Genomic DNA, 56,147 nt, shown 5'->3' on the forward strand with positions numbered 1-56,147 from the left:
GCGGACAACAGTTTTTAGAGGCCAGAACGGTGAAAAAATTTAATACGTGCTATTTCTGTGATCAAAATGTGCGACGCGGTATAGGTTTCGACAAACCTGAAGTACATGGTGGGGGACCAGCCTGCAGTTTGGTTTCCAGAAAAAGTTTTGGGCATAGCGGATTTACAGGAACCTACACTTGGGCCGACCCTGATAAGGATTTGGTCTATGTATTTTTATCCAATAGAACTTACCCCTCGGCTTCCAATACCCTTTTAGTTAAATCTGGGTTAAGAACGCGGATACAGAAGGCCATTTATGAAGCCATAATAAATTAAATCCTTAATTTGTAAAAATATAAACAGGGGCTTATGGGGGGAATTATCATTTTGCTTACAGCATTCTGATATTTTAACCATATTCGTTCGACTAACATTTTTTTGGATACCAAAAATTATGGGACCCGTGAGGTTTTAATATGTCATACACCTCTAAAATGTAATAAAAATAAACAGATGAAAATAGCTATAGTATGTTATCCTACTTTTGGAGGTAGCGGCGTGGTGGCGACGGAATTGGGAATTGCTCTGGCCAATAGGGGTCATGAAATACATTTTATAACCTACCGCCAACCTGTGCGTTTGGAGTTGTTGAGCAATAAGATATACTTTCATGAAGTACATGTACCGGAATATCCTTTGTTTCACTACCAACCTTATGAGCTGGCCCTTTCCAGTAAATTGGTAGATACTATAAAATTATTCGGCATTGAGTTGCTACATGTTCATTATGCCATACCTCATGCCTATGCTGGGTATATGGCCAAGAAGATGTTGGAGGAGGATGGAATTTATATTCCCATGGTTACAACCTTACACGGCACGGATATTACTTTGGTGGGCAAGCATCCATTTTATAGACCGGCAGTTAATTTCAGTATTAATCAATCCGATGTTGTTACTTCAGTTTCTCAAAATTTGAAGGAGAGTACTCTGGAATTGTTCGATATAAAAAAGGATATTGAGGTTATTCCAAATTTTATAGATAAACGGAAATACAGCATGCACTTTACCGACTGTCAGCGTTCGCTTATGGCATCGGAGGATGAAAAAATTATTACTCACATCAGTAATTTTAGAAAGGTTAAGCGCATTCCTGATGTAATTCATATTTTCAATAAGATTCAAAAACAAATACCCGCCAAGTTGATTATGGTAGGGGAGGGACCGGAAAAGGAAGGTGCTGAACGTTTGTGTGAGGAGCTTGGTTTAACCAATAAGGTAATCTTTTTGGGAAATAGCAATGAAATAGACAGGATACTATGTTTTTCCGATTTGTTTCTGTTGCCATCGGAGACCGAGAGCTTTGGATTGGCCGCTTTGGAGGCTATGATCAATAGGGTAGCGGTTATTTCCAGTAATACGGGAGGAATTCCCGAAGTCAACAGACAGGGCATAACAGGTTATCTGAGCGATGTAGGAAATGTAAATGAGATGGCCGAAAATGCACTTAAAATATTAAGTGATGATGAAAACTTGGAAACATTTAAATCCAATGCGGCAAAAGCTGCCATGGATTTTGATATTTTAAAGGTATTGCCACTTTATGAAGCGATATATGAAAAGGCCTTTTTGGCAAGGCACGAAAGTTTACAGCAGAATTAATGCGATTATTGCTACTTATAATATGTCTATTTGGAACTGCCTGTGTAGGTCAAAAAGCTGTATCTGGTACTATGGACGATAGTTCTGAACAGGATTCAAGGAATCTTCAATTAGTGTTGGGGGATAATTATTCAGGGGTTGAACAGCTAGAATTTCAAGTTGTCAGGGACCCTAAGACATTGAAGAATTTATTTCTTCAAATCAATAAAACCAGAAAACCAGGACTTCCAATTCCGGAGGTAGATTTTACCGAAGAACTTTTGTTGGTGTATTGTGCAGGAACAGGATTGGGGGAGGGGAGATTGAAATTGGTCGTTATTGAAGAATCCCCAGAAAAAATAACCATGGGTTTAAAGGAGCGGATCACTACCAAAAAAGAAAACCTTAATGTCGCTACCACACCAATTTATATTTATAAGATGCCAGTTACCCATAAAGAAATTAGTTTTCAATAAGTATTCAAATCTTACAATCCTTCAAAGTTATAAATTGAAAATTGGAACACTAATATTTTTATTGGACGAAATTTCGCCAACTATTCCTTAATTACCTCTTCAGCCCATAGAATGGGCGTATTATATCCGATAAGATACCTTTTTCTTGGATGAAAAATTAATTGAAATCGGAATTTTCAAAAACAGGTTTTGTAGGAAACGGCTTATCGAATTTTACAGCACTTAATAGAATAATAATGGCTCCTATTTAACATTGCCATAGCTTTGGGCAAAGATTTCAAAGAATCCCAAATTTATAATATTATGAAAACCTACGCGTTTGCTATTACTTTTTTATGCCTTATTCCCTTTAATTTTAGTAGTGCACAGGAACTACAATTAACTGCCAAGGACAGTGTTGTTAGCAGTTCGTGGGTCTTAGGGTTGGGCTACAATATTGTTGACGATTCGGCTACACCCTTTGGTGGTGATTTTCTAAATATTAAGGAAACTTGGCATGCACTTCCTTATCCATCCTCCATCAGTATAGGTAGATTTTTTAAAAATGGCCTTGGCATAAAGGCTGTTGGTTCGTACAACAAATATGATGTTGGTAAGAAGGTTGACGGAGCGATCAATACTGTTGAGAGGGATTATTACGCCATTGATGGTATGATCAGTTATGATCTTAATAAAATCATCGGTGAAACTGGTTGGTTCGATCCATTTCTTCAGATTGGTGCCGGATATAGTGATATTGGATCTGTAGGCAGGACAACTGCCAATGCTGGTTTTGGATTTAATACCTGGTTCAATGATAAGTGGGGCTTAAACTTTAATACCATGGGTAAATGGGGAATTGAGGAAGGATCCACCAAACAGTTGCAACATTCCGCTGGAGTAGTATACAGGTTTGGAATTGAAAAGGAATTGTCTAAAAAAGGACTGGAGAAGTTGGCGCTGATCGAGGAAAACCAAAGGGTTTCCGATTCTATTGCTGCCGCCAAAAAGGCAGAGGAAGAGGCTAGACTTATGGCAGAGCGTTTGGCCCAGGAAAAGGAGAAGGCACGCTTGGCGGCAGAAGAGCAGGCTAGAAAGGATGCAGAGAACAAGAAAAGGACAGATTTGGAGCATAAAATCAAGGATCTCGGTAATGTTTACTTCAGTCTCAATTCTTCTTACTTGAGCAAGCCATATAAGGAATTGTTGGACAAGTTGGCCGTGTTAATGGAAGAAAATCCAGCTTTGACCTTAAAAGTAGGCTCACATGCCGATTCAAGAGGGGCAGAGAAATATAACCAGTGGCTATCGGAAAAAAGAGTGAAACAAACCTTGGACTATCTAATAGGAAAGAAGGGAATAGATGCTTCTAGATTGACTGGCGAAGGTTTTGGGGAGACACAATTGGTGAACGATTGTGACAATATTACCTACTGTCCTGAATCCAAACACAAACTAAACAGAAGGTCGGAGTTTGAGGTGGTAGCGTTTTAAACATTAAGAAAATTTATATTAAAAATGTCCATTGCATTAGCAATGGACATTTTTTGTTGTTTCCTAAAAATAATTTGAAACAGAACATATTATGGGATTGCATTCCTTTCTAAAAAAAAATTATAAAGTAGGTGTATTTTTACACATAAAGTGGTCCGATTTATTGTGAATAAAATGCATATATATAGAAATTGATATTCTATTTTAAATGCTTGGTTAGATTATATTGTCTACGATTTTAGAGTGGGATTAACGGGGACAATTTGAAAGTTTTAATATTGAAAGAGTTCTCTTTTTTTGCATTGAGGTCAAAGGCAAATAATTTAAAGACTTAAGTTTGTCTTTGATGAAAGGAATTAGTTTACTGAAAGGCTATAATATTGTTTTATGTCCATTACCTTAAGACCGCTGCAAGTTTTTAGAATTTTACTAAGTATAATTTCTTGTTTGTTGATTGCTAACATTATTGTTATTACATTAAAATTAGGTTATCCCATAGAATACTTTGGTGAAAATCAAGCTTATGTGCGTGGTTTGGTAAGATTATTTGACTTTAATAGTGAACTTAATATTCCCACACTCTATTCGTCTCTAACACTATTTTTGTCTTCAATATTATTGCTATTGCAAGGGATAAAATATAGACACGAAGGAGGTAATTATAGGCCTTGGTTAGGATTAAGCTTTATATTTGTTTTTTTGGCAATTGACGAAATGATGGAATTGCATGAACGGTTAATAACTATAACCAAAAATGTCGTACCTGTTTCTGGGTTGCTATATTATGCCTGGGTTATTCCTTATGGAATAGGCTTAATTATTTTAGGTGTTTTTTATTTTAATTTCTTAAAAAGACTTCCAAAAAAAACTCTTCTATTATTTATATTTTCAGGATTTATTTTCATTTCCGGTGCGATCGTGATAGAATCATTCAGTGGATGGCATTTTGAAAAGAATGGTGGAGATAATTTCATATATTGCATGCTCTATACGATAGAAGAGCTATTTGAAATGTTAGGAGTGGCTCTTTTTATTTACACCCTACTTTCCCATTCCTATTATTCCTTAAAAATTATGGAAAAAAAAATGATTGATTCAGAGCAATATTTTGATGAACTCCGGTAATTTAAGTTTTGAATCTATTAAACACAAGGCTAATAAAGTCACATTTTTTAATAATCGTATACAAGAAGTTACAGCTGTATATAGCACATCTCTAATTATTGACGTATTTAAAGAATCAAAAAGTACTTACAAAGTAAACCTTTAGTATAGCTTGGGTATTTTTAAAAAACTCATTGCATTGCATTAATGGTGATTTGATAAATATATGTCATAATATCGTAGGTTATATTTTATTTTTCTAAAGGAATTTTGTTCAGAATCATGTTTATAGTATTAAAATGCGGTTATTTAAACAGTTATTTTAATCTGATTATCAGATCCTTTCACTATATAACTGTTATTGTCTTCAATTTGAAATATCGCAACATTCGCGATATTTTCAGGATTGCTGTATAAGAAATCATAGACGTGTTTCCTTATATGAGAAAAAGCCTCACTTTGAATATCTATCCTAACCAAGTTTTCATAGGATGTTTTGGCATCCAACTGTTCTATTTTTACCGGTTCTAATACTTTCTCATCTACCTTTCTATATGAACTAATGGCTGATTTGGCCTGTCGAAGATATTCTGGAATTTTTTTGCCCTTTAAATATTCTTTTAGTTGAATTTTATAGATTTCAAATAGCGCACAGCATGTAGAAAATAAGGAATTATTGTAATAAATATGATGCTCAAAATTGTATATATTATTGCTCCACCTGCGCTTATAATCCATTCCCCCAACACCCATTTCAAACACCTCATAATTGTTTAAATAACACCATTCCAGTTGTTTATAAATTTCAATATGACCTAGTCCAAATTTGGAATAATCAAGGTCATAAGAGGATATGGAACTGAATAAAATTTTATCTAAATGAAAATTCAGGGATATTTCAATTGGTTTGTTACCATCATATATAACAAATAGGGATGCTTTTTTCTCATTGAGCAATGGAAAAGTTTCCGCACAAATATCTTTCCATTTTGGAAGATTATTATTTGATTCATTTAACGCACTAAATCTGTTTACCAACATAATTCTCAATGATTCCATCAATACTTCGTAGTCCTCAAACATAATTTCGCCATGATACATTTTGTAATTGACGTCAAAACAAGTTTCCAAACGTCTTATACTTCTATTGAGGTTGGTTCTAAAGTTGGAATTAAATTTACTTTTCAAATACTCACTGGCATCTGAATATGTATTTAAAAAAATAGCATAACCCCAATTGAATTGAGGGATTTTTTTTACATTAAACACTTGGTTGTCAACTAAATGTATATTCATGTAACTTGGTACCAGATTTACAGAATAAACTATGTTACCTATATTGGTATGTGCATTTAAATTTTTAATTGATTGATTATCGGAATAACTTATATTGGAATAAATATCCGGGATGGTATGATTATCAAATAGGGTCGAGAAAAGTTCTAACTTTACTTTGTTCATGAATCTAAATAAAATAGGGATTGGATTTTCTGCGGGATTAAATATTATTATTTATGGTTTCCATGGTCCTTGTTTATAATAGAATTTAGCCTTTTATAAATATGTGGTTGAAATGTCGAAAATAATCCACGAAAAAATTATTTACATCAAAGCCAAATTTATTTTACGATTGGAAGATTTTAAAGACATCATTGTTCACCTTTAATGTAGGGGTTTACAAACCACTTGTCAGGATAACTAATTTTTATATGTGGCGGTAACTTATCGAAAATCTTCTTTATCATATTACAGAGGTACATCTCTTATAGTTTTATAAACTAGGCCCTAATGAATTATTTCTTACAACAAAAACAATTCTTGGATTTATAAAGACCGCGCCTGTGTAAAAAATTTACAGCCCTTAAAGTATATAATTCGTTATTACTATAGCCGAAATTGCTAATACTTATAGAGGTTTCAAGTGATTGAACATAATGCCACCATTTGGACGGGACATAAAGGACATCTCCTGGTTCCAAAACAACACTCTTAAATTCGGCACCCAAGAAATTTGGAAATTTTTCAGATGTAAAATTATTGATGTCCACTTGGCTTGCAACTGCTCCATTGATGTACTTATTACTTGGGTATAAATTTTTATTAAACTTGGTTGAAGAAAGTATGAACATTTTCTTGCCTTTTATCTGGGCATATAAATTTTTACCGGTATCATTATGAAATCCTGAGATAGTACCCTTGGGGCCTATCCAGGCTGTTACGTCATTTACAGCGGTGCATTTTTCAAAAATGGAAAAATCGGCATCCCCATTCAAACCTGGAAAATAATTGAAAATGTCCATAGTGGTCAAATAATCATCCACAGTTTTTTCATTTAACTCGGCATCCTTCAACTTTAGGATATAATCTCTGAAGGTCGACTTTTTATAACGATTGTCTTCTTGAGTAAAATTTCCGGAAAGAAGGGAAATATCTTTGTCATCGTCAAGGGCTAATAAATAGTCTAAATCCCATTTTTTTGTGGCTCCCCAGTTTTTGGCAAAACCCTTAATTACAACAGGTTTTTTATTGTTTATATAGTCGTTTTTTAAAGATTTATAGTCTATTGATTCCAAGGATTCAATAGGTGTGCTTTGATTTAAAATATCGTTTAAAATATTCATTTTCTAATTATTAGGATTTAGAACTATTTAAATTTAAGAATTCTAATGGAATATTAATTAAATAATCGATTAACTACTATTTGCTTAGCTGTCAAATAATTATAATGTAATCCAATGCATTTTTCCTTTCCAACGGTCAAATTTTAAGCTTTAGAATTATACCGATGTTTCTAAAAAATAAATGATTTTATGTTATAAGAAATTATTGTCTGCTAGCTTCGGTTGCTTGATAGTACAACCTTGAGCAAAGTTGGGGAGTCTGAATAATATAATCCTCATGTGGTTTAATTTCGTAAACGGTTATGGAATCGATAGGTAATTGTTGGGTAAATAAATAATCGTATAATTGCCTTAGAAGAAAGGAGTATTTTTTGTTTTTAAAGTCAATTTTATACTGAGCATAGTTTTCCAAATCAACAATTTCTAATAGTGTTGTATATGCTTTGGTCGCTCTCAATTCGGTATTTATTTCCTTTTCGGATATCTCCTGTGTTCCATTGAATAGCTTAATCAAGCTATGATACACCAAATGAATATTCTTGGATTGTAAATACACCTTGAGTTTTGCAATATATTCTTCCTTAAGCACCCCTATTGCCTGAGGTATGGATTTGGGTTGGAATATTAAATGTCGTTCCAAATAATATTCATTTGTACACCACTGTCTTTTATAATCCAGATCACCCATACTCATATCAAAATGCTTGTAATTATTCTCAATACACCATTCAATTTGTTTGTACAACATGATATGTCCTAATCCAAATTTTGAATAATCAATGTCGAATCCGGGTATGGCATAAAATAAAACCTTGTCGTAATGATAGTTTAGCGAAATATTTATGGGTACACCATCATCGTAAATAACAAAGAGGGAGGCTTTTTTATCTCTGATTAAAGGAAGAAATAGATTGTAAAAACGCTCCCATTCGTTAATTCTTTCATTTTCTTCCTTGAGTTCATCAAACCTTCTTAGGATAAACTTATATAAGTTATTCATTAAAGAATCATATTGTTCTTGACTTATTTCGCCATAATAAACATGATAAGTTATGTTGAAGCAAAGTTCTAAGCGCCTTATGTTGCTTTTGACTGCAGTTCTTAGCCTAGGTCTTAAATTATTTCTTAAATAATTTGATATATCTGAATATCCTGTTAAATCAGCAATGAACCCTTGTGCTATTTGAAATGTTTTGGATTTGTAATCTGGTTTAAGGGTAAGATTAAGATAATCCGGTACGTTGTTTAAGTAAAACCACCCATTCACATCCGAGTTAGTAAGGGAATGACTATTATTGGGTCTAATCATCTCACTATTGTCACAGGAATAATAAACATCATCTACAACTGGTGGAAATTTTCCTCTCTCAAAAAGGTCAAAATAAAAGTCTAAGGAATTATAGCTTGCCATAAATGAAATTGTAAATATTTTAGTTTTGCTCTGAAATTTTTACACTTGTTTTATTGCCTTTAATGATATAGGCCTGTTCGCGTTCCAAATTAAAAACGTTAACTTGTGATAAATGTTCCGTATTGGTATAAAGGAAGTCGTAAACATATTTTTTTAGAAACGCATTAGCCTCAAGGTGAATATCTATAATTGGGAGGTTGTCTATGGAAGGTTCGGTATTTAACGTTTCTACATTATATTCCAAGGCCTTGGTAGTCAAACCCGATTCAGTAGTCAACTTACCTTTAAGGTTCTTATAAATTAAATCTATATTTTTCGATTTTAGATATAATTTAAGTTGGTTTATATACTCTTCCTTTAAGCTCCATAATCTGCCATAAACAGAATCTTTTTTATATATAATATGATGCTCGAAATTATATATTTGATTGCTCCAACGACGTTTGTAATCTAAATCTCCTCTGCCCATTTCAAATACTTTGTAATCATTTGCCAAGCACCATTCTATTTGTTTATAAATTTCAACGTGGCCAAGTCCGAATTTGGAATAGTCAATATCATAGGAAGATATAGAACTAAAAAGAATACTTCTGAAATGATAATTTATGGAAATCTCTATCGGTTTTAAACCATCGTATATTACAAATAAGGACGCCCTTTTTTTATGAATCAAAGCATCGATGGTTTTGCGGGTATGTTCCCATTTGGCCTCACTTTCATTTGGTATTTGAAGTTGATTGAACCTCTTTAGCATCATGTCATATAGTGAATCCATTAAAAAATTATAGGTATCCTTGTTAATTTGGCCATAGTACATTTTGTAGTCTATGTCAAAACAGGACTCAAGTCGGTTTACATACCTATTGATAGTTTTGGCATTGGATCGGAATTGACTTTTGACATAACTTGCAATATCGGAAACATCATCCAATCTAGCAGAATAGCCTTTTACCTGATATAATTTCTTTGAATAAAAAAGAGATTCAACAGCTAAAGGGAACAGTAAATAGTCGGGAACAAATTTAATGGAGTAAAAAGAGAAAAAGCTTTTGCTGGTGATTTGGGATTCTGCCATTTTGTTTTTCTGAACAAATTCCACTCCCGCATAGATTTCTGGAATGCCATTTTCTTTTTCGAACAAATCTACAAATAAGTCGATTTCTTTTCTCCTCATGAATGTTATTTACTATTTAAAGTTCGGCCATTAAGGACAACCTCAATATTATTGGTTTTTCCGGCAAAAATAAAAGTATTAGGGGTCTTCTTGCGTTCTAATATTTTAACCGTATTTATTGATTCGTGGCTCATATATAAAAAATCGTATAGAACTTTCTTGATATAATTATATTTATAATCGTCCAAAGCTATTTCATTCAATTCATTAGAAGGGGGGATTTCGCCACTGGGAATAGGCCTAGAAATAGTTTGTTGGTCAATTTCGTTCTCATTTAAATCCGATTTATAAAATTTTCTCTTTTGATTATGGTAAAACTCATCAAATTTCCATTTTTTAAATAGTCGAAATAAAGTATAGAAGTATTTGGTGGACATTGCTTTATAATTGGCATAACATACCGAAGGAAATGAAGTAGCGTCGTAAATAAAATGAATTTGATATTCGTAGATTTTATTAATCCATTTTTGCTTATAATAGTAATATCCTTTAAGGAGATCTACTGTTTCAAATTTGTTATTAATACACCATTCTATTAGTTTTACCATATCTATTGAGCCAATACTAAATGCAGCATAATTGATATCATAACTGCTGATGCTGGAATAAACGATTTTGTCAAAAATTAAGTTGACACTGATATCAATAGGTTTGTTATCACTGTAGATTATAAATATTGAAGCCTTTTTGTCATTAATTAAAGGGAATATTGACTTTTGATATTTTTCCCAATTTTGAAGTTCATAATTTTCTTCTTTTTTTTGGGTAAAACGTTTTTCAAGCATACCTTTTAATTCGCTAAAAATAAAAGTAAATTCCGCTTCTGAAATTTCCCCATAGTGCATTTTATAGGAGATGTTAAAACAATTTTCCAATCTATTTTGGTAACGTCTTAACTTAGATCTACTCGCTTTTCCAAAGTTTTCGGACAAGTAATCGTTAAGGTTGTTATACGCTTTTAAATCAATTGAATACCCCTGATAGGTACTTACTTTTTTTATTTTTAGACCCTCTTGTTCATATGGTATTTCTACTTCCAAATAATCTGGAATATCTTTTATGATAATCGTTTTATTATTAAAGTAGTTTTCATTTCCAATACTCTTGTGGTAAATAATCTTTTCAGAAAATAAATTACGTACCGAAACATAATAAGGCGCCAAATCTCTCTTGGCCAAGAAGAGCTCAAAAAAATGCTGATGTTCTATTTTATTAGAGGGTTTTGAGGCATTCATCTTGATGGCATTTAATTAGTTTACTATAATTTTTTGAATATTTTTCAAACCTTTTATTAAATAAGTATTCGGAGAATTCAATATGCTAAACACGGTTATATGATCAATATATTCCTGATTTTGATATAAAAAATTGTTTATGTACATTTTAACATGAGCTATTTTAGGATCGGAGATCTCAATCTTCTCAACCTCAGAGGAGATGGGTAGCTTTGGATTGTTATCTAAGGTTACTTTATACTCAATGTTTATTTTTTTTGAATATTTGGTAAGTCTTCTAAACTTCGAAATAATTTGCCCTTTTAAGATGTGCAAATTCCATTTCTTCAATATATTCACCAATTGGTATATTGTCTTAATTTTTAATATAAGCACTTTCGCCTTTAAGTGTGGTATAATGAAGGATGAATTATATAATACGTGTTTTTCAAAGTAGTATTCTGTATCTGTCCATTGTGATTTATATTCGTACTCCCCTTTTAAGAGATCAAACACGGTAAAATTGTTATCATAGCACCATTTAAGTTGAACAATAATGTCCGTAAAACCTATATAAAATTTTCCGTAATCAATATCATAGGCGCGTATATACCCAAATATGGTTTTTCCATGGATAGGGTTAAAGCTAATACTGATTGGTTTATCTCCGTCGTAAATGACAAATAAACAGGCTTCCTTTTTTAAAATTAACGGGTAGGCGATCTCGCGGTATACCTTCCATCTCACCAAGTCATCATTTACGGCCTGTTTTTGGTCAAACCTACGATTAATTAATTCAAGAAATTGATTGAACAGGCTCTCATATTCATCAATGTCTATTTCTCCATAATAGGATTTGTAGGTAATATTGAAACAATGCTCAAGACGTTTCTGATATGTTCTAAATTTGGATCTCCTGCTGCTGCTAAATGTTTTTAATAGATAATCGCTATCGTCCTTATAGTTTTTCAGGTTGATTAAGCTTCCTTTAAAAGTATCTATTTTTTTTAAATGCCAACATGAACCCTTGCTTAATTCGGTGTTTAGGTACCCAGGAACATCACTTATAAGTAGAATATTTTTAGGGTCGGATATAGTAGAAGACCCATTTAGGAACTCAACTTGACCAGAAAGTATATTTGTAATTCTGGAATAGAAATAATTTAAGTCCCTATTCTCCAAAAAAACAGTTAAGAAGTTTAGATTGGTCTTTTTATAATTATTCATTACCCTATCGAGTTCTATAATATAATTTTATAATTGCGTAAAATGCTCAAATCCGTGTTGGATGTTAGGATTCATGCCAATTGAAATTGGATAATTGTTTAACCCGTCTTTTGAACAAAAATTTGTCCATCTGAAATCTCTTGCCAATTATATCCTTATCCCTTAGGTATTGTCTTAATCGTAATTCGTTTAATAATATGAGGGCTTTTATCCTTGTAAATAAAGATTGAGAGTTATAAAACAAATGATGTTCATAATTGTAAATATGATTACACCATTTTAATTTATAATCTGTTTGTCCCATGGCCAAGTCAAAAATGGAAAAATCATTTTTTTTACACCATTCAATATGCTTCAACATACTGATATCCCCCATGTTGTAATTGGAATAGTCTATATCATAAGTTTGAATATAACTGAATACGATATCTTTTAAATGAAAATTTAAGGTCAGTGTAATAGGCTTTTTCCCGTCATAAATAACAAATAAGGATGCCCTTTTTTCCAGGATCATGGGATAGACCAAATCGTAATAATATTTCCAATGCAACAAGTTGTTATTGTACATTTTTTTTTCCAGAAACCTTTTTTCCAGCATGTCATAAAATTCAGATAAAAGAAAATCGTAATGCTCTTTAGTAATATCGCCGTAATGAAAGGTATAGGAAATATTATTGCTCCCCTCTAATTTTCGCTGTTTCGCAAATAAATTCTTTATATTTCTTTTGCTCAGCTGTTGCGCAAGATAGGCTTTGCTGTCATCGATATCTTTTAAATACACTAAATATCCTTGGTATTGGCGAACCATTTTACTTTTAAACCCTTGCTCTTCAGGTTCTATGAGCAAAGCCAAATAATCAGGTACATTAGACATGGTATATATGCCATTATTTTCTATTGAGCTTAACTCGGTTCTAGTCAATGATATTTCGTTATTGCATAGTCTGTTCTCCATGTTTTCTGAATAGAATCTGGGTATACGGTTTTCGATGAAAATGTGGTATAAGAACCCCAATTTAGAAATTACATTTTTTTTTTGTTTTGATTTTGGTCCAATTTTGGTATCCATTTTATTTAGTTTTTGACCATTTCCCATCCAGATATTCCTTTTAGAAAACACCCCAGGTTTTAAGGGTTTAAGAAAGGCTTAGAATAGAACGTTGCTTATGTGGGTAAAGTTGTGATATTTCCTTGTTATATTTATATAGAAATAATTAAGGCGTTACTTTCTCGAAAGAATAAAAGCGAAAATTATAGAAGGAATCATATAAACCATTATTATGTTTTAACGTTCAAGTTGCACTTTTGTTGTGACATCCCTACCTTGAAATATATAGGTTTTTTCACTATTTAGTATCTTATAAACCCTTATGTTACTGATGGATTCATTATTGATATATAAATATTCGAACAAAGCTTTTTTTAGATAGTCGTTTCGTGACTCCAATATGGAGATTTCCTTTAATTGAAATTCGGTATAAGGCTTTGATAATTCTTGCAAGTTAAATCCTAAAGGAATATTCTTTTTAATGGATCTATTCTTTACTAAAAAATAAAATTCATGAAACCTTTCATTGAGTTTCTTATCACGTAAAAATTGTTTTGCTATAAAGTATTTTTTAATGGTAAAAGCAATGGCCTTGGGAAGTAAGGCTTTTTTGTTATAAATAAGGTGGTAGTCAAATTTATATTCCAGATTACACCATCTTTTTTTGTAATCAAAATATCCTTTCGAAAAATCCAGTTTGTCAAATTTGTTTTCCAAACACCATTCTATCAATTTCAAGATATTTACGGAACCTAAACTAAATTTTGAGTAATCTATATCAAAAACAGTAATGGCATCTATTAAGGTGTTGTTATGTATATAATTCAGGGTTACCGCAATAATTTGATCCCCGTTGTAGGTCACAAATAAGGCGGCATTATTCTCCAAAATCATGGGGTAGGTTACCTCCTTATAAAAGGTCCACTCCTTTGGGTCCAAATTATTATTGGTTGTTTCCTTTTGTAAAAATCTTTTCCGTAATAAGTTCTCAAATTGATCAAAAATGGTATTGTACTCCCTTTCGCTAATCTGCCCATAGAACATCTTGTATTTAATATTGAAACAAGATTCTAATTTTTTTTTAAATTTATTTAGCTTGTACCTACTGCTTTTGCTAAAGGTTTCGACCATAAAATTGTTCAGATCTGTGAAAAGTTTCAAGTCAATTAAAAAACCAGGGTACTGGGTAATTCTAGCTATTGTAAATTTTCGGTTTGGTAAACCATGATTTATTGTAAAATAATCGGGGACATCATAAATAAGCAGAACCTTATTTTTTATAACGCCAGTTATTTCTTCCGTTTCCAAAGTATATGTTATCCCCTTGGTCAAATTTCTACCAACATTAATATAAATGGGAAAAAGTGGATACTTATAAAAGGAGGTTCCATTCAAAAAAGAAAAGGAAATTTCATGGCCTTTTAAATGGAAATGTTTAAGCCACGTATTGGTATACGTTTTCGAAGAAAACGGACTACTATTCATATTATTATATTTAAACCTTACAGCGGTAACAAGGAAAGAAATAGGTGCAATCTTTTTTGAATTTATCACAATTTGGCTTCATTTTTTCAACAATCAAAGCTTCATATTTTACTATATCGCTTATACATTTCCAAGTGGTAAAGTTCTTAAAGTCTTGGGAGAAACTAGATTTAAAATGAAATAGGGAATCCTCTTTACTGCCTACACCTCCGCCAAGATTAAGGAATTTACAGTTTTCGTTGCTGGCAATAATTCTCATTTCATCGATCAATAATTTTACGGGAAAAAGATCTAAATATGAGATGTCGGATCCAGATAAGTGATATTGGACTATTTTATTGGTCTCAATGAACATGGCACCGGCAATAATCCTGTGAGTTTCCTTTTCAATGGCCAAAAGTATCCTTGTATTAAAATCTTCTGAATCTAAAAGTTGAAAAAAATATTCATGGTCAAAAAAATAGTCTTTTTTTGCATTTACCCGTGTCATATTGGCATAATACAAATTAATGTATTCCAATACTTCATCCTTGGTTTTTGCAGTTTTTACATAGCATTCCCTACGAGCTTTGTTAATGTGGGTTCTTAATCTTTTTTGATATGATTTTTTTTGATTCTCTAATTTTTCGGTAACATCTATATTTACAATATGGCTCATGGATGATATTTCACCAAAATTTTGCAAACATATTACCTGGTTAGGGATAAAAGGATTTAGCCTGGAAAAGACTGAAATAATATTGTTATCCATTAAATATTCCTTAAATTCTATTAAGAAATTGGAATTGTTGTAATTAGGGTCTATGTTTCTAGTAATTGGCCCCACATATCCGTATACCGATGTAAAATCCTGAAAATTGGAATCTGCTACCTCTCTTAGTAATAAGGGAATGGCAATTATCTTATCATTTTCAGAATATTTAATTAAAACGGCATGCTCATCTTCTTTTTTGGATATGTGATGATAATCGTAGGTATGATAAAAATCGTAGACATCTACCATTTTTAGTACAGCATCCCATTGTTCCTTATTTCTAATGATATCAATCACTTATCTGAGTATTTTTAATCCATTAATTTATAGTTGTCAAATAGTGTTTGTTATTTCTTAAAAACCGACGTGAAATCCAATTTGGTTAAGCCAAATTCCTTACGAAGCCTTTCGGTAACAAGTTTTACCCTATACTTCATAAGTTTTCGGATAATATTTTCGTAGAAATCCTTGGTCAGAAAATTATAGGAGTTCATTTTTTTTACTGCCTCTGGGGTACTACAATAATTTTCCGTATTCCCGATACTGTAAATGGCCCCAGGAAATGGTAAAGGTTGCATTTTTTCACCAGTACTCAGTTCGGTAAAATCATGATTAAAGAGTGGGTATGGCTTATCTTGTAACAACTGATTTACGTATTCCGATTTTATAACTATACAGGTTCCACATAGTACATTAAACGTATTTTTGTTAAGGAATATTATATTACTGCCTTCGTTATAAATAAATCCTTTTTTAAAGAACCATCCAGGAACATCACTACTGTCGCCTTCTACGAATTGTACAATATTGCTACTAATACAGTCATCAGCATCCACTACCATATAATGTGATGCTTTATATTTTTTAGAATACTCGACCCCGAACATTATTTTTTTCGCTTTGTCGGCTTCCTTGGCAGCATTTCTGTAGTTAAGTGGATCATCGGACTGAAGTTTTTGTATATTTTCAGGAGTAGGGGGGGCAAAATCCACCTGGATGAATTCCAGTGAGGGATGCTGATAATTAAGTTCTGGGATTTCATGGCATACGGCTACTACCTTGAAATTGTCATTAGTCTGTTGGCAAATAGATTTCATGGTCCTTTCCACTAAGATGGAAAACACTTCCCAATTTGAGGAAATCTGGGCACTTTTAATTGGTACAATAAAAATGATCATTTAGGTATTTTTTAGATTCTTAATTATTAGCTCTATAAGCTGGAAAAAAGTCGGTTTCAGTTATATTGGCATCTTTCTGTAGTTGGCTATAAATATTTTCGTCCACTATTACCTTCCAAACGCTAAACAGTTTTATGTCATTGGAAAAGGAGGACTTAAAATTAAATAGAGCATCTTCTTTGCTGTGATAGCCTCCTCCAAGATTAAAATAAGTATATTTTTCTTCGGTACCAAGAAGCCGCATTTCGTCCAACAATAACCGAGCGGGCGCAATGTTTAGATACTCGGTTTTGGTACCGGAAAGGTGATATTGAATTATATTATTCGTTTTCACGAACATGGACCCGGCAATCACATTATTACTTTCGTTATGTATTGCCAAAAGAATATCTGTCTTAAAACCATTACATTTTAAAAAATTAAAAAAATAATCCTCGTTAAAAAAGTAGGAAGTATTGGCGTCCAACTTCCTCATGGTCTCCAAATAGATATCTATAAAACTCTTAATATCCTCTGAACGGTCCGCTTTCCTCACGGTACATAATCGTCTGGCCTTGTTAATTCTGCTACGGGTATCTCTTCTGTAAGCTGATCGTTGCTGGTCCAAACTTTGGGTAAGATCTATGTTCACTATATTCCCGATCGACTTAACCTCACCTAAACCGGACAATATTTCCAACTGTTGTGGGATATACGGATTAAGCCTTGAAAATACGGAAATGATGTTGTTGCTTTTAAAATACTCGTTAAGATAACTTTGATACTCTTTAAAATCTCTGTTATCTGCCGTATTGTTGCTTAAAGGGCCAACATATCCATAGACAGAAGTGGCGTCAAAATAATCTGTATGACGTATTTGGCGGATCAAAAGCGGAAGCGCTATGGTATTATTATTTTTGGTATATACCAAAAGCACTGGGTTATCCCCTTCATTTTTGGATAAGTGATGATAGTCATATGTATGGTAAAAGTCAAAGACACCTAGCTGGTCCAGTACTTTTTCCCAATCGTTCTTCTCTGTAATAATATTTAGCATGTATCCAAATATGTTAAATCATTTTATTATAAATGCTTAAGGTCTTTTTTGTCATGGCCTCAATTGTGAAATTTTCCAATGCTTTGAACTTTCCATTTGCTGCAATGGTTTCCCTTAGTTCCTTATTTTCTATTACGTTTAAAAGAATTTCCGCTAATTCTATGGCATTGCCGTTGGCAAAGATATACCCATCTTTTCCATCATCAATCTGGTCCAAAGCTCCATTGGTGTCGGTTCTAATCGTGCAACAATTGCTCATCATAGCTTCTATGGATACCAAGCCAAAAGCTTCGGATTTGGAGGGAAGCACAAAAATTTGGAACAGTTCGTAGAATGGTTTCGGGTCTTGAAAAGGCACTATACTAATGGAATTTCGTAAAACTGAACTGTCAATAATTTCTTTTAACCATATTTTATCGGATTCAAACCAATAGTCTCCCAAAAACACCAAATGTACATTATCAGCTGTTATTTTGGGAATGTATTTTTCCACAGCGGTAATTAGAACATCCAGTCCTTTTTCCTTGGTTATCCTGCCTACAAAGCCTATAACTATTTTATTCCCTGGAATATTGTATTTATTTTTTAAAAGGGATAACTCTTTTTCGGGAGTTATTTCCGCAAATCTCCTTGAAACCCCATGACATATTACGGAAACACGATCTGGTTTGGCTCCTAATGTCTTAATCGCATACTCTTTGGATTCCCGACTGATGGCGATTAATTCGGTTGGATTTTTATATTTAAGGTTTTTCACCAATTGCACATTATGAACTGTGGTTATAAATGGCCTATTTAACAACCATGGTAAAAAGGTCATATATGGGGACTGGGAATGGATTATATCTGGCTTAAGTTCCTGTATCCATTTTAAAATCTGATATATGGCCACTATTGAAGTTAGAATCTTACTTAGAATATTGCCCTTAGGGGTATTAAAAGTTCTAATTTCTGTCCCAATATTTTTAAAGTCATTTTCAATTTTAACCAAGTAATCATTGTCGCCGTCCGTTATTCCACCAGTAATCATCAACAATTGATGACCCTGGTCAACTAAACCCTGTGCCAGGTCCAGTGTATTAAGGGTTACACCACTTTTTTCAATTCTACTAAGTAAAAAAAGAATTTTCAAGCTAGTTATGATTATTTCTGATTATTGATCTTAAAGTATTTTTTTTCTATCAGTGCAATAGTATCAAGGACTATTTTTTTTCCTTTTTTACCAAATTTTGGATAAATTGATTCAAAAGTGTCTTTTTCCTTAATTTTAACCACCTCTTGGCATAATATTGTTCCCCTGTCTACTTCCTCATCAATGATATGGGTTGTAAGCCCAGAAACACGTACACCATAATCCAGTGCCTCTTGAATTGCTGTATGGGTTCCTAGAAAGCTGGGAAATAGTGATGGGTGAATATTAATTATTCGGTTTGGAAAGGCATTTAAAAGTTCTTTTTTAATAACATATTTAAAACTTAATAACAATACATAATCTATTTTGAAATATTTTAGTTCATCAAGTAACCTTCTTTGGTATGCCTCTCTACTATCATAGTCCTTTCTTAATATTCGCTGGGTTTTAATTCCCACTAGTTTTGCAGCATCTGCTGCGCCACATGGTTCAGTTTCGTAAATAAGGAGTTTAATGTGGGAACGTTCTAGCTCACCGTGGGAATACGCCATAATTACGTCTTTGGCATTTCTACCCCATCTGGAGACCATTATGGCCCAGTTAAGTGTTTCTACGGTATTCATCTAACGTTGGCATTACTGTAAAGGAATCAACTGCTACATCTTTGGAGGTAATTACATTTTTTATAGTCTTAAAAAAAATTTTGAGGTCTAGTAAAAAAGACATGTTTTCCACGTATTCCACATCCATGTTCAAGCGCACGTCCCATCCAAGGTTATTTCTTCCCGAAACTTGTGAAAGCCCTGTGATGCCCGGTAATACGGAATGTCTTCTTTTTTCCCTTTCGTTGTAAACAGACAGGTATTGTATTAACAAGGGGCGTGGACCTATAAGACTCATATCCCCTTTTAGGATATTGATCAGTTGTGGAATTTCGTCCATCGAAGTTTTTCTTACAATTTTGCCAACTGGTGTCAATCTATCCCCGTCTGGAAGAAGTTGACCTTCGGCATCTTTTTTGTCGTTCATGGTCTTAAACTTAATGATACTAAAAATACGTTCATTTTTTCCAGGCCGTTTTTGTAGAAAAAACACTTGACCATCGTTAAATATGTACAACAACACAGTAAGCAAAATAAATATGGGACTCAAAAGGGTCAGCATAATTATAGCTATAAAAAAGTCAAGTATGCGTTTAAAGAAGTTTTTATACATTTAAATTGTCTTTCATGTATACAAAGTAAGTATTTATTTCCTGTTCGTGAATTGTTTCATGGATGAACCCATCAATTAAATGGATTAATGGTCATTTTACTTTTACTATTCCCCATCGGGGAATTTTAAGTGTTTGTAACCCGCGAAATTATATTTTCGTAGGCCATGGAGGCCAATAGATTGTTTTTAAAATATTGGTAGCCATTCTCGCCCATTTTCTTTCTTTTCTCGGGATTGTTGTACAAGTACATTAATTTCTCCTTCAATTTTTTAGTTTTTCCTGCTTCGGCCCAAAGACCGGCCCCAATGGCTTCCAAGTGAGTGCCAAAGTCGGTATTCAAATCCACGGAGGCCAAAATAGGCACCCTTGCATTAAAATAGACCAAGGATTTGGAAGGTATATTGGGTATGGTGAAATTCTCACTTAAAGAGATAAGGCCAACATCGGCAATTTGTAAAACCTTAAAGAATTCTTCCCTGCTTAAAAAGTCCTTAACCCTAACATTGCTTAAATCTTCTCGTAAAATCATCCTGTCCAAATACTCTTTTTCGTTCCCGCCCCCAATTATTAAAAAGAAGATATCTTTATTGGTAGTACAAGACTTGGCCAGTGCCACTATATTTTCCATTTTTTGGGGCTTGCCAATATTACCCCCGAAAACAACAATAAATTTGTCCAAAAGGCCATATTGATCCTTTATCTTAATAATCTCCTGTTGCCCTAAATTAGGTTGCAGCCATGCCCAGTTGGGCAACAGATGTAGTTTATTGGCATTTTGTTCGGGATTGTGCCTTATTACATAATCGATATTTCCTGGTGACATGCATCCTATATAGTCTGAAGCAAAGTACATTTCCTTTTCTTTTTTTCTAAAATAGGTATAGGCCAATCCTTTGGGGTTCATCATACCTAGATCAAGTGCGTTTTGTGGAAATATATCCCGCAGGATCAAATACATTTTGGAGCCATATTTCCTCTTTAACCAACTGGCAACATTTACCAAGGTAATGGGAGGGGTAGGCATCATTACCAAGTCAAAATTCAAGTCTATTTTAGATTTTTTTAAAGCCCGTTTATATTGATAGGGGAGTAGAAGGGTAGCCAATCCTTTCTGTATTTTGCCGACACCGAACAACTCCAGTGTGGGTACCCGCAAGGTGGGTATGCCATCCTCCACCTGCATTCCAAATACCTTTTCGTCATAAGTGGGGGCTACTACCATAATATCATGGCCATTATTGCGAAATTCTACCACTAGTTCGGTAAACATATTGTGGTATTCATTCATATTGGGAACGGCAAGTCCTAAAAAGACAACTCTCATAATTTTATGATTTGGACCAAACAACCCTGTTAATATAATCTACATAGGAAATTATTATGCGGACCACCTTTTCACTTACATTGGGCATAGAGTAATCAGCAACTGGTCTAAAATTTCTATTCGGATTTCGTTCCTGCACTTCCAAAGCCGTCAAAGCCTGCATGATTCGTTCAGGATTAAGACCTACCATCATAACCGAAGCTTCCTCCATGGCTTCGGGCCTTTCGTGAGCTTCCCGTATATTAAGGGCCCTGAAATTTAAGATGGAGGACTCTTCGGATATGGTGCCGCTATCGGACAAAACGGCAAAGGAGTGGTATTGCAGAGCATTGTAGTCCGAAAAACCAAGGGGTTTTAGAAACTGGATATTGGGGTGTGTTTTTATTTTTTTCTCATTTAACATGTTTCTAGTTCTGGGATGTGTAGAAACAATTATGGGATAATCGTATTTTTCGGCAATTAGGTTTAACGAAGTTATAAGCCCCTCAAAGTTTTTAGGATTGCTTATATTTTCCTCCCTATGCGAAGACACTACAAAGAATTTTTGTTTTTCCAGTTTTAATTTTTCCAACACATTGGACGCTTCAATTTTAGTTTTAAAATTTCCTAAAACCTCGAACATAGGACTCCCTGTCTTAATTACCCGTTCTGGCGATAAACCTTCCCTTAGTAAATATTCCCTGGCAATATCGCTATAGGTTAAATTTATATCCGAAATATGATCTACAATTTTTCGGTTGGTTTCTTCAGGAACTCGTTGGTCAAAACAGCGGTTACCTGCTTCCATATGAAAAACGGGTATCTTTCGCTTTTTAGCAGGAATAGCACATAAACAGGAATTGGTATCGCCCAACACTAAAAAAGCATCGGGAGCCAGTTTTTCCAATATTGGGTCAATGGCAATTAGGATATTGCCCACGGTTTCTGTGGCATTTTTACCTGCAGCATTAAGAAAATGATCGGGTTTTCGTATTCCCAAGTCCTCGAAAAAAATCTCGTTAAGTTCGTAATCATAATTTTGGCCAGTGTGCACCAAGGTATGATCAATAGCCTCATTCGCATCAAGGGCATTTAAAACACAGGCCAATCTTATTATTTCAGGGCGTGTACCCACAACTGTTAATACTTTAAGCTTTTTCAATGGTTATTTTTTTATGTTTATTATACATTTATAAAGTAGGTGTCGGCATCCTCTGGATTATAGGGCTCATTGATCCAAAATAAAGTAATAAGTTCCGTGTCACCAATATTCTTAATATTATGGGTATACCATATAGGCATATCCACATAAGCTGGTTCTTCGCCATCCAAATAATAATCCAGGATTTCATCTGTTCCAATCTTTCTAAGTTGTATAAGGGCTTTTCCACTTATAACAGCAAATCTCTCAGCTTTTCGTGTATGAAAATGATTTCCCCTAGTAATGCCTGGAACGGTTGTTGAAAAGGAAAATTGTCCACTGGTCTGGGTTCTTGCAATCTCTACAAAGCTTCCTCTATTGTCAGTGTTCTTTTTGTATTTTACTGGATAATGGCTGGTTGGAATATAACACCTGAAAGTATTAAAAAGTGCCTTTTCAAAGTCCAGGTCCAAATTTGGGAAAATTCCGTTTTCCATATAGTCGGTTTTGTATTGTTGTAATAACCTTAGGATTTCGGAAACTTTTATGTTTTTAGTTGGGGCAATTTTTAATTCCTTAATATTGCCATCTTTAATCTCCCCTTTTTTCGAATTTTTAATGGACTGGATAAATATTTCGACCAATTCGTTGATATAGATAAGGCCTACCGCACTATCATTTATTATGGTAGGATTTTCGTTATGTGCAATTTTATGGCAAAATGTGGCTACTACAGAATTGTAATTTGGCCTTCCAAAAGGTCCAAAAACATTGGGAATGGTTAGCGAAGTAAAATTACCTCCCTTTTCATTTGCCCACTGTATAAATTTTTCCTTGCCTTCTTTTTTGGATTGTCCGTATAGGTTTTCTTTTTCCTCTTGAGAGGAAGAAGAGAAGATAATATGCGGCGTTACGTTTTTAGAGGTGCACGCGTTTACCAATTGGTGTACAAGATCTATATTGGTATCAAAGATAACATTGGCATCTTCATGACGGTTCATGGCTGCCAGATGTACAATTACATCACATTGATTTACAAAATCCTCCAGAAGTGCCTTGTTTCCAAAATAGTTTCGCTTAAAAGGAACTAGGTCAACGGAGTCGTCCAATAATAGAGTATTATATAGATGATATCCAATAAAACCTGCCTGTCCGGTAATTCCTATTTTCATAGTTATGATAAATTTTGTATTAGTTTTAATGGTTAATTATTATAAACGGCAAGGGTAAGTCCTTTCCTAAAAGTGTATTGCTGCAATTTAAGGTTTTATTAACACAACCGATAATTTTGTCCGGGCTACCATTCTGCATTCCATGTTTCTAATGGAAACCGAATATCATCTTTGGTCGATTCTTCCAAAGTGAAATTGGAAAACACCATCAGTTTAGAACCGGGCAGAATTGCTTTAAATCCGGAAGCACTTCCGGCAGGAACCTCCAAAATAATTGGCATGCTTTCATTGAGTTCAAATCTTTCTGCGGATAATTCGGCAAGCGCTATATTTTCCTCAGCAATATTTACAATATTGATTACAAAGGCTCCACTATGGCAATAAAACCATTTTTTTTCTATTTTGTGCCCTTGCCAACCCCTAATTATTTCTGGAGAGGCTGGGGAAATCTCGTAAAAACGAACAATTTGGGCCATATCAAAAGAATTGAAAAACTTGATTTTTCCTCGGTTATCGGAAAAAATAGATCCTTCAATTTCGATGGTTTGGACCATTATATATTTTCTTTTATAAAATCTAAATTCAACAAGGTATTCTTCAAGGCTTCGTTGGTCAATTGTTCGGTGTTATGGGAGTGATAGTCTTCTATGGTACTGGTATCGGTTTCTCCTTCAGAAAAGTATCGGCTGTAGTTAAGGTCCCTGTTATCTGCGGGAATCCTATAAAATTCGCCCATATCCTCTGCCTTTTGCATTTCTTCTCGGGTACATAGGGTTTCATATAGTTTTTCACCATGACGGGTACCAATTACTTTTACTTCGCTTTCAGATTTAAAGATTTCCTTAATAGCTTGGGCTAGGTCCCCAATGGTACTCGCAGGAGCTTTGTTTACAAACAAATCTCCCTGGTTGCCATGTTCAAAGGCAAATAGGACTAAATCTACAGCATCTTCCAAGGACATTAAAAAACGCGTCATTTTGGGGTCTGTTACCGTTAAGGGTGACTTTTCCTGTATTTGCTTCACAAACAAGGGGATTACCGATCCTCGTGATGCCATTACGTTACCATAACGCGTAAGGCAAACAATAGTATTGTCATTTGGGATGTTTCTGGAAGCAGCAACGGCCACTTTTTCCATAAGGGCTTTACTAATGCCCATGGCATTAATAGGGTAGGCAGCTTTGTCCGTACTAAGACAAATAATGCGCTTTACATTGTTGGCCACAGCGGCATCAATGGTGTTCTGGGTGCCAAATACATTTGTTTTAGTGGCTTCCAATGGAAAAAACTCGCACGAAGGCACCTGCTTTAAGGCCGCTGCGTGGAAAACGTAATCTACTCCGTGCATGGCCTTGGCTATACTATTATAATCCCTTACATCGCCAATGTAAAATTTTACTTTCTCGTTTTTAAGATGGTTCCGCATATCGTCCTGTTTCTTTTCATCGCGACTGAAGATGCGTATTTCCTTAATATTGGTTTCTAGAAAGCGGTTTAATACTGCGTTTCCAAAAGAACCTGTCCCTCCTGTAATGAGTAATGTTTTATCCTTAAACATAAATTTTATTTATCTATTAAAAAATTTGTAAGCTTCTGTTCAAACAAGGAATAGTCTTTTTTTACATCGGCCAAAAAAGTATAACAATTGTTTAAAAAACTTTCTTTGCAAAAATTCTCTTTATATGCAACCAATTTATTTGGTAACTCTTCATAATTATCAACGATAATTCCGAAATTATATTTTTCAATGATTCTACTTTGTTCGGTATCACTATTAACTATACATGGAATATTATATAATGCAGACAAGTATAATCTATTACTAAGTAGGGTAGCCCCTTTATTATGTTCAGTTCGGCTGATTAATATATTTATAATGTCGGTATTCTTTAAAAGAAGTGGTTCTTCTTCTTTTTTATAAAGTCCATAAAAACTGATATTATTAATTTTCTCTGAAGTGGATTTTATCTTTAAATCGTTTAATGCAGGCCCAAAACCGATAAATTCCATTTTAAACCTTTTGTCATTTTTTAATTGATCAATAAACCTGGCATCTGAATTAAAGTCTTTTATTTGACCAATAGTATCAATTTTTAAAGTTTCATTTTCCAAATTAGCATCTCGAAATGGGAAATTATCTAGAGATTTAGATACAAGTGCAATATCTATGTTGTGTCCCAAGATATAATTTGCATTTTGAGGAAGCCATTCTTTAAAGCCATTTGATGATACGCATACAAAATAAGAATTTTGAATCACCTTCTCAAATCTGCTTTTGAAATAGCTCATAACTTGTGAATAATCCCTAATATCTAGAATGTATTTATTTGGAAAGTTATTAATAAGAAAATCACTCATCAGTATACCTAATTGACCTGAAAAAACAATAATTCTATTGTATTCAGTTTTTCTGAGGTGATTCATTAAAAACCTTCTAAATTTAATAAAGTCCAAAGATTTAAATAGTGGAATGCTTGTTTTAACCTTGTTTGTATATGCTATACAACCTTTTTCATTAACACCATGTCTATCCCATATGTATAAATCATAATCAATATTTCCTTTTTTTAAAACGCTCTCATAATATTTTAGATAAGGCGAGGTAAATAGGTTATTGGGAAAAAGTAGGGCAACCCTCATGTTTAAAAATTATTAGCTCAAGGCAAGATTTTATAGATGGACGAAGATATAAATAAATACATTTTTATTTTTAAAATTCCCCTTAATGGCAATTTTACGGGATGTGTGGCAAAATTAACGTAGGTTAACCGTACTTATTTGCCTTCGTATATCCGCTCTCTTACCCAATCTATATTGTTTTTTAAAACCTTTGCAGGCAAGCCGCCAGCAATGACATTGGAAGGAATATTTTTGGTAACAAGGGAACTAGTTCCAATTATACTATTATCTCCTATTTCAATTCCTTTAAGTATTATTGAATGAGCTCCAATCCATACATGATTGCCCACTTTGATATTCTGAGCGTAGTTAATCCTTTTTTTAGTGACATTGTCCAATATACTATGCGAATCTCCTGTTCTAAATTCAATATTACTAGAAAACATACAATCTTCTCCAATTGTAATTTTTTTGTTTGGCTCGGTAATGGCTAAATGGGCAGATTCTATGGTCGTTCCATTTCCAATTTCTATAGTACAATGTTCGTCTTCAAACCACACCGAACCACCACTAAATTGAACATTTTCACCTATAATTAACTGGTGGTGGTCTCCTCTTATAAAAATAGTAATATTGCTCATTATCGCACCATGCTTAATAATGATATGATTGTGGTTTCCAATGATATCATATTTTACATTTATAGAAACACCGCGGTTTTTTATTTTATTCCCCTTGCCAATTACAGATTTTTTAAATTTTGTCCCAATTCTTTGGAGTCTAAGGACTATATTTAATAAAAACATATTGTTTTTAACTAAATCTTTAATTCTGCTTTTCATAGGTTTAGGCATTTTCTTTTAGAAATTGTAATATTCTTTGGGCTTGGATTTGATTATTTTTGTTGGTAAGAACAAACTTTTTTGCTTCTAGACCAAATTGGTGTAGATCTTCTTTAGATTTGCTCAATATTTTTTGCAACGTATTTTTCATTCCTTCTACATTTTCTTCTTCAAACAAGTAAACGTATGGATAATATTCTTTGGGCATACCCGGCAATTTGGTAGTAATCATGGGTGTCCCCGAGACCATATATTCCATATTTTTTGAAGGAAAGGAAAATTTGGTGAATTCCTCATTCGTAGGACGTGGGTTTATCAATAAGGTAGCGGCCAGTTGATCTTTGACCACAATTTTATTGGGAACCATTCCTTTAAAATGGATTCTTTGATCTTTTCTCATATAAGCATCCATCTCAGTCACCATTTCTCCTGAACCATAAAGATGAAGCTCTACATCTACATTTTCCAATAACATAAACGCTTCTATTAAATCCTTTATCCCATATTTGGCATATAGCCCACCGGCATAGATTAGGACTTTCTTATTGGTGTTCTTCTTGTCCAAAATATTTGATGAAGCCTCCATTTCCAAATCAACCAATCCTTCCATAATGATATATGGTTTATTTTTCGGATTTACTATCTCGTTCATTTGTTCCGTAAGCAATATATACCTGTCAAACCCTTGCATCATTGTAGAAACCATAGTATGGTATAAAGATCGGGTTGTATTATCTTTTTTTCCTCCAGTGGTAACCATTAGTCCAGGGAGATCTGTTACAATGGCAACACAAGTAGCACCTGTTAGTCGTGCAGCCCAAAAAGAAGCGAGTGATACTGTGAGGTTCAATACATCACAAATAACTACTTTATTTTTTTTACGAATTGAAAGTGTCCAGAGAAAAACCTTGATAAAAGTATAACAGAATATCCCAGAATTTTTTATATATGGTAAATTGATAAAAGGAATGTATCTAAATTTTAATTTATTAATAGTCTCAGAAGGTAGGTTCCATATCTTTCTTTTGTGATTGGCGGGTACAACAGGTAAGGTACTTAAGGTTTCAATGCAACAATTTTGCTGTTGTAATGCAAAGCCTTTTGCCAATAAGCGATGAAATTTTTGAGCGGCCTGTTCCGGTTTATTTATCGAAGTCTCATAAATATTGTCCAAAACCTTTTCCGAACACAGTGCGCTTACATAGAGTATTTTTATCATTGGTTAAGATTGGAGTAGTATTTATTTATGATACCTTTATACAGGCAAAAGACCACAAATAAGGAAAATAATCCCTCAAAAATGGGTTCTACCATAAACAGTAAGAAAAAAGCAATGGAATAAAAGAGTATTTGCCCATTTAATAAAATATTTTCCTTCCTTATGGCCATGGCTCTTTTAACTTGAAAGAAGGATTTAGTACTATAAATAATTAATAAAATAAACGGAATAATGCCACCTACCCTAAGTACATCTAACCACATGTTGTGGGAATAACCAAATTCTTTTAGGTTCCAGCCTAAAGGATGGATAAATAAATATTCGAATGATTTTATCCATCTTTCGGTTCTACCCCCGCCACTTGCAGCCTCGCCAACCCCACCACTCATTCTCCCCGCAAAGGTGGTTAGCCAATCTGCATTTAAATCAAAGGAAACATTTCTAATAATATAGGCTATGCTCAATACTAAAAAAATTAATAAGTGTATATTTTGTTTATAGGTTTGTCTCGGAAATATATATAAAACGGAGACAATACTAGTAAATAGAAAAATGACCAATTGAGTACGACTTCCCAATCGGATGGCACAAATTAACGAGAGTGCAAAGAGGGAAATCGCTAAAATTTTATTGAAAAGGGTAATATGTTTATACCCAGAAATTAATATTGCAGGTATACACATGTTCAAGGTTAAAAAGCCTCCCATTAGGGTTGCAGAGGTCGGTTGGCCGTTCCAAAACATGGGAATTGTCCTATCCAGTTGGGCAAAACCTCCTTCCCTGAAGTTGAGAAATACGGATAATACCGCAGAAATGGAGAAAATGGAAGCAATATAAAAGAGTATTATGAATAGTGTTCTAGGGTCCTTAATATTATTGGCTAAATATTTGCCTAATAAATAGAAACTTTGGGGAAACAAAGCGTAGATCACAATGTATTGGCTTCCGGCAAGTGGCTCAAATGCATAGAAAATGGCATAAATTACAGAAAATAAGGTTAGTAGGAAAACATCCCCGTCCAAATTTTGAGATATAAAATTTCTCTTTAATATGACAAGAATAAACAGGAGATACCCAAATAGGAAGCCCTTGTTAAAAGGGTCTAATAAATATAGGCCCAATAACCCAGATAAAACAAAACCAATAGAGTTAATATAGTTAAAAAGTGCTTTCATACTGATCTTAGTAAATGGTAGATTACCATATACTTTAAATGAATTTTAGTGGTTTCCTAAAGAAATAACATTCCTATAGATGTCTAATGTTCGTTGCATATTTACTGACCTATCGTGCCTTTTAGTGGCACTTTTTATACCTCCTTCTGACAATTTTACCGCTAGTTTGTCATTTTCAAAAATGTCCTTTATTCTCTGAGCCAACATTTCAATCTCTTCAAACCTATACAACAGACCATTTTCTCCAGGATCAATCATGTCCGGGACTCCGCCTACGTAAGATGCAATACTGGGCACCCCAAGTATCTGTGCCTCTCCTAAGGAATTGGGACTGTTCTCAATACTGGAAGGACATATGAAAATATGGCTTTTTAAATATTCTTGTGCCATTGCTCGGCCGTCTAAATAACCTAAAAATTTAATATTTGAATATAAATTGTACTTTTTGATTAATCCTTTAATATACTTGCCATAGCCGCTTAGGCGTAATTTATCCGTAGCAGAATCCGTTCTTGTTATATCATCACCGGCTACTTGTATTTGTATATTTGGAAATTGGTTTTTTAACAAATTTACGGCATGTAATACTTGGTGCAAACCCTTGATCGGATAGGAGGCCTGACTTAAAAATATAGAATGATTTTTTTTAGAGTGAAATTGCCATTTTGGTGAACTATAGAATTCATCTCGCAGGCTTTCATTACAAAAATGATAATATGCCTTGGGATTAATGGTTTTCACATGGTCTTGGTCCCATTGAGTTCTTCCAATGACATGGTTGGCCAGAAGTAAATATTTATTTTCTATTTTTTGTCCCCTTATTTCAAATTTCCTTTTTTCATGGAAAACACTTGTTCTTTTAAAGAAATCGAACAGGGTTATATTTCTTCTAATATCCTTATTGGAAATACCTCCAAGATAAAATTTGGATATAATACTAACCAAGCCTTGTATGGAGATAATATAATTTAAATTGGGACAGGCATTCATTAAAGCGAGGCCATGGGCAAATTCAATTCCGTGGATATGAACCAAATCGGGCTTTAATTTTTCAATTAGTTTTTTCCATTCAACTTCTAAAGAGGAGTCATATTTTGTATTAATTTTCTGTCCATTAAGCAATATATATTCAATTCCTTTTATTATTAAATGCTGTGGCTTTACATTGGGGCGGGAGGTAGCAATCGTAAGGGAAATATCTTTTTTTTGGGAAAGGTCTTTCGCTAAGCCGTACATCCATCCTCCTATAACCGGAACAGGATTACCTAGAGCTAAGGAAAGTTCCGGAAATATTGGATTGGTAATCCAAAGAATTTTCATTTAGGAATGGTTTAGTATTTTTTTTAAAACGTTTATCTGATAGTTAGGATTGTATATTTCATCCACTTTCTTATACGCCTGCATCCTTAATATGTTTCTGTTTTTTGTATCCACACTAATCCAGGCACGTATTTTTTGGCATAAATCTTCTATATTATCAAGTAAAAAAAAATCTCCAGTAACACCGCTTTCTATAGCCTCAAATTCTGGCCCATGGCTAGAGATGTTATTATTGGTTATTACAGGAGTTCCATATGTTAATGAATGTATGGTGGTAAGACCGATTGATCCTGGTGTAATACATACATCGCTGTTAAAAATTAAATTACCAATTTCATTCTCGTCATAACATGGGCCATAAAACCACACGTAACTATTCAATCCTAATTCTTGAACCAATTGTGGAATGTTATTTCCGTCTGAATCCTCACCAATTAATATTAAATTACAGAAAATTCCTTGCTCCAAAAGTTGTTTTTGAGCTTTGACCAGCAAATCAATTTTTTTTGACTTTTGAATTCTTCCTATATATATTAGCACAGGATATTCGTTGTTAAAATAATCTCTGAAAATGGCTGAGGGTTCTAACGTTTTACGGACTCTTAATTGCTTCTCGTAGTCTAAGGAATTGTAAATTGGGATTAATTTCTTTGCATTGAATCCTTCCTTTACCATATTATTCTTAGAGTATTCCCCGTAAAGTAATATTCTGTGACACAATCGATAAAAGTTTTTTTCTATAAACTTCCCGGCAGGAGAAGTATTGCCTTTCATACCATGTGTCCATGCATAAACCTTTTTCTTGAGGGGTATGGCTAATATTGCCAGTACCCAATTGGAAAGGGAGCCTGGAGTTCCTGTAATAATATAATGTTTGTAGGGTTTAAAAATAAGTTGCCATACACCTTTTTGCCATTCAAAACCAGTTCGGGGAATTTTAATGTTTTTTGTTACTTGTTTGAATCCTGCCAGTTCGCTATAATCCATTAATTTAATTGGGGCGTCTATTTTATCCCCAAAATAGAAGTCACAATGTAACTCCTTATCCATTAATTTGTAAATGGGAGCTCTATAATGTGGAGCTAGATTAAAAATGCAGCAAATATTATTGTTCATTAATTAATTGTTTAAAAACTATGATTTTTCAATAAATTTCTTGGATGCCATTATTAAAGTGTTAAGTTCTTTTACTTTGAAGAAATGTATAGAGGTAAAATAGGTAATAATCGCAAATATAGGCGATACGCATAATTTTATAACGTCACTGCTTATAAAATAGTTTATTACACATACTACAACAACCATTACCAATCCTGATAATATGATGGGAACTAAATCTTTAAGTTGAGAAAATGCACCATAGGACATTATTTTGCCGGGATAATATGTATTTATAAAAAAATGACTGGCGGTTGAAATTAACTCAGCAAGAGCTATGTAAATTATTCCATATTTAAGGGCAATGACAAAAAATAATACCCTTATCGCAATCTTACTATATTGCTGTTTTAAAGCTAAATCTGTTCTTCCAATAACATATAAAAGGTTAACATTAATCCCTGAAATAATTGTAATGAGCCTAGCTATACAGAAAATTTGCATAATTGGTACAGCAGGCATCCACTTTTCCGTTATTAATACTTTAATCAGTGGCTCTGCAATAACAGCCAGATATAGGAATATTGGAATAATTATTAGGGCGGTTGCCTTTAAAATATTTCTTGTGTAATTAACTAATTTATCTCTTTGTTCTTGGATAGTAGAAAGGCCAGGAAGTAAAACACTGTCCAATATAGAGCTTAAAATACCAAAAACGACATCTGAAAATTGGGTTCCTCGGGTGTAAAAACCCAAATCTTTAGTACTGATGAACTTGGCAATAAATAGCGCATAAAAATTATTGACAGCGGTACTTAGAAGGGAAGATGCCAAAAGTTTGGAGCCATAGGAAAACAATTCTTTAAACGAACTCTTTGAAAAAATAAAAAAAGGTCTCCATTTGATCATTAACCAGGTTAGAATCGCCGTTAATGCCGAACGAGTCATGATTTGGATAACCAAAGCCCATACTCCGTAACCATGGTAGGCATAATAAACTGCTATAATTCCAGAAAATATAGTTGCGATTAAAGTGATTATCGAAATAGTTTTAAAATCGAGTTCGATCGTCAGCAATGTCATTGGAATAGTAAATAGAGCATTTATGATTAAAGAAAGTGACATTACCCGTAATAGGATTGAGAGCTGTTCTAAATCATAAAATTCCTGTATATAGGGAGCTAATAACCATAAGACAACATAACATACTAAACTGATAAGTATATTGAACCAAAAGACAGTTGATATATCTACTTTAGTTCTTTTTTGCTTCTGAATTAAAGCTGTGGAGAATCCGCTATCGATAAAGACATCGGACACAGCAATAAAAACAAGTAGAATCCCAATAATCCCATATTCCTTGGGAGTTAGTATCCGGGCGAGCATTATTCCTATTATAAATTGAACAGCCTGCACTGAAAACCGTTCAATAGCACTCCAGACCATTCCTTTAAACATTTTAGAACCCAGACTCATAAAAAAATACTCAGATTTATGAGAACGGTAATTGGTGTTCTTAAAGAATTAAATTCAATCATGGTCAAATATCTATAATACTGGGCCAATTTACTAATTGCTAACCTAAAGAGTAGTTTTTAACGATAAAAGTTATAATTTTCTTTAAAATAGCATCTGTGGGCTCAAATTCACTGGATTCTTTTTTTGTGTAAACAATAATAGTCAATAACGCAAATTGAACTTTATACGGGATTGTAATCCCTTTCGAAAAATGGATATTGAGTATGTCCGGCGATAAATTCTCCTTCGTTTTTAAAGCATACATATCGAATTTCCTGATGAGTTGGCGTTACTATATTTATTTATTTTTAGTTAAGAATGTAATGCTTTTTATTGTTTTTAAGCTATTGATCAATAATCCCACTGTGAAATCGAAAAAAACTAAATACCTGCAATGAAAAGAGGCCACCTAATTGTTTATAGGGGCCTCTTTTTTATAGAACTTTGATATGAATAATTCTAGTTCAAGGGTGTAAAATTATTATTAACCCAAGTACAGTTATTAAAAGTTATATTAGCTTTGCTATAAGGGGCATAAAGGCCTCCTGCTTCCGTAATAGCTTTATTCCCGTTGGAGAATTTACAATTTTCAAATTTTATGTCTTCAGTAGGATAATATGTGACTGCTACGGAATCAAAATTAGAAAAGTCACAATTGCGGAAAGTATTTCTTTTTGCGGCTGCCGCATAGTTTGTTCCTCCTCCAACATTAAGTATCCTATTGGTGTTTTTTATTGTAATTCCATCAAAAGTGTTATCGTAACCGCAACTTACCTCATCTCGATCACCACCAGGTCCAACATAGCCGTCATCATCGTCTGCCCAACTTATGGCAGACCAAGTATCCTGAATTAACATATCCTTTATCAAATTATTATTGGCTCCATTAAAAATAACTAAATTAGCGTGCCAATCTTTGGGCTCCGTACTTGCGCCAAATAATGAACAACCTTCAAGGGTATTATATCTAACCCCCGCAAAATTAAATTCGAAACTTGTATATTTTGCTACACAATTTCTAATGATATTGTATTCGGCTTGATCTTTCATGTCGAATCCATGACCTCCATGTCTTAACCCTAAAGTACGCTCGGCATGTGAGTTTTCAATGATTGAATGATGGGTACCCCCTGTTAACAAAAAGTAATAATCGGTAGGGTTACTGGGGTTGTCCGCGCGTACTTCACAATAATTTACTCTAGAGTTGTTAGAACCATATAATTTAATGGCTTCTGCGGTGGCATTTAGCACAAAAACATTTTCAATTAGTGAATTATCCCCTGTAATCATAAGACCTCTGCCGTCATAAGCGTTGTAATCCGTTTGAGTGCCAAACTGAGTCGCTATTATGTTCCTTAAAACAACATTCTCCCCGCTTGAAACGATTGCTGTGCCATACTTGGTTATTTGTATGTTCTCAATTTCTACATAACTACTTTGAACAGTGATTGCTGTTTTACTTAATTCACCCGTCAACAGGGGCATTTTATTTGAATCTAAATTGTCCCCATATTTAAAAGTTGAACCATTCTTGCTAACCAAATCGCCTGCAGTTGCCGTATAACCTATAAATTTAATTGGGTTGTCCGCTGTTCCAGAGTTGGATGCAGTTAGATTTAAAGATCCATAATTTCCAGCCTTGATATAGACTACATCACCAGCTTTTGCCGTGGCAAATGCGTGTTGTATGTTCCATGCAGCCGCTTCTGTAGCGCCTTTATTAGAACTTTTACCAGTTGCGGTTACATAATAAACATTCTCACCAGTTATAGGAGAGGTTTTATCCGTGGGTGTTACCGTTACTGAAATACTTCCAGTTTCAGTAGAAACAGAATTGTCTGGATTGGTTACTGTCGTTGTGTAATCAAAGTCATCCGTACCCGTTTCATCGGTATTGGGGGTGTATACAACCGTATTGTCCTCCTGTACTTCGGCAGTTCCCATTTTTGGGGGTGTAATTGCAGTAATAATAACTTCTTCAGGTTTCTCAAAGGTGTCATTGCTTAGGGGTTTAATTACAACAGGTTTGTTGGCAAGGGTAACTACAACGTCGTTAACCATAAAGGCTTGAGGGTTTTCCACAACATATTCCGCTAACAGGTCGGAATCCTTGTTGCACGAAAAACTTAAAAATAAGACAATAATAGCCAAGGTCAATTGGGTAAAATTCGAGGGGTGAAATTTCATAAGTTTAAGACTTTTGTTTAAATGATAATCATTTGGGTTTACAAATATTAATTATTTTTTTTACATCATCGTTAAAAGACATGTTATTTTCGATGAACTGCACAATTAAGATGCAATGCTGGTTTTACGTTTCGTTTTAAGGGTTTAGATGTTTGGTTTAAATTTATTCGATGAAATGCCCATTTCTTTAAGATTTGACACCATTTATTACTTATTGGTGTTAATTTTTTAACAAATAAAGGTGGTCACGGAATTGTGTTTGAATGTTGAGCGTCTAAATATGTGTGGCATCGAAATATAACCAAATATTACAATAGCAAAATGGAACAATTCTGATAGATAATTATCCAATTGTGCAGGTTGTAAAAAGCATATCTTCAAAATGTGTAGATAGAAAAACAAAGAAAAAGATGTTGCAAATACCGAAGCAGGTAAATTAATGGCTGAAGAATAAATCTATTCTTCAGCCATATGTGATGATTTTATATATTAAATAGCTGTGCTGCTATGCAAAAAAAAAGGTTTTGAAGTTAGGTGCTTAGTGGCATCTATTGGCTGATAATGATTAATTTTTTTTTAACTTCTCTTTGGTTACCTAGATTTTACCTCTTATATAAGTTTAAAGAAGTGAATATTTCTATTATAACCTACTACAACTATGTCTCTCTAATACACCTTTGACATCATAAATGATGCCCGCTGGTTTTAAAATGGATTTTAAGTCAATTTTTAAAAACTGGTTATGAGCAACCGCTAGAACAATCCCATCATAATTTTTTTCGGGTATTAGTTGATAAGTAGTTAGATTGTATTCATGTTTTACCTCTTCGGGAGAGGCCCAAGGATCATAAACATCAATTTTGGCACCATAACTACTTAGGTTGTTTATTACATCCACAGCTTTTGTATTTCTTACATCAGGACAATTCTCTTTAAAAGTAATGCCCAAAACTAAAATTTCAGCACCTTTAATTCTAATATCATTTTGCACCATTAATTTTATGACCTCAGATGCCACATATTTGCCCATACTGTCATTCATGCGTCTTCCCGCTAAAATAATTTCCGGGTAATATCCAAACTGCTGAGCTTTTTGGGCTAAATAATAGGGGTCTACTCCAATACAATGTCCGCCTACCAACCCAGGGCTAAAAGAAAGAAAATTCCATTTTGTTGCCGCCGCTTTTAAAACTTCTTGGGTATCGATTCCCATAAGATTGAAAATTTTGGCCAATTCGTTAACAAAGGCAATATTAATGTCCCTTTGTGAATTTTCAATAACCTTTGCAGCTTCGGCTACCCGTATACTGGGGGCCAAATAGGTTCCGGCGGTAATTACGGATTTGTATAGTTTATCTACTTTTGCTCCAATCTCGGGGGTGGAACCGGAAGTTACCTTCAGTATCTTGTCCACAGTATGTTCCTTGTCTCCTGGGTTAATTCTTTCAGGGGAATAACCTGCAAAAAAGTCTTGGTTAAATTTTAACCCACTTATGTTTTCTATAATAGGTATACATTCTTCTTCTGTGGCCCCAGGATAAACGGTGGATTCGTAAATTACAATGTCCCCCTTTTTTATTATCCTTCCTATTGTTTCACTAGATTTGTATAGGGGTGTTAAGTCTGGTTTATTGGTGCTGTCCACGGGGGTAGGTACAGTGACTATATAATAATTACATCCTTTTATTTGTTCAACTTGGTCAGTACAATAAAGTCCTGCGCCCGAAGCAGATTTTTTTTTCACTACTCTTTTCAGTGCACTCTCGCTAATTTCTAAGGTATTATCAATCCCATTGTTAACCTCTTTCACTCTCATGGAATTAATGTCAAATCCTACCACAGAATATTTGGTTGCAAATAAATGTGCCAATGGCAGACCTACATAACCTAGACCTATAATGGCTATTTTAATATCATTCATATTCTTTTTTTTAAATTATAAGGTAATTAAAAGTTTGATTTTATATGACTGGTTAGCAAAAAAATCAAGGTATTAAAGTGCTATTTCAAATTTTCCCAATACCAGGATATGGCTTCCTTAAGACCCATGTCTAAGTTATAAGTAGGCTGGTAATCCAATAAATCTTTGGCTTTTTTTATCGAGGCTAAGGAATGGGGTACATCACCTTCTCTAAGCGGACCATAAGTTGTTGGTATATCCTTGATTTTAGGTTCATATTTCGAAAGGTATTTCTTTAGGAGCAATACTAAATCATTTAATGACGTACGCTCGCCATAAGCAATATTGTAAACGTTGTTCACCGCTTGATTATTTTTGGTTGCTAAGGCTTTTATATTGGCCTGAATAACATTATCAATATAGGTGAAATCTCTGGAATAGGTTCCGTCGCCATTAATGTTTGGCGACTGGTGTTTCATTAATTGCATTACAAATTTAGGGATAACTGCAGCATAGGCCCCATTTGGGTCTTGTTTCCTTCCGAAGACATTAAAATAACGTAGGCCTATTGTTTCCATGCCATAGGTTTTCGAAAATATGTCCGCATAAAGCTCATTTACGTATTTGGTTATGGCGTAAGGGGATAGAGGTTTCCCTATAACGTCCTCTATCTTTGGCAATCCCTTGGAGTCGCCGTAAGTAGAAGAGCTTGCGGCATAGACAAAACGTTTTACTTTGGAATCCCTTGCGGCAACCAACATATTGAGAAACCCATTTACATTTACTTCATTGCTGGTAATTGGATCTTTTATTGATCTAGGAACCGATCCCAAGGCGGCTTGATGCAAGATGTAATCTACATTCTCGCATGCCCCTAAGCAATCTTCTAAGTTTCTAATGTCGCCTTCCAAAAGCCTGAAATTTTCTTTTTCGCGAAGATGGGATATATTCTTAATTTTTCCTGTAGCAAAATTGTCCAAACAGACAACTTTATTACCATTTTGGACTAGATATTCACAAAGATTGGAGCCTATAAATCCGGCACCTCCAGTTACGAGCACGGAATGTTCTTTTGGAAATTTTAATTCTTTATTACTAATGTTTGCCATAATTGAAATATTCTTTATTGATTAGAAAGTAATTAAAATGTGAAGATAAAGGTTAAGACATGGTAGTTATGCTTTAGCCTTTGTTTTAGTGATATTATAATAATTGCAGTACCAATCGGTGAAGGATTTAACGCCATCTGCTATGTTGGTAGTTGGCAGATAGTTATAATCTTGCATCAGCCGATCAATATTTGCCCATGTTTTTTGAACATCGCCAGGCTGCATCGGTAGCATCTCTTTAAGGGCAACCTTACCCAGGTTCCGTTCAATTTCCACAATAAAATCCAACAATTTTACTGATCTGCTATTTCCAATATTGTAAATTTTGTACAATCCTTTTTCATCTTTTTGGTCCGGCAGTTTTTTTTCAATGACGCTTATGATACCGGCAGTTATATCATCTATATGGGTGAAATCGCGTTCCATTTTACCTTTGTTGAACACCTTTATTGGCCGACCTTGTACAATGGCTTCTGTAAAAAGAAATAGTGCCATATCCGGTCTGCCCCAAGGCCCGTAAACCGTAAAAAATCTAAGTCCCGTTGTCGGTATTTTATATAGATGGCTGTAGGTATGTGCCATTAGTTCGTTGCTCTTTTTGGTCGCAGCATAAAGGCTAATAGGATGGTCTACCTGATCATCTTCCTGGAAGGGGATTTTTTTGTTAAGGCCATAAACACTGGAACTACTGGCATAAATGAGATGTTGAATGGAATGGTGACGGCAACATTCCAAAAGATTGGCATAACCTACCACATTGGAATCTATATATACATCAGGGTTTTCAATACTATAACGCACTCCAGCTTGGGCGGCCAAATGGCATACTTTGTCAAATAGTTCAGTTTCAAAAATTTTGGGAAGGTTTTCGCGCTCCTCGATGCCCATACGGATAAATTTGAATTGTTCTCCATACAATTCACCAGTGCAACTCACATTGAAGCGGCTGGCGTTATCTTTGGAAATGCCCAATTCATTTAGACGTGCAAATTTTAGCTCAATATCGTAATACTGGTTTAAATTGTCTATCCCAACCACTTGATGCCCTTTGTTTAGCAAAGTGCGGGCAACGTGAAATCCTATAAAACCTGCGGAACCAGTAACTAGTATTTTCAAAAGAATTTGTTTTTAACAAATATCGGAAAATTAGCTAATCAGGTAGGGTGAAACAAGCTATAAAATTTTATGTTTAAACTTTGAACATAAAATTTTATGTATTTACCTTATGGACAACTAGTGATATTTATTTTGATTAATAGAGTTAAGATTCTCCAATCTTGTAATAATTAAATCCTATTTGGGTCATGTTTTCTTTGTTCAAAAGTCTTCTCCCATCGAAAACAAAAGCTGGTTTTAACATTTTTTTAAAAATCAGAGACCAATCATAGGTTTTAAACTCATCCCATTCCGTTAGTACAGCTATGGCATGGGCATCCTCAATCGCCTCTATGGGTTTATTCGTCACTTTTAATAATCTACGGTTCTCTTCCGGTGTTCTAGTGTTTAAATAGTCCAGGTCTGCATAGATTTGTTTTTCGGAAACCTTTGGATCATAAACGACTATTTCAGCTCTTTCTTCCAAGAGCGCATCGGCAACGTAGATTGCTGCGGATTCCCGTGTGTCATTGGTGTCCTTTTTAAAAGCCCAACCATAAAATACTATTTTTTTTCCAGAAACTGTATTGTAAAGCGTGGAAATAATATTTTCCGCAAAGCGTCTTTTCTGGTAATCGTTCATAATAATTACTTGTTCCCAATAATCGGCAACTTCCTGTAAGCCAAAGCTACTGGCAATGTAAACCAAATTAAGGATGTCTTTCTGAAAACAGGATCCCCCAAAACCTACTGAAGAATTTAGGAATTTGGAGCCTATTCTACTGTCATAGCCTATAGCTCTGCTTACTTCCGCTACATTAGCATCCGTTTTTTCGCATAATGCAGAAATGGAATTTATGGAAGATACACGTTGTGCTAAAAAGGCATTGGCAACGAGTTTGGAAAGTTCAGAAGACCAAACGTTGGTCTGTAAAATCCGTTCCTTTGGAAGCCAACGTTCATAAATGGCACTTAAAGTGTTCTTGGCCGCTTTTCCCGTGGCAGTGTCATCGCCACCTATTAATACTCGGTCCGCATTTAGTAAATCTTCTATAGCAGTCCCCTCCGCTAAAAATTCCGGATTGGAAAGGATTTCAAAGGCGACGCCGTTACCAGTGTTATCCAAAATACTTTTTATTGCGCTGGCCGTTCTTACTGGAAGGGTAGATTTTTCAACAACGATTTTATCCGTCTTGGCTACCCGGGCAATATTTCTGGCGCATAATTCAATAAATTTCAAGTCAGCTGCCTGTCCCTTACCTTTACCATAGGTTTTTGTTGGGGTGTTTACGGATATGAAAATTATTTCTGCCTCATCAATGGCTTTGTCTACCTCTGTGCTAAAAAACAGGTTCTTTCCTCTTGTAGCCCCCACAATTTCATTCAATCCAGGTTCGTAAACTGGTAAATTATCCAAATTGGAATCGTTCCATTGGTTAATGCGATCTACATTAATATCCACAACAGTAACTTTGATCTCTGGACATTGACTGGCTATGACGGACATGGTAGGTCCGCCCACATAACCGGCCCCGATGCAACAAATTTTGGTGATTTTTTTCATTATTAATGGATAATTATTTAATGCAAAGATTAAAAATTAATTCAAAGAACCTAGGCTTTTACCTTAACGAACCTTATATTTATAGGTGAATTGTTAAGAAGTCTCGACAAAAGCGCGAAAATTTAATTGGAGCAGTATTTAATCGAGATATTTCAATCTTGAACGAATTATATGGCCAATATGATAATGTACTCGAAAGTATACTTAATTTTACATTGCAATTATAAATAACCCCAAAATTTGATAACAAAAACGAAAATATGGCTTTCCTCGCCACATATGGGTGGCAATGAGCAAAATTATGTTCAAGAGGCTTTTGATACCAATTGGATAGCTCCACTTGGACCAAATGTAAATGCTTTTGAAGAATCTATTGAAGATTATTTGGGCAATTCCATAAAGGTGGCAGCCTTAAGCTCTGGCACGGCGGCTATTCATTTGGCATTGGAGCTCTTAGGTGTAGGTTATGGGGATGATGTTATTTGTCAAAGTTTTACTTTTTCTGCTTCGGCCAATCCTATAACTTATTTAGGAGCACGTCCTGTATTTGTTGACAGTGAAAGGGAGACATGGAATATTTCTCCTGGATTGTTGGAAAAGGCCATTTTGGATGGCATGGCAAATGGAAAAAAACCAAAAGCAATAATCGCAGTACATTTATATGGTATGCCGTATAAGGTAAGCGAGGTAAATGAAATTGCGGCTAAATATGATATTCCTGTTATTGAGGATAGCGCGGAAGCACTTGGTAGCGTATATAAGAACAAGCCGTGCAGCACTTTGGGTACAATAGGTATATTGTCCTTTAATGGAAACAAGATTATTACTACTTCAGGCGGCGGTGCCTTGGTGACCAAAGATGTAATATTAAAGAATAAGGCCGTTTTTTTGGCGACCCAAGCTAGGGATAATGCCCCACATTATGAGCATACCCATATTGGATATAATTATAGAATGAGTAATGTTCTGGCGGGTATAGGCCGTGGGCAAATGGAGGTGATAGAAGATAGGGTTAATAGTAGGAGAGGTAATTTCGAATATTATAGGTCAAAATTGGCACATATATCGGAAATAGAATTTTTAAAGGAACCTGAAGGCTTTAAATCCAACCGGTGGTTGAGTTGTATTCTTGTTCCTTCGTATAACACACGTGAAAAAATAAGATTGGCCCTGTTGGAGGAGGATATAGAGTCTAGACCTTTGTGGAAGCCAATGCACATTCAACCTATTTTTGAGGGTTGTAAAGTTTATGTAGATGGTACTTCGGAAGATTTGTTTCAAAGAGGGCTTTGCCTTCCTAGTGGTTCCAATTTGCAGAAAGATGATCTAGATAGAGTAATAGAAATAATTTTAAAAGTATTAACCCAATGATACATAATTACTTAACCAGTAGAGCTCAAAAGTATACGTCTAAATGGATTGTATTGGCCATAGATTTAATCTTAGTTGCCACAACTTTTATATTATCCTATCTAATTAGGTTTAACCTAACCCTTGATTTTGATATTAGCAAGTTGGTTATGCAGTTGCCTGTAATAATTCTGATTTCGTTTGTTGCCTTCCTGATTACGGGCTCATACAAGGGCGTAGTTCGTCATACAGGGGTAAGGGATGTTTATAATATTTTTAATGCCATTTGCCTTGCCAGTATCATAACCATTTTTATGATTATTTTAAATAGGGAAATGGAATTTATGGAAGGTTTTACGGTTCCCCTATCTATTATAATAATTCATAGTTTATTGAGTTTTATTGCTCTAACGGCTTCAAGATATATGTTTAAGAATGCCTATTATAACTTGGTAAAGCAATTTAAGGTTACTAAAAATGTAATTATTTATGGGGCAGGGGAATCCGGAATTCTAACTCAAAATGCCTTGACCAGTCATTCTGGAAGTATGTCCAGAGTTGTTGGCTATATAGACAAGGATTATGAAAAGGTAGGTAAGAGTATTAATGGTGTAAAGGTTTATGCTCCAGAAGTTTTATCTGAATATTTTATAAAAGCGAATGGAATAAACGAAATAATATTTTCCATACAAAATATAGAACACAGTAGGCTAAGGGAATTGGTAGAAGGTTTGGTAGATTTTCCAGTTCAGGTCAAAATTGTTCCACCCATAGAGGATTGGATCAATGGTGAATTAAAAATTTCCCAAATCAAGCAAGTGCAAATAGAGGATCTGCTTGATAGGGTCCCTATTAAAATTAAGAATAACCGCATTTCCAAAGAGTTAAAAGATAAGGTAATAGTGGTTACTGGTGGAGCCGGTTCTATTGGGAGTGAGCTGGTTAGGCAAATAGCCAATTATGAATATAAATCACTAATTGTAATCGACCAGGCAGAATCGGCCCTATACGATCTACAGCAAGAGTTGATTCAGAATGGTTTTCATAATTTTATTCCTATTGTAGGGGATATTAGGGATAAGAATAGAATGTCCGGTTTATTTCAAGAGCACAAGCCCAATATGGTCTTTCATGCAGCCGCTTATAAGCATGTTCCTTTAATGGAATATAATGCCTATGAGGCCGTTAAGATAAATATAGCAGGTACCAAGGTAATAGTGGATCTTTCTTTGGATAACGGAGTAGACAAGTTTATTTTTGTCAGTACCGATAAGGCGGTTAACCCTACCAATGTTATGGGGGCTACAAAAAGGATTGCAGAAATGTACATTAGTTGTTCACAGCAACAAAACAAAACCAAATTCATCACAACCCGTTTTGGTAACGTACTTGGATCCAATGGTTCGGTGATTCCGTTGTTTAAAAAGCAAATTGAAAATGGAGGGCCTTTGACAGTAACACACAAAGATATTACCCGCTATTTTATGACTATTCCGGAAGCGGCCCAATTGGTGTTGGAAGCTGGGGGAATGGGTGAAGGTGGAGAAATTTTTATATTTGATATGGGTGAATCTGTCCGAATTTTCGATTTGGCCAAAAATATGATAAAATTATCTGGTCTTAGATATCCTGAGGACGTAGATATTAAGATTACTGGTCTTAGACCAGGAGAAAAATTATATGAGGAGCTATTGGCTAATGGTGAAAATACGATGCCTACCTATCATAAGAAAATTATGATCAGTAAGTCAAGGGAATTCAATTTTGAAGACGTTAGGTCTAAAATAAATGAGTTATGCGTAGCCAACATGTTTTTCAATGGTAACCCGGTAGCACTTATGAAGGATATTGTTCCAGAATACATCTCCAATAATTCAGAGCAGTGTAAATTGGACAAGGAAAAGATTGCGAAAAAAGACAATGTAGCGGTCAAGAAAATTTTACAGTCCTAAAATTCACTATACTTGCAAAATAAAATGTTATAATAAATTCCTATAAAACAGGTTCCATGAAAAACAAATCTTTAGGTTTATTTGCTTCTATTTTAATAATTTCACTTGTATTACTTTCTTCCTGCGCCTCTAAAAAGGAGGTGGTGTATTTTCAAAATGCCAGCAGTTTTGAAACCTTGGTGGACAAGAATAGTTTTACTCCCAAGTTTAAGGTTGATGATCTAGTTAGTATAAATGTTTCCACCTTGGACAGTGAGGCAAGCGTGCCCTTTAATTTATTTAAGGGTGCCTCGGAAGGTGGTATTCGGGCAGAGCAGGTGGACTACCTAATAGACCAAGAGGGTAATATTAATTTCCCGGTGATAGGAAAATTAAGGATATCTGGTTTGTCACCTGAGGAATTAAGGTTGCTTTTGAGTGAGAAACTAAAGGACTATTTAAAAGATCCAATAATAAATATAAGATTAGTTAATTTTACAGTCACCATTTTGGGCGAAGTTCAAAGACCCGGAACTTATCCCGTGAGTGGAGAGCGGATCACCATTTTGGAAGCCCTTGGACTCGCCGGGGATTTAACCATTAAGGGAATGCGAAAAAATGTGATGGTGATTCGTGATTTTGATGGTACCAAGGTGTATACCCGTTTGGATCTTACACAAAAGGAGGCTATGAATTCGCCAGTGTATTATCTTACCCAAAATGATGTGGTGTATGTGGAGCCAAACCAATCAGCTGTAACTGCTTCCAGTTTGGATAACAGGGCTACTATAGCCATATCCCTGGCATCGTTGGTAATTACCTCTACAATACTATTTGTGACAAGAAATTAACTATTAATATATTTTACCCTTTTACCCAATGAGCTTAGACTCTCAAGATAAACCTACGGAAAATCTAGATTTAAAAGAAATAATCAGCTTATACACTAAACATTGGAAGTGGTTTGTTCTTTCTGGATTTACAGCATTGGCTTTAGCATTTATATATCTTCGATATGAAATTCCGGAATACCGCGCAGAAGCCAAAATCCAAATTGTGGATGAAGGTAGCTCAGGATCAAGTCTTGGTCTTTTTAAAGATTTAGACCTGCTTTCCAATGGGAATACCGAAGTTTTGGATGAAATTGAACTTATAAATTCTAGATCCAATTTTATTGAAGTGGTCAAAACTTTGGGGCTTAATACCAAGATTATGGCCCTAGGGAATATTATTGATACCGAACTATATACCAATCCGCCTGTAAAGGTTAATTTCATTGCTGCCGATTCTATTATTAACAAATCCAGTTTTTCTTTTTACCTGCAATTGTCATCCGTAACGACTTTTGGTTATACGGAAGAGGAAGATATGCCGGTAAAAGTATTGGCTTTCGGAACCAATATTCCAACACCAATAGGGGATATTGTGGTTACCCCAAATATGGATAATTTTGATCGATTTAAGGAAGCTAAAATTAAGGTAGTAGTGCATCCGGTGAATCTGGTTGCCCAATCTTATAGGACGAGAATTAAAATTGATTTATTAGATCAATTTTCTAATATATTGAATATTACTTTGGAAGATCCTATTAAGGAAAAGGCAGTGCAGATTATAGATGAACTAATTAGGGTCTATAATAAAAATGCCATAGAGGATAAAAGGATAATTGCAGATAGAACATCTAATTTTATAGAAGATAGAATTGCGGAAATTTACACTAGTCTTTCTTCGGTAGATCAGACTGCCCAGGACTTTAAAACGGATAGAGGGGTAACGGATATTGCTTCGGAAGCCAATATTAATTTAAATGTGGGGGTAGCCAACCAGCAAGAACTTGCCAATATGCGGACTCAGTTGAATATTGCCGCATCCATGAAGGATATTGTGGAGCAACAGGATGGTTTTGAGGTGCTTCCGGGAAATGTGGGTTTAACGGATCCAACCATTAATAGTACCACTTCCAAGTATAATGAGCTGGTTTTGGAAAGGAATAGACTTTTAAAAAGTTCTAATGAAAAAAACCCTGTCATTGTAAACTTGGATCAACAAATTAGGGGTTTAAAAAGAAATATGCAGTCCAGTTTAAATAGTACTGTGGACAATCTTGGGTTACAGGTGAATGCCTTAAGTGGGCAGCAGGCCATCTTTAATTCTAAAATTTATTCTGCACCAAAAAATGAAAGGGCGTTAAGGGATATTACGAGAAAACAGGAAACTACTGAGCAGTTATATCTGTATTTATTACAGAAAAGGGAAGAAGCGCAAATTGCGGTAGCTTCAACGGCACCTAAATCCAAGGTTATAGATTACGCTTATAACCCAAGTCCTTTTCCAATTTCACCTCGAAGAAATGTGGTTTATTTAGCCTTTTTATTGCTAGGTGGATTAATTCCGTTTGCTTTAATATACGTATCCGATCTTTTGGATAATAAAGTACACAATATGCATAGTTTGGAAAAGGTGTCCAAAAATATTCCTATTTTAGGAGAATTACCGCGGCTTTCCAGGAAAGATCAAAAACTGATAATTAAAGAAGATCGTTCAGTTCTTGCTGAATCCTTACGGATAATCAGGACCAACTTGGATTACTTGATTAAAACAGACAGGAACGAAAACGGCAAGAATAATGTGGTTTTTGTGACCTCTAGCGTTCCGGGTGAAGGTAAATCCTTTCTTTCTACCAATCTGGCCATGACCATAGCCAGTACGGATAAAAAAGTATTATTGTTGGGTGCCGATGTGCGTAACCCTAAATTATATTCCTTTTTTACGGGCAATGAAATTAATAAAATGCCCAGCAAAAACAAAAAAAAGGATGTAGGACTTACAGAATACCTTTATGATAGCACCCTGGAAGTAAAGGATATTATTAATCCAATGCTGGTTTTTCAGGATACTATGGATGTGATATACTCAGGAAGGATACCTCCCAATCCTGCCGAACTGCTAATGAGTAAACGTATTAAGGAGCTTTTTGAAGAAATTTCCGAGTTGTATGATTACGTTATTGTGGACACAGCACCACTTATGGTAGTTACAGATACTTTATTGATCAGTGATTATGCCAATCATTTGATTTACGTTACCAGGGCAGGTTTAACGGAAAAGAAGGCTGTGCAGTTTCCTATGAAATTACAACAGGACGGAAAAATTAAGGGACTTTCCTTTATCGTCAATGATGTAAAGGTGTCCAATTTGGGATATGGGGGCAAATACGGATATGGCTATGGAAAAAGTCAAAAAAAGTGGTGGAAATTCTAAAATTTTTGGGCATATCGTAAATAAACTTTGTCTGCATCTTAATAATTTTCGTGCAATACTGTGGAATGGCCTAATTTGTTCCATTTTTAGCCTTTGATTGCTATTGTTGTGTGGTATCTTCAGTATGTGTTTGTTTGGGAAATAGAATGAATTATTGGTAGTAATTAGCAGAAAGCGTACTCTTTTCCAACTATGGGTATTAGTATTTTGTTATTCTAATTCAATTGGAAAAGCTTGTTAAATTATTCTATTTTAACGGTTGCCATGACAACTGGTATCAGACTTATTCTAATTGTCCTATATTTCTTGCTCCAGATAATTTAGACTGCCCAGGATCCTGGATTCTATGTGGATAGCGAACACTGTTGTTGTATTCTCATAATATGTCGTTCGCTATGAATATAAGTTTATTTCCAGCTTAAATTTTATCTCTGTATTTTGTCGATGAACATTCGGGTTTAAACGAATAAGGTTAGGGTATTTTCTTTCCAGATTGTTATTACTTTATATTTGTTTTTTGTAACTTAATAGACCGTCTATAACGGTTTAAACTTAGAATGTTTTTTAACTGCAGGAATATGAAACACAATTACTCCAAATCCCTATCATTTATTATCTTTTGGCTGATCTTTCTAGGATTTGGCATGCTGGTACAAGCACAGATAAATTTCTCTCAGAGTAACTTGGACTTCAATGGAAATGGAAACGCTTTAGTTACCACCTCTTTGAAATTTGGTCCGGATGGTCGGTTATATTTTGCTGAATATTCCGGTACCATCAAGGCGTTGACCATTGAAAGGAACGGTCCTAGCGATTACAAAGTTCTAAATACTGAAGTTATAACTGGAATTAACGGTATTCAAAACCATAATGACGATGGTTCCCCAGATTCTTCAACATTAAGACAAACTACAGGTATTACAGTTGCTGGAACCTCTGCAAATCCGATTATTTATGCTACTTCCAGTGATTTTAGGATTGGTGGGGGTGTTAATGGTGGGTCTGGTGATACTGGCCTGGATACAAACTCTGGAGTTATTACCAGATTTTCTTGGAACGGAACTTCATGGGATGTGGTAGATATAGTTAGGGGTTTGCCGCGATCGGAGGAAAACCATGCTACCAATGGATTGGAATTTGTAACGGTTAGCGGAATTGACTATCTAATTGTAGCACAAGGTGGGCACACCAATGGAGGAAGTCCATCAATTAATTTTAACTATGCAATGGAATATGCATTGTCTGCTGCCATTTTATCCGTAAATCTGGATGCTTTGGAGGCACTGCCCATTCTTAATGACAACGGTCGTAACTACATATATGATATACCAACCTTGGATGATCCAACACGTGCCAATGCAAACGGCATTACAGATCCGGATACACCTGGTTACAACGGTATTGATGTGAATGACCCTTTTGGAGGTAATGACGGTCTTAATCAGGCCATGGTAGTACCAGGAGGTCCTGTACAAATATTTTCCCCGGGTTATAGAAATGCCTATGACTTAGTGGTGACAGAAAGTGGAGCCGTTTATGTTACGGATAATGGTGCCAATGGAGGATGGGGTGGTTTTCCTGAGAACGAGGGGATGTCCGGAACAGTCACCAATAACTATGTTGTGGGCGAACCAGGGAGTTCCTCTTCTTCAGGGGGTGAGCAGATTAATAACGAGGATCACCTTCAGTTGATTACTACGGATATTCAAAATTATGTTTTTGGCAGCTATTATGGAGGGCATCCAAACCCGGTAAGGGCTAATCCTAATGGGGCTGGATTATATACTACTCCAAACCCCACAAGTAATGCAGGCGCTGTTTTTAGAACGCTGATTTATGACCCCAATGGTTCGAGACCTGGGTCTACAACTGATGCAAGCATAGCACTGCCTGCAAATTGGCCTCCAGTGCCTTCTGCCAACTTGGTTGAAGGGGATTGGAGGGGTCCAGGGATTTCCAATCCAGATGGCCCTGATGATGATCCTGTTACAATTTGGGGAACCAATACCAACGGTATTGATGAATATACGGCCTCCAACTTTAGTGGTGCTATGCAAGGAGATTTACTTGCCGGGACCAATTTACAACAGTTAAGAAGGGCAGAACTTAATCCAGACGGCAGTCTGGAGACACTAACTCCTGTTTTTGCTTCTAATTTAGGTGGCAATGCACTTGGGGTGAGCTGTAATGGAGATTCAGATCCTTTTCCCGGAACTATTTGGGTCGGGATATACACGGGGAGTGGCGGAAATGGAAATACAGTATCCAAAATAGTTGTGTTGGAACCTGCCGACTTAGTGAATTGTATAAGCCCAGGAGAACCTGGGTACGATGCAAATGCGGACTATGATAATGATGGATACACCAATCAGGATGAGGAACAAAATGGTAGCGATCCATGTAATGGTGGGTCACAGCCAAGCGATTTTGACAAGTCTGCGGGAGCTCCATTAGTTTCCGATCTTAATGATTTGGATGATGACAATGATGGTATATTAGATGCATTAGATCCTTTTCAATTGGGAAACCCTAATATTTCAGGTAGTGATGCATTTGTAATACCAGTAATCAATGAGTTATTTTCAGATACTAGTCTAGGAGGATTTTTAGGCCTTGGAATGACAGGTTTAATGAATAATGGGGATGCCAATCCAAACTGGTTAAATTGGATAGATAGAAGGGACGATCCCAATGACCCCAATCCTAATGACATTTTGGGTGGGGCCATTGGTGCAATGACTGTGAATATGACTTCCGGAACCGCTTTGGGAACTACTAATACCCAAGAAAAAGGATTTCAGTACGGGGTACAAGTAGAACAGACTAGTCCCATATTTACTGTAGCTGGTAGTTTAGGGAATTTTAACGACCCCCTACAATTATATGGAAATACGGCTGCACCCAATGGAGAGCTTGGTATTTTTATGGGCGACGGTACACAGAGCAACTATATAAAAATGGTTATTACCCAGAATGGAATAACTGCGCAGCAAGAAATTAACGATGTACCTCAGTCTTCATTAGATTTTGTGGTTCCAGTTCAAGACCGTACAAATGGTGTTGTTTTTTATTTTGTTGTAAATCCATCCAATGGCGAAGTGATCTGCGAATATACGCTTGTAGGAGGGGGCTCACGTACTACATTAGGTACCATAACAGCATCTGGTAATTTGTTGACAGCCTTGCAGCAATCATCTACCGATTTGGCCGTTGGGTTAATAGGAACGTCCAATGCATCTGGTGTGGAAGTACAAGGAACTTGGGACTTTCTTAATGTTTTGGATAGCAATCCTTTTGTAATCAATAATATTCCAAATTTGGATAGAATGATCAATTCTGCCAATGAGGTGATAAATATGGATAATTTTTTCGATGACGATGGCAGCACGGCTAATCTTACTTATACTGTTGAGAATAACACGGATACAAGTATTGGTGCAGTTATCAATGCAAACGAATTAACATTGTCATATCCTTCAGCTCCGGCAGTATCAGATATTACAATACGTGCTACGGATGGCGAATCCAATTTTGTGGAACAAACCTTTACCGTTACCGTTACTGATGCCCCAATTGTATTATTTAGGGTGAATGCAGGTGGAGCGGAAATAGCCGCTATAGACGGAGGTATTGATTGGGAGCAAGATACACCATCCAACAACTCCACCAATCTTTCCGTTGCCGGAAGTAACCAAGCTTTTTCCTTTACAGTTAATAGTGGACCAAGTGTTCCTACTACAACCCCAGATGCTATTTTTAATACCGAAAGGGCGGACAATGTTGCAGGGGCACCAAATATGACCTATTCATTTCCGGTAGTGCAACCTGGGAATTATGAAGTAAGACTTTATATGGGTAATGGCTGGTCCGGAACTTCAGCCCCCGGACAACGTTTATTTGATGTTCAGATGGAAGGCATTACTTATCCTGCCTTGAAGGATATAGATTTGTCGGGGACCTATGGACACCAAGTTGGTGCTGTAATAAGTCATGTTATTAAGGTAACCGATGGCACTATTGATATCTCATTTATTCATGGTAGCATTGAAAATCCTATGGTTAATGGAATTGAAATTTTGGATGCTTCCGATACAGAAACCCCAATTTATGTAAATCCCATTGCAGACCAAAAAACTAGTACAGGGGAGCAGTTGATAGGAAATTTTGGGGTTACAGCTTATGGTGGTGATGGGAATAAACAGTATTCGGCACAAGGACTTCCACCAGGATTGGTTATTGAACCTACCAATGGTCAAATTGGAGGAACCGTTGCAATTGGGGCGGAAGTTAATAGTCCATATAATGTAATTGTAACCGTGGATGACAGCGATGGTTTAACCAATGATGCGGTAAGCATTTCCTTTGAATGGATCATATTTGACGCTTCTTCCTATAGGGTCAACGTTGGAGGTGATCAGGTTACTGCCACGGACAATGGGGTGGATTGGAAGTTCAATAATACCAATGGAGCCTATGCATCCAGCATGTATTCTGTAAATACTGGTTTTTCCATTAATTCCAGTTTACCTTACAATAAAAGACATAGTACTTTGCCAGCCTATATTGATAACACTACGTTCAACGGTATTTTTGCAAGAGAACGCTATGATGCCGCTGGGGGTGCCGAGATGGAATTCAAGTTTCCTTTGGAAAATGGAGATTATGTTGTGAATCTTTATTTGGGAAATAGTTTTGAATTGGCGAAAGAAGTGGGCGATAGAATTTTCGATATTTCTTTGGAAGGAGTAATTGTGAAAGATGACCTTGATTTAATATCGGAGTTTGGACATTTGGTAGCAGGCATGTTATCTTTCCCAGTGACACTTAGTGATGGAGAATTAAATATACTTTTCCTGCATGGAGTTGCCGAAAATCCGATAATAAGTGCAATAGAAATTTTTGAGGTGGATACTGCCAATCCCACTTTAACTTTATCTACTATTGCGAACCAATCGAACGATATTAATGAAGTAGTTAACATTAGTGCATCTGCAGCTGGTGGTGATCCCAGTGAGGATATCTCCTATTATATTTCTGGACAACCCGAAGGTATTAGTATAAATCCAAGTAGTGGTCAAATAAGTGGGACCATAGCTGCAACTGCTTCCACTGGAGGACCAAATAGTAATGGGGTACATCAAGTAGTCGTAACTGTGGCTAAACCGGGTTCTGCCCCTGCAAGCAGAGTGCTTTCATGGACTATAGCTTCGACTTGGGTAAATAAGAATGAAGATGAGACCTACACAGGAAGACATGAAAATTCTTTCGTACAGGCAGGTAATAAATTCTATCTGATGGGTGGAAGGGAGAGTGCTAAAACGATCGATGTTTACGATTACACTTCAAATTCTTGGACATCCTTGGTTAATTCAGCTCCATTTGAATTCAACCATTTCCAAGCCACGGAGTACCAAGGATTGATATGGATAATAGGCTCTTTTAAAGATAATGCCTTTCCTACTGAAACCCCGGCTGAATATGTTTGGGCATTTGATCCGGCAAATGAAGAGTGGATTCAAGGTCCTCAAATTCCTGCCAACAGGAGAAGGGGATCTGCAGGCCTCGTTCTGCACAATAATAAGTTTTACGTTGTGGCCGGTAACACGCAAGGACACGATGGTGGCTACGTTCCATACTTCGATGAATTTGATCCGGAAACCGGAACATGGACAGCATTGGCCGATGCTCCAAGAGCAAGAGATCATTTTGCCGCAGTTGTGATTGGAAATAAATTATATGTTTCTGGTGGGCGTTTATCCGGTGGGACAGGTGGAACATTCGCTCCTACAATTCCGGAGGTTGATGTTTATGATTTTACCACACAGAGTTGGAGTACTTTACCCGCTGGTCAAAATATTCCAACACCTAGAGGTGGTTCTTCAGCCGTTAATTTTAATGATAAATTAATGGTAATTGGAGGAGAAAGTGAAACAGCTGGACCTTCTTTGACGACAGTTGAAGAGTATAATCCGGTTTCTCAATCCTGGACTACGTTGCCTGGATTAAATTCACCAAGGCATGGAACCCAAGCTATAGTTTCTGGAAACGGAATCTTTATTTTGGCCGGTTCGCCCGTACAGGGTGGTGGAAACCAAAAGAATATGGAGTATTTTGGTGAGGATGCACCTGTTGGTAGTCCAAGTGTTGCTAGCGATTTTACTGCCTTGAGCGGTTTGTTAATAGCAGATGGAGCTACAGAATCCATCGATTTGGATATAGAAAATGGAAACGTAGGGATTATAGTAACTTCAATGGTACTATCCGGACCCAATGCGGCCGATTTTAATATTGTCTCTGGGGAATTGACCAATCAGTTATTGAATCCAAATACTACACATCCTATTGGAATTACTCTTAATGGTACGGGGGCCAACAGAAGTGCCATATTAACCATTAATTATGGAAATAACTCTTCCAAAGTCATTAATTTGTCCAATGCTCTAAATGTTCCAGATGTTACCGATCCTGGTACTCAAAATAATATTGAAGGAGAAAGCGTTTCTCTCCAAATAGATGCTACTGGATCTTGTACAGATGTTACATATAGTGCAACCGGATTACCAGCAGGCCTTAGCATAGATGCCAATACAGGTTTAATTTCAGGAACGGTCTCTGCCGGTGGCGGGGGTAGTGGTGCCTATCAGGAAAGTAATGGATTGGTAGTTATGGAAATGGAGAACCTAAATTTTGGAAGTAATTGGTCCGAAGAATCTTCTGTTACAGGCTTTAAAGGAACGGGTTATCTATTTAATACAGTTAATAGTTTTAGTACTCCGGGTAATGGAACCATTACTACCCAAATTAATATCTCTACACCTGGACTTTATAGATTCCAATGGCACAATAAGATAGGTACTATAGCCCCCTCCAATCCAAATACAGAGCATAATGACGCCTGGCTGCGTTTCCCTGATGCAGATAATTTTTTCTGTGCAGATAACACAGCTGGTACTACGGATATTAAATATCCAGGCGGAATTGGGAAAACCCCAGTGGTTAATGGGGCAACTTCAGCTGGTTGGTTTAAAATATATACTAATGTTATTGCATGGAATTGGGATACGCAAACCAGTGATAATGAACTGCAATATGTTTTTGTTCAATTTGACAATGCAGGTACCTATACCATGGAAATTGCGTCAAGATCCGATGGCCATATTATAGATCGCGCTACCTTACATAAAGTGGATCAGAATTACAATACAACGCAATTATTTACGGCATCCGAATCTTTACAAGGGGGAGGAAGTAGTGGCGCTGCTGACAATAGTCCTTATAATGTAGAGGTTACGGTTACCGACGATTGTGTACCGCCTCAATCTACACTACTTGAATTTGTGTGGAATATTGGTGAGGCAGGAAATCAAGTTCCTGTAGCAGTATTGGAAGCTGATATCACTTCTGGTGATGCGCCCTTAACCGTTAGTTTTACAGGAAGTAATTCAACCGATGATACGGGAGTAACAGAATATTTGTGGGACTTTAAGGATGGGACTCCAACAGAGACCACTGCAGATCCTGAACATATTTTTAATACCCCTGGTATATATGAAGTAGAGTTAACGGTTAGTGACGGAGTTCTTTCGAATTCGACTACTTTAACCATAACAGTTAACACACCTGCTAACCAGGCACCAGTGGTTACGAACCCTGGCGAGCAGAACGGTGTTGAGGGCGACGTGGTATCGCTACAGATTGCCGCCACCGATCCGGAGGACGATGGTATGACCTATTCGGCCATTACATTGCCGACAGGGCTATCCATAGATACGGCAACAGGTCTTATCAGTGGTACTATTGCCACGGGTGCAGCCGCGAACAGTCCTTATGCTGTAGAGGTAACGGTAACGGACGACGGTACTCCTGCGGAGTCAACCACGGTCTCCTTTACCTGGAACGTAACGGATGTGCCTGTGAACCAGGCACCAGTGGTCACCAATCCAGGTGTACAGACGGGTGTTGAGGGTGATGTGATCTCTTTACAGATTGCCGCCACCGATCCGGAGGACGATGGTATGACCTATTCGGCCATTACATTGCCGACGGGGCTATCCATAGATACGGCAACAGGTCTTATCAGTGGTACTATTGCCACGGGTGCAGCCGCGAACAGTCCTTATGCTGTAGAGGTAACGGTAACGGACGACGGTACTCCTGCGGAGTCAACCACGG

Annotated in this window: 42 protein-coding genes (1 of these 42 cut by a window edge); 11 read left to right on the forward strand and 31 right to left on the reverse strand. The window is 35.6% G+C overall.

Annotation, left to right across the window (positions count from 1 at the left end; all coding sequences use genetic code 11):
- The 5 genes from H4O18_RS07565 to H4O18_RS07585 form a co-directional block, all read left to right on the forward strand.
- Positions 1 to 317 carry the 3' portion of a serine hydrolase domain-containing protein gene (locus tag H4O18_RS07565; protein WP_187583024.1) on the forward strand. 2,596 nt of this gene lie to the left of the window's left edge, so only the last 317 of its 2,913 coding nucleotides appear in the window; its start codon lies off the left edge, out of view; it ends in the stop codon at positions 315 to 317.
- Positions 318 to 494: 177 nt separating this feature from the next.
- Positions 495 to 1,643: an N-acetyl-alpha-D-glucosaminyl L-malate synthase BshA gene (gene bshA / locus H4O18_RS07570; RefSeq protein WP_187583026.1), complete on the forward strand. Its 1,149-nt coding sequence runs from the start codon at positions 495 to 497 to the stop codon at positions 1,641 to 1,643.
- Positions 1,643 to 2,098: a hypothetical protein gene (locus H4O18_RS07575; protein ID WP_187583028.1), complete on the forward strand. Its 456-nt coding sequence runs from the start codon at positions 1,643 to 1,645 to the stop codon at positions 2,096 to 2,098. Before bshA ends, H4O18_RS07575 begins: the two co-directional genes overlap by 1 nt.
- Before the next feature lie 303 nt (positions 2,099 to 2,401).
- Positions 2,402 to 3,571, forward strand: a complete 1,170-nt coding sequence (locus H4O18_RS07580) for an OmpA family protein (protein ID WP_187583030.1) — start codon at positions 2,402 to 2,404, stop codon at positions 3,569 to 3,571.
- A gap of 387 nt (positions 3,572 to 3,958) precedes the next feature.
- A complete protein-coding gene (locus H4O18_RS07585) occupies positions 3,959 to 4,696 on the forward strand; it encodes a hypothetical protein (RefSeq protein WP_187583033.1) in 738 nt (245 codons plus the stop codon).
- Positions 4,697 to 4,984: 288 nt separating this feature from the next.
- Here H4O18_RS07585 and H4O18_RS07590 read toward each other — a convergent pair whose 3' ends face one another.
- From H4O18_RS07590 to H4O18_RS07700, 23 genes are all read right to left on the reverse strand, one after another.
- On the reverse strand, positions 4,985 to 6,136 hold the full coding sequence (locus H4O18_RS07590; protein WP_187583035.1) for a GNAT family N-acetyltransferase: 1,152 nt from the start codon (positions 6,134 to 6,136) through the stop codon (positions 4,985 to 4,987).
- 332 nt (positions 6,137 to 6,468) lie between these two features.
- A complete protein-coding gene (locus H4O18_RS07595; protein ID WP_187583037.1) occupies positions 6,469 to 7,296 on the reverse strand; it encodes a cupin-like domain-containing protein in 828 nt (275 codons plus the stop codon).
- A 202-nt stretch (positions 7,297 to 7,498) separates the two neighbouring features.
- Positions 7,499 to 8,707 carry a GNAT family N-acetyltransferase gene (locus H4O18_RS07600; protein ID WP_187583039.1) on the reverse strand — a complete coding sequence of 403 codons (1,209 nt, stop codon included), beginning with the start codon at positions 8,705 to 8,707 and terminating at the stop codon, positions 7,499 to 7,501.
- A gap of 19 nt (positions 8,708 to 8,726) precedes the next feature.
- Positions 8,727 to 9,881, reverse strand: coding sequence for a GNAT family N-acetyltransferase (locus tag H4O18_RS07605; protein ID WP_187583041.1), 1,155 nt, complete (start codon positions 9,879 to 9,881; stop codon positions 8,727 to 8,729).
- 5 nt (positions 9,882 to 9,886) lie between these two features.
- Positions 9,887 to 11,116 (reverse strand): GNAT family N-acetyltransferase, encoded by a 1,230-nt coding sequence (locus H4O18_RS07610; protein ID WP_187583043.1) that lies wholly within the window; start codon positions 11,114 to 11,116, stop codon positions 9,887 to 9,889.
- A gap of 15 nt (positions 11,117 to 11,131) precedes the next feature.
- Positions 11,132 to 12,322, reverse strand: coding sequence for a GNAT family N-acetyltransferase (locus tag H4O18_RS07615; RefSeq protein ID WP_187583045.1), 1,191 nt, complete (start codon positions 12,320 to 12,322; stop codon positions 11,132 to 11,134).
- Between the two features lie 64 nt (positions 12,323 to 12,386).
- Entirely contained in the window at positions 12,387 to 13,391 is a 1,005-nt protein-coding gene (locus H4O18_RS07620) for a GNAT family N-acetyltransferase (RefSeq protein ID WP_187583047.1), read from the reverse strand.
- 216 nt (positions 13,392 to 13,607) lie between these two features.
- Entirely contained in the window at positions 13,608 to 14,855 is a 1,248-nt protein-coding gene (locus tag H4O18_RS07625; RefSeq protein WP_187583049.1) for a GNAT family N-acetyltransferase, read from the reverse strand.
- 10 nt (positions 14,856 to 14,865) lie between these two features.
- Positions 14,866 to 15,906: a peptidoglycan bridge formation glycyltransferase FemA/FemB family protein gene (locus H4O18_RS22460; RefSeq protein WP_187583056.1), complete on the reverse strand. Its 1,041-nt coding sequence runs from the start codon at positions 15,904 to 15,906 to the stop codon at positions 14,866 to 14,868.
- A gap of 50 nt (positions 15,907 to 15,956) precedes the next feature.
- Positions 15,957 to 16,787, reverse strand: coding sequence for a glycosyltransferase family 2 protein (locus H4O18_RS07635; RefSeq protein ID WP_187583058.1), 831 nt, complete (start codon positions 16,785 to 16,787; stop codon positions 15,957 to 15,959).
- 19 nt (positions 16,788 to 16,806) lie between these two features.
- Positions 16,807 to 17,823, reverse strand: coding sequence for a peptidoglycan bridge formation glycyltransferase FemA/FemB family protein (locus H4O18_RS07640; RefSeq protein WP_187583066.1), 1,017 nt, complete (start codon positions 17,821 to 17,823; stop codon positions 16,807 to 16,809).
- Between the two features lie 13 nt (positions 17,824 to 17,836).
- Positions 17,837 to 18,955, reverse strand: coding sequence for a glycosyltransferase family 4 protein (locus H4O18_RS07645; RefSeq protein ID WP_187583068.1), 1,119 nt, complete (start codon positions 18,953 to 18,955; stop codon positions 17,837 to 17,839).
- An 11-nt stretch (positions 18,956 to 18,966) separates the two neighbouring features.
- Complete coding sequence (locus H4O18_RS07650; protein ID WP_187583070.1) at positions 18,967 to 19,578, reverse strand: formyltransferase family protein; 612 nt, start codon at positions 19,576 to 19,578, stop codon at positions 18,967 to 18,969.
- Positions 19,556 to 20,170 (reverse strand): sugar transferase, encoded by a 615-nt coding sequence (locus H4O18_RS07655; RefSeq protein ID WP_187583072.1) that lies wholly within the window; start codon positions 20,168 to 20,170, stop codon positions 19,556 to 19,558. Before H4O18_RS07655 ends, H4O18_RS07650 begins: the two co-directional genes overlap by 23 nt.
- A 125-nt stretch (positions 20,171 to 20,295) precedes the next feature.
- The gene (locus H4O18_RS07660; RefSeq protein WP_187583074.1) at positions 20,296 to 21,495 is read right to left on the reverse strand and encodes a glycosyltransferase family 4 protein; all 1,200 of its coding nucleotides are present in this window, start codon (positions 21,493 to 21,495) and stop codon (positions 20,296 to 20,298) included.
- Positions 21,496 to 21,499: 4 nt separating this feature from the next.
- Positions 21,500 to 22,636: a non-hydrolyzing UDP-N-acetylglucosamine 2-epimerase gene (gene wecB, locus H4O18_RS07665; protein WP_187583076.1), complete on the reverse strand. Its 1,137-nt coding sequence runs from the start codon at positions 22,634 to 22,636 to the stop codon at positions 21,500 to 21,502.
- A gap of 20 nt (positions 22,637 to 22,656) precedes the next feature.
- Positions 22,657 to 23,787, reverse strand: a complete 1,131-nt coding sequence (locus H4O18_RS07670; RefSeq protein WP_187583078.1) for a polysaccharide biosynthesis C-terminal domain-containing protein — start codon at positions 23,785 to 23,787, stop codon at positions 22,657 to 22,659.
- Positions 23,788 to 23,912: 125 nt separating this feature from the next.
- Positions 23,913 to 24,341 (reverse strand): cupin domain-containing protein, encoded by a 429-nt coding sequence (locus H4O18_RS07675; protein ID WP_187583080.1) that lies wholly within the window; start codon positions 24,339 to 24,341, stop codon positions 23,913 to 23,915.
- A complete protein-coding gene (locus H4O18_RS07680) occupies positions 24,341 to 25,345 on the reverse strand; it encodes a polysaccharide biosynthesis protein (protein ID WP_187583082.1) in 1,005 nt (334 codons plus the stop codon). The genes H4O18_RS07675 and H4O18_RS07680 overlap by 1 nt, the downstream gene beginning before the upstream one ends.
- A gap of 5 nt (positions 25,346 to 25,350) precedes the next feature.
- Positions 25,351 to 26,427 carry a glycosyltransferase family protein gene (locus H4O18_RS07685; RefSeq protein ID WP_187583083.1) on the reverse strand — a complete coding sequence of 359 codons (1,077 nt, stop codon included), beginning with the start codon at positions 26,425 to 26,427 and terminating at the stop codon, positions 25,351 to 25,353.
- A gap of 134 nt (positions 26,428 to 26,561) precedes the next feature.
- Entirely contained in the window at positions 26,562 to 27,248 is a 687-nt protein-coding gene (locus H4O18_RS07690) for an acyltransferase (protein WP_187583085.1), read from the reverse strand.
- Between the two features lie 4 nt (positions 27,249 to 27,252).
- Positions 27,253 to 28,467: a glycosyltransferase gene (locus H4O18_RS07695; RefSeq protein ID WP_187583088.1), complete on the reverse strand. Its 1,215-nt coding sequence runs from the start codon at positions 28,465 to 28,467 to the stop codon at positions 27,253 to 27,255.
- Entirely contained in the window at positions 28,464 to 28,931 is a 468-nt protein-coding gene (locus H4O18_RS07700) for a hypothetical protein (protein ID WP_187583090.1), read from the reverse strand. Before H4O18_RS07700 ends, H4O18_RS07695 begins: the two co-directional genes overlap by 4 nt.
- 118 nt (positions 28,932 to 29,049) lie before the next feature.
- On the opposite strand from H4O18_RS07700, the gene H4O18_RS07705 reads away from it, so the two are divergent.
- Positions 29,050 to 29,304, forward strand: a complete 255-nt coding sequence (locus tag H4O18_RS07705) for a hypothetical protein (RefSeq protein ID WP_187583092.1) — start codon at positions 29,050 to 29,052, stop codon at positions 29,302 to 29,304.
- A 383-nt stretch (positions 29,305 to 29,687) separates the two neighbouring features.
- Here H4O18_RS07705 and H4O18_RS07710 read toward each other — a convergent pair whose 3' ends face one another.
- The 8 genes from H4O18_RS07710 to H4O18_RS07745 form a co-directional block, all read right to left on the reverse strand.
- On the reverse strand, positions 29,688 to 30,962 hold the full coding sequence (locus H4O18_RS07710) for a glycosyltransferase family 4 protein (RefSeq protein WP_187583094.1): 1,275 nt from the start codon (positions 30,960 to 30,962) through the stop codon (positions 29,688 to 29,690).
- A complete protein-coding gene (locus tag H4O18_RS07715; RefSeq protein ID WP_187583096.1) occupies positions 30,963 to 31,949 on the reverse strand; it encodes a glycosyltransferase family 4 protein in 987 nt (328 codons plus the stop codon).
- Between the two features lie 147 nt (positions 31,950 to 32,096).
- Positions 32,097 to 33,536, reverse strand: coding sequence for a lipopolysaccharide biosynthesis protein (locus H4O18_RS07720; protein ID WP_187583098.1), 1,440 nt, complete (start codon positions 33,534 to 33,536; stop codon positions 32,097 to 32,099).
- A 501-nt stretch (positions 33,537 to 34,037) separates the two neighbouring features.
- Positions 34,038 to 35,765, reverse strand: a complete 1,728-nt coding sequence (locus H4O18_RS07725; RefSeq protein WP_187583100.1) for a right-handed parallel beta-helix repeat-containing protein — start codon at positions 35,763 to 35,765, stop codon at positions 34,038 to 34,040.
- Between the two features lie 640 nt (positions 35,766 to 36,405).
- Complete coding sequence (locus H4O18_RS07730; RefSeq protein ID WP_187583109.1) at positions 36,406 to 37,686, reverse strand: nucleotide sugar dehydrogenase; 1,281 nt, start codon at positions 37,684 to 37,686, stop codon at positions 36,406 to 36,408.
- Between the two features lie 80 nt (positions 37,687 to 37,766).
- Positions 37,767 to 38,774 carry an SDR family oxidoreductase gene (locus H4O18_RS07735; RefSeq protein ID WP_187583111.1) on the reverse strand — a complete coding sequence of 336 codons (1,008 nt, stop codon included), beginning with the start codon at positions 38,772 to 38,774 and terminating at the stop codon, positions 37,767 to 37,769.
- Positions 38,775 to 38,840: 66 nt separating this feature from the next.
- A complete protein-coding gene (locus H4O18_RS07740; RefSeq protein ID WP_187583113.1) occupies positions 38,841 to 39,890 on the reverse strand; it encodes an NAD-dependent epimerase in 1,050 nt (349 codons plus the stop codon).
- Positions 39,891 to 40,035: 145 nt separating this feature from the next.
- Positions 40,036 to 41,433, reverse strand: coding sequence for a nucleotide sugar dehydrogenase (locus H4O18_RS07745; protein ID WP_187583121.1), 1,398 nt, complete (start codon positions 41,431 to 41,433; stop codon positions 40,036 to 40,038).
- Positions 41,434 to 41,712: 279 nt separating this feature from the next.
- On the opposite strand from H4O18_RS07745, the gene H4O18_RS07750 reads away from it, so the two are divergent.
- The 5 genes from H4O18_RS07750 to H4O18_RS07770 all read left to right on the forward strand — a co-directional run.
- Positions 41,713 to 42,804 (forward strand): DegT/DnrJ/EryC1/StrS family aminotransferase, encoded by a 1,092-nt coding sequence (locus H4O18_RS07750; RefSeq protein WP_187583169.1) that lies wholly within the window; start codon positions 41,713 to 41,715, stop codon positions 42,802 to 42,804.
- Positions 42,801 to 44,735, forward strand: a complete 1,935-nt coding sequence (locus H4O18_RS07755; RefSeq protein WP_187583123.1) for a polysaccharide biosynthesis protein — start codon at positions 42,801 to 42,803, stop codon at positions 44,733 to 44,735. Before H4O18_RS07750 ends, H4O18_RS07755 begins: the two co-directional genes overlap by 4 nt.
- Positions 44,736 to 44,791: 56 nt before the next feature.
- Positions 44,792 to 45,565, forward strand: a complete 774-nt coding sequence (locus H4O18_RS07760; protein WP_187583125.1) for a polysaccharide biosynthesis/export family protein — start codon at positions 44,792 to 44,794, stop codon at positions 45,563 to 45,565.
- A 28-nt stretch (positions 45,566 to 45,593) separates the two neighbouring features.
- Complete coding sequence (locus H4O18_RS07765; protein ID WP_187583127.1) at positions 45,594 to 47,975, forward strand: GumC family protein; 2,382 nt, start codon at positions 45,594 to 45,596, stop codon at positions 47,973 to 47,975.
- A 578-nt stretch (positions 47,976 to 48,553) separates the two neighbouring features.
- A partial coding sequence (locus H4O18_RS07770; protein ID WP_187583129.1) for a putative Ig domain-containing protein occupies positions 48,554 to 56,147 on the forward strand: 7,594 nt, incomplete at its 3' end.

Source organism: Arenibacter arenosicollis (assembly GCF_014397245.1).
Taxonomy (GTDB): Bacteria; Bacteroidota; Bacteroidia; order Flavobacteriales; family Flavobacteriaceae; genus Arenibacter; species Arenibacter arenosicollis.

Bases quoted from the DNA above. Each gene is read 5' to 3' on its own strand.
- bshA (WP_187583026.1), top strand. From the start codon at position 495: ATGAAAATAGCTATAGTATGTTATCCTACTTTTGGAGGTAGCGGCGTG.
- H4O18_RS07575 (WP_187583028.1), top strand. From the start codon at position 1,643: ATGCGATTATTGCTACTTATAATATGTCTATTTGGAACTGCCTGTGTA.
- H4O18_RS07580 (WP_187583030.1), top strand. From the start codon at position 2,402: ATGAAAACCTACGCGTTTGCTATTACTTTTTTATGCCTTATTCCCTTT.
- H4O18_RS07585 (WP_187583033.1), top strand. From the start codon at position 3,959: ATGTCCATTACCTTAAGACCGCTGCAAGTTTTTAGAATTTTACTAAGT.
- H4O18_RS07590 (WP_187583035.1), bottom strand. From the start codon at position 6,136: ATGAACAAAGTAAAGTTAGAACTTTTCTCGACCCTATTTGATAATCAT.
- H4O18_RS07595 (WP_187583037.1), bottom strand. From the start codon at position 7,296: ATGAATATTTTAAACGATATTTTAAATCAAAGCACACCTATTGAATCC.
- H4O18_RS07600 (WP_187583039.1), bottom strand. From the start codon at position 8,707: ATGGCAAGCTATAATTCCTTAGACTTTTATTTTGACCTTTTTGAGAGA.
- H4O18_RS07605 (WP_187583041.1), bottom strand. From the start codon at position 9,881: ATGAGGAGAAAAGAAATCGACTTATTTGTAGATTTGTTCGAAAAAGAA.
- H4O18_RS07610 (WP_187583043.1), bottom strand. From the start codon at position 11,116: ATGAATGCCTCAAAACCCTCTAATAAAATAGAACATCAGCATTTTTTT.
- H4O18_RS07615 (WP_187583045.1), bottom strand. From the start codon at position 12,322: ATGAATAATTATAAAAAGACCAATCTAAACTTCTTAACTGTTTTTTTG.
- H4O18_RS07620 (WP_187583047.1), bottom strand. From the start codon at position 13,391: ATGGATACCAAAATTGGACCAAAATCAAAACAAAAAAAAAATGTAATT.
- H4O18_RS07625 (WP_187583049.1), bottom strand. From the start codon at position 14,855: ATGAATAGTAGTCCGTTTTCTTCGAAAACGTATACCAATACGTGGCTT.
- H4O18_RS07635 (WP_187583058.1), bottom strand. From the start codon at position 16,787: ATGATCATTTTTATTGTACCAATTAAAAGTGCCCAGATTTCCTCAAAT.
- H4O18_RS07640 (WP_187583066.1), bottom strand. From the start codon at position 17,823: ATGCTAAATATTATTACAGAGAAGAACGATTGGGAAAAAGTACTGGAC.
- H4O18_RS07650 (WP_187583070.1), bottom strand. From the start codon at position 19,578: ATGAATACCGTAGAAACACTTAACTGGGCCATAATGGTCTCCAGATGG.
- H4O18_RS07655 (WP_187583072.1), bottom strand. From the start codon at position 20,170: ATGTATAAAAACTTCTTTAAACGCATACTTGACTTTTTTATAGCTATA.
- H4O18_RS07660 (WP_187583074.1), bottom strand. From the start codon at position 21,495: ATGAGAGTTGTCTTTTTAGGACTTGCCGTTCCCAATATGAATGAATAC.
- H4O18_RS07670 (WP_187583078.1), bottom strand. From the start codon at position 23,787: ATGAAAATAGGAATTACCGGACAGGCAGGTTTTATTGGATATCATCTA.
- H4O18_RS07675 (WP_187583080.1), bottom strand. From the start codon at position 24,341: ATGGTCCAAACCATCGAAATTGAAGGATCTATTTTTTCCGATAACCGA.
- H4O18_RS07680 (WP_187583082.1), bottom strand. From the start codon at position 25,345: ATGTTTAAGGATAAAACATTACTCATTACAGGAGGGACAGGTTCTTTT.
- H4O18_RS07685 (WP_187583083.1), bottom strand. From the start codon at position 26,427: ATGAGGGTTGCCCTACTTTTTCCCAATAACCTATTTACCTCGCCTTAT.
- H4O18_RS07690 (WP_187583085.1), bottom strand. From the start codon at position 27,248: ATGAAAAGCAGAATTAAAGATTTAGTTAAAAACAATATGTTTTTATTA.
- H4O18_RS07695 (WP_187583088.1), bottom strand. From the start codon at position 28,467: ATGATAAAAATACTCTATGTAAGCGCACTGTGTTCGGAAAAGGTTTTG.
- H4O18_RS07705 (WP_187583092.1), top strand. From the start codon at position 29,050: ATGGCACAAATTAACGAGAGTGCAAAGAGGGAAATCGCTAAAATTTTA.
- H4O18_RS07710 (WP_187583094.1), bottom strand. From the start codon at position 30,962: ATGAAAATTCTTTGGATTACCAATCCAATATTTCCGGAACTTTCCTTA.
- H4O18_RS07715 (WP_187583096.1), bottom strand. From the start codon at position 31,949: ATGGATTATAGCGAACTGGCAGGATTCAAACAAGTAACAAAAAACATT.
- H4O18_RS07720 (WP_187583098.1), bottom strand. From the start codon at position 33,536: ATGAGTCTGGGTTCTAAAATGTTTAAAGGAATGGTCTGGAGTGCTATT.
- H4O18_RS07725 (WP_187583100.1), bottom strand. From the start codon at position 35,765: ATGAAATTTCACCCCTCGAATTTTACCCAATTGACCTTGGCTATTATT.
- H4O18_RS07730 (WP_187583109.1), bottom strand. From the start codon at position 37,686: ATGAATGATATTAAAATAGCCATTATAGGTCTAGGTTATGTAGGTCTG.
- H4O18_RS07735 (WP_187583111.1), bottom strand. From the start codon at position 38,774: ATGGCAAACATTAGTAATAAAGAATTAAAATTTCCAAAAGAACATTCC.
- H4O18_RS07745 (WP_187583121.1), bottom strand. From the start codon at position 41,433: ATGAAAAAAATCACCAAAATTTGTTGCATCGGGGCCGGTTATGTGGGC.
- H4O18_RS07750 (WP_187583169.1), top strand. From the start codon at position 41,713: ATGGGTGGCAATGAGCAAAATTATGTTCAAGAGGCTTTTGATACCAAT.
- H4O18_RS07755 (WP_187583123.1), top strand. From the start codon at position 42,801: ATGATACATAATTACTTAACCAGTAGAGCTCAAAAGTATACGTCTAAA.
- H4O18_RS07760 (WP_187583125.1), top strand. From the start codon at position 44,792: ATGAAAAACAAATCTTTAGGTTTATTTGCTTCTATTTTAATAATTTCA.
- H4O18_RS07765 (WP_187583127.1), top strand. From the start codon at position 45,594: ATGAGCTTAGACTCTCAAGATAAACCTACGGAAAATCTAGATTTAAAA.